Source organism: Ruegeria sp. CE12 (assembly GCF_056537525.1).
This window is the reverse complement of record NZ_JBQFRS010000005.1, coordinates 107,915-165,585: the sequence shown is the minus strand read 5'-3', so window position 1 is coordinate 165,585 and position 57,671 is coordinate 107,915. Positions and strand designations below refer to the sequence as shown.

47 protein-coding genes (2 of these 47 running past the window's edge) are annotated in these 57,671 nt (G+C 55.4%); 29 read left to right on the top strand and 18 right to left on the bottom strand.

Annotated features, from left to right (window positions below):
• The 4 genes from ACR0IO_RS13745 to ACR0IO_RS13730 all read right to left on the bottom strand — a co-directional run.
• On the bottom strand, positions 1 to 1,322 hold the 5' portion of the coding sequence (locus ACR0IO_RS13745; protein WP_480742222.1) for a gamma-glutamyltransferase family protein. Its footprint begins 463 nt before the window's first position; the window shows 1,322 of its 1,785 coding nt (coding positions 1-1,322); the start codon lies at positions 1,320 to 1,322; the stop codon falls past the left edge of the window.
• A 74-nt stretch (positions 1,323 to 1,396) separates the two neighbouring features.
• Positions 1,397 to 5,485 (bottom strand): translocation/assembly module TamB domain-containing protein, encoded by a 4,089-nt coding sequence (locus ACR0IO_RS13740; RefSeq protein WP_480742220.1) that lies wholly within the window; start codon positions 5,483 to 5,485, stop codon positions 1,397 to 1,399.
• Entirely contained in the window at positions 5,485 to 7,290 is a 1,806-nt protein-coding gene (locus ACR0IO_RS13735; RefSeq protein WP_155148997.1) for an autotransporter assembly complex protein TamA, read from the bottom strand. The genes ACR0IO_RS13740 and ACR0IO_RS13735 overlap by 1 nt, the downstream gene beginning before the upstream one ends.
• A 148-nt stretch (positions 7,291 to 7,438) precedes the next feature.
• Positions 7,439 to 8,662 carry a urate hydroxylase PuuD gene (locus ACR0IO_RS13730; RefSeq protein WP_480742219.1) on the bottom strand — a complete coding sequence of 408 codons (1,224 nt, stop codon included), beginning with the start codon at positions 8,660 to 8,662 and terminating at the stop codon, positions 7,439 to 7,441.
• Between the two features lie 95 nt (positions 8,663 to 8,757).
• Here ACR0IO_RS13730 and ACR0IO_RS13725 point away from each other — a divergent pair, with 95 nt between their 5' ends.
• Positions 8,758 to 9,672 (top strand): LysR family transcriptional regulator, encoded by a 915-nt coding sequence (locus tag ACR0IO_RS13725; protein ID WP_480742217.1) that lies wholly within the window; start codon positions 8,758 to 8,760, stop codon positions 9,670 to 9,672.
• Between the two features lie 4 nt (positions 9,673 to 9,676).
• On the opposite strand, the gene uraH is transcribed toward ACR0IO_RS13725, so the two are convergent.
• On the bottom strand, positions 9,677 to 10,033 hold the full coding sequence (uraH, locus tag ACR0IO_RS13720) for a hydroxyisourate hydrolase (protein WP_480742216.1): 357 nt from the start codon (positions 10,031 to 10,033) through the stop codon (positions 9,677 to 9,679).
• Positions 10,034 to 10,242: 209 nt separating this feature from the next.
• Between uraH and puuE the strand changes: the two genes are divergently transcribed.
• From puuE to ACR0IO_RS13705, 3 genes are all read left to right on the top strand, one after another.
• Positions 10,243 to 11,661 (top strand): allantoinase PuuE, encoded by a 1,419-nt coding sequence (puuE, locus tag ACR0IO_RS13715; protein WP_480742214.1) that lies wholly within the window; start codon positions 10,243 to 10,245, stop codon positions 11,659 to 11,661.
• Positions 11,658 to 12,143 carry an ureidoglycolate lyase gene (locus tag ACR0IO_RS13710; protein ID WP_480742213.1) on the top strand — a complete coding sequence of 162 codons (486 nt, stop codon included), beginning with the start codon at positions 11,658 to 11,660 and terminating at the stop codon, positions 12,141 to 12,143. Before puuE ends, ACR0IO_RS13710 begins: the two co-directional genes overlap by 4 nt.
• A 64-nt stretch (positions 12,144 to 12,207) precedes the next feature.
• On the top strand, positions 12,208 to 13,635 hold the full coding sequence (locus ACR0IO_RS13705; protein ID WP_155149009.1) for a nucleobase:cation symporter-2 family protein: 1,428 nt from the start codon (positions 12,208 to 12,210) through the stop codon (positions 13,633 to 13,635).
• Positions 13,636 to 13,684: 49 nt separating this feature from the next.
• On the opposite strand, the gene ACR0IO_RS13700 is transcribed toward ACR0IO_RS13705, so the two are convergent.
• The 3 genes from ACR0IO_RS13700 to ACR0IO_RS13690 form a co-directional block, all read right to left on the bottom strand.
• Positions 13,685 to 14,671: a type I glyceraldehyde-3-phosphate dehydrogenase gene (locus ACR0IO_RS13700; RefSeq protein ID WP_480742211.1), complete on the bottom strand. Its 987-nt coding sequence runs from the start codon at positions 14,669 to 14,671 to the stop codon at positions 13,685 to 13,687.
• Between the two features lie 54 nt (positions 14,672 to 14,725).
• Positions 14,726 to 15,049 (bottom strand): hypothetical protein, encoded by a 324-nt coding sequence (locus tag ACR0IO_RS13695; RefSeq protein WP_209016323.1) that lies wholly within the window; start codon positions 15,047 to 15,049, stop codon positions 14,726 to 14,728.
• 108 nt (positions 15,050 to 15,157) lie between these two features.
• Entirely contained in the window at positions 15,158 to 15,991 is an 834-nt protein-coding gene (locus ACR0IO_RS13690) for a bifunctional allantoicase/(S)-ureidoglycine aminohydrolase (RefSeq protein WP_480742209.1), read from the bottom strand.
• Between the two features lie 172 nt (positions 15,992 to 16,163).
• On the opposite strand from ACR0IO_RS13690, the gene ACR0IO_RS13685 reads away from it, so the two are divergent.
• Positions 16,164 to 16,520, top strand: a complete 357-nt coding sequence (locus ACR0IO_RS13685) for a hypothetical protein (protein WP_480742206.1) — start codon at positions 16,164 to 16,166, stop codon at positions 16,518 to 16,520.
• A gap of 12 nt (positions 16,521 to 16,532) precedes the next feature.
• Here ACR0IO_RS13685 and ACR0IO_RS13680 read toward each other — a convergent pair whose 3' ends face one another.
• Together ACR0IO_RS13680 and ACR0IO_RS13675 are read right to left on the bottom strand one after the other, a co-directional pair.
• Complete coding sequence (locus tag ACR0IO_RS13680) at positions 16,533 to 16,829, bottom strand: DUF1330 domain-containing protein (RefSeq protein ID WP_480742204.1); 297 nt, start codon at positions 16,827 to 16,829, stop codon at positions 16,533 to 16,535.
• Positions 16,822 to 17,514, bottom strand: coding sequence for a GntR family transcriptional regulator (locus ACR0IO_RS13675; RefSeq protein ID WP_170334083.1), 693 nt, complete (start codon positions 17,512 to 17,514; stop codon positions 16,822 to 16,824). The genes ACR0IO_RS13680 and ACR0IO_RS13675 overlap by 8 nt, the downstream gene beginning before the upstream one ends.
• A 103-nt stretch (positions 17,515 to 17,617) precedes the next feature.
• Here ACR0IO_RS13675 and ACR0IO_RS13670 point away from each other — a divergent pair, with 103 nt between their 5' ends.
• The 7 genes from ACR0IO_RS13670 (at position 17,618) to ACR0IO_RS13640 (ending at position 25,729) form a co-directional block, all read left to right on the top strand.
• Positions 17,618 to 18,220 (top strand): amino acid synthesis family protein, encoded by a 603-nt coding sequence (locus tag ACR0IO_RS13670; protein ID WP_480742202.1) that lies wholly within the window; start codon positions 17,618 to 17,620, stop codon positions 18,218 to 18,220.
• Entirely contained in the window at positions 18,192 to 19,019 is an 828-nt protein-coding gene (locus ACR0IO_RS13665) for an alpha/beta fold hydrolase (protein ID WP_480742201.1), read from the top strand. The genes ACR0IO_RS13670 and ACR0IO_RS13665 overlap by 29 nt, the downstream gene beginning before the upstream one ends.
• Entirely contained in the window at positions 19,016 to 19,951 is a 936-nt protein-coding gene (locus ACR0IO_RS13660) for a flavin reductase (protein ID WP_480742199.1), read from the top strand. The genes ACR0IO_RS13665 and ACR0IO_RS13660 overlap by 4 nt, the downstream gene beginning before the upstream one ends.
• A 6-nt stretch (positions 19,952 to 19,957) precedes the next feature.
• Positions 19,958 to 20,995, top strand: coding sequence for an LLM class flavin-dependent oxidoreductase (locus tag ACR0IO_RS13655; RefSeq protein WP_480742196.1), 1,038 nt, complete (start codon positions 19,958 to 19,960; stop codon positions 20,993 to 20,995).
• Between the two features lie 14 nt (positions 20,996 to 21,009).
• Positions 21,010 to 22,473: an aldehyde dehydrogenase gene (locus ACR0IO_RS13650; RefSeq protein WP_480742195.1), complete on the top strand. Its 1,464-nt coding sequence runs from the start codon at positions 21,010 to 21,012 to the stop codon at positions 22,471 to 22,473.
• A 66-nt stretch (positions 22,474 to 22,539) separates the two neighbouring features.
• On the top strand, positions 22,540 to 24,210 hold the full coding sequence (locus ACR0IO_RS13645) for a BCCT family transporter (RefSeq protein WP_480742193.1): 1,671 nt from the start codon (positions 22,540 to 22,542) through the stop codon (positions 24,208 to 24,210).
• Positions 24,211 to 24,280: 70 nt separating this feature from the next.
• Positions 24,281 to 25,729, top strand: a complete 1,449-nt coding sequence (locus ACR0IO_RS13640; protein WP_480742192.1) for an NAD-dependent succinate-semialdehyde dehydrogenase — start codon at positions 24,281 to 24,283, stop codon at positions 25,727 to 25,729.
• A 435-nt stretch (positions 25,730 to 26,164) separates the two neighbouring features.
• On the opposite strand, the gene ACR0IO_RS13635 is transcribed toward ACR0IO_RS13640, so the two are convergent.
• Positions 26,165 to 26,569 (bottom strand): helix-turn-helix domain-containing protein, encoded by a 405-nt coding sequence (locus ACR0IO_RS13635; RefSeq protein WP_480742190.1) that lies wholly within the window; start codon positions 26,567 to 26,569, stop codon positions 26,165 to 26,167.
• A 65-nt stretch (positions 26,570 to 26,634) separates the two neighbouring features.
• On the opposite strand from ACR0IO_RS13635, the gene ACR0IO_RS13630 reads away from it, so the two are divergent.
• Together ACR0IO_RS13630 and ACR0IO_RS13625 are read left to right on the top strand one after the other, a co-directional pair.
• Complete coding sequence (locus tag ACR0IO_RS13630; RefSeq protein WP_480742189.1) at positions 26,635 to 27,126, top strand: DUF2938 family protein; 492 nt, start codon at positions 26,635 to 26,637, stop codon at positions 27,124 to 27,126.
• Between the two features lie 274 nt (positions 27,127 to 27,400).
• The gene (locus ACR0IO_RS13625; protein WP_480742187.1) at positions 27,401 to 28,219 is read left to right on the top strand and encodes a DUF2189 domain-containing protein; all 819 of its coding nucleotides are present in this window, start codon (positions 27,401 to 27,403) and stop codon (positions 28,217 to 28,219) included.
• A 170-nt stretch (positions 28,220 to 28,389) separates the two neighbouring features.
• On the opposite strand, the gene ACR0IO_RS13620 is transcribed toward ACR0IO_RS13625, so the two are convergent.
• The gene (locus tag ACR0IO_RS13620; protein ID WP_480742361.1) at positions 28,390 to 29,298 is read right to left on the bottom strand and encodes a LysR family transcriptional regulator; all 909 of its coding nucleotides are present in this window, start codon (positions 29,296 to 29,298) and stop codon (positions 28,390 to 28,392) included.
• A gap of 100 nt (positions 29,299 to 29,398) precedes the next feature.
• Between ACR0IO_RS13620 and ACR0IO_RS13615 the strand changes: the two genes are divergently transcribed.
• Genes ACR0IO_RS13615 through ACR0IO_RS13600 form a run of 4 tightly spaced genes read left to right on the top strand, consistent with a single transcriptional unit; the run spans position 29,399 to position 33,512 of the window.
• Positions 29,399 to 30,358 carry a tripartite tricarboxylate transporter substrate binding protein gene (locus ACR0IO_RS13615; RefSeq protein WP_480742185.1) on the top strand — a complete coding sequence of 320 codons (960 nt, stop codon included), beginning with the start codon at positions 29,399 to 29,401 and terminating at the stop codon, positions 30,356 to 30,358.
• Positions 30,359 to 30,380: 22 nt separating this feature from the next.
• Positions 30,381 to 30,893 carry a tripartite tricarboxylate transporter TctB family protein gene (locus ACR0IO_RS13610; protein ID WP_480742184.1) on the top strand — a complete coding sequence of 171 codons (513 nt, stop codon included), beginning with the start codon at positions 30,381 to 30,383 and terminating at the stop codon, positions 30,891 to 30,893.
• 5 nt (positions 30,894 to 30,898) lie between these two features.
• A complete protein-coding gene (locus tag ACR0IO_RS13605) occupies positions 30,899 to 32,413 on the top strand; it encodes a tripartite tricarboxylate transporter permease (RefSeq protein ID WP_480742182.1) in 1,515 nt (504 codons plus the stop codon).
• Positions 32,406 to 33,512, top strand: a complete 1,107-nt coding sequence (locus tag ACR0IO_RS13600; protein ID WP_480742180.1) for a lyase family protein — start codon at positions 32,406 to 32,408, stop codon at positions 33,510 to 33,512. Before ACR0IO_RS13605 ends, ACR0IO_RS13600 begins: the two co-directional genes overlap by 8 nt.
• A 350-nt stretch (positions 33,513 to 33,862) precedes the next feature.
• Here the strand turns inward: ACR0IO_RS13600 and ACR0IO_RS13595 are convergent, their stop codons facing one another.
• Positions 33,863 to 34,246 carry a ribonuclease E inhibitor RraB gene (locus tag ACR0IO_RS13595; RefSeq protein WP_480742179.1) on the bottom strand — a complete coding sequence of 128 codons (384 nt, stop codon included), beginning with the start codon at positions 34,244 to 34,246 and terminating at the stop codon, positions 33,863 to 33,865.
• A 288-nt stretch (positions 34,247 to 34,534) separates the two neighbouring features.
• On the bottom strand, positions 34,535 to 34,837 hold the full coding sequence (locus tag ACR0IO_RS13590) for an SH3 domain-containing protein (protein ID WP_480742177.1): 303 nt from the start codon (positions 34,835 to 34,837) through the stop codon (positions 34,535 to 34,537).
• A gap of 794 nt (positions 34,838 to 35,631) precedes the next feature.
• Here ACR0IO_RS13590 and ACR0IO_RS13585 point away from each other — a divergent pair.
• The 10 genes from ACR0IO_RS13585 (at position 35,632) to ACR0IO_RS13540 (ending at position 53,286) form a co-directional block, all read left to right on the top strand.
• On the top strand, positions 35,632 to 36,444 hold the full coding sequence (locus ACR0IO_RS13585; RefSeq protein WP_480742175.1) for a tetratricopeptide repeat protein: 813 nt from the start codon (positions 35,632 to 35,634) through the stop codon (positions 36,442 to 36,444).
• A gap of 413 nt (positions 36,445 to 36,857) precedes the next feature.
• Positions 36,858 to 37,379 carry an invasion associated locus B family protein gene (locus ACR0IO_RS13580; protein WP_480742174.1) on the top strand — a complete coding sequence of 174 codons (522 nt, stop codon included), beginning with the start codon at positions 36,858 to 36,860 and terminating at the stop codon, positions 37,377 to 37,379.
• Positions 37,379 to 39,103, top strand: coding sequence for a ShlB/FhaC/HecB family hemolysin secretion/activation protein (locus ACR0IO_RS13575; RefSeq protein WP_480742172.1), 1,725 nt, complete (start codon positions 37,379 to 37,381; stop codon positions 39,101 to 39,103). The genes ACR0IO_RS13580 and ACR0IO_RS13575 overlap by 1 nt, the downstream gene beginning before the upstream one ends.
• Positions 39,104 to 39,145: 42 nt before the next feature.
• Positions 39,146 to 46,438, top strand: coding sequence for a two-partner secretion domain-containing protein (locus ACR0IO_RS13570; protein ID WP_480742171.1), 7,293 nt, complete (start codon positions 39,146 to 39,148; stop codon positions 46,436 to 46,438).
• Between the two features lie 14 nt (positions 46,439 to 46,452).
• Entirely contained in the window at positions 46,453 to 46,692 is a 240-nt protein-coding gene (locus ACR0IO_RS13565; RefSeq protein ID WP_480742170.1) for a hypothetical protein, read from the top strand.
• A gap of 124 nt (positions 46,693 to 46,816) precedes the next feature.
• Positions 46,817 to 47,260, top strand: coding sequence for an SMI1/KNR4 family protein (locus ACR0IO_RS13560; protein WP_480742169.1), 444 nt, complete (start codon positions 46,817 to 46,819; stop codon positions 47,258 to 47,260).
• Between the two features lie 144 nt (positions 47,261 to 47,404).
• Positions 47,405 to 47,632, top strand: coding sequence for a DUF7660 family protein (locus ACR0IO_RS13555; protein WP_480742168.1), 228 nt, complete (start codon positions 47,405 to 47,407; stop codon positions 47,630 to 47,632).
• 91 nt (positions 47,633 to 47,723) lie between these two features.
• Positions 47,724 to 48,491: a hypothetical protein gene (locus ACR0IO_RS13550; RefSeq protein WP_480742167.1), complete on the top strand. Its 768-nt coding sequence runs from the start codon at positions 47,724 to 47,726 to the stop codon at positions 48,489 to 48,491.
• A gap of 538 nt (positions 48,492 to 49,029) precedes the next feature.
• Positions 49,030 to 50,166 (top strand): efflux RND transporter periplasmic adaptor subunit, encoded by a 1,137-nt coding sequence (locus ACR0IO_RS13545; protein WP_480742165.1) that lies wholly within the window; start codon positions 49,030 to 49,032, stop codon positions 50,164 to 50,166.
• The gene (locus tag ACR0IO_RS13540; RefSeq protein WP_480742163.1) at positions 50,167 to 53,286 is read left to right on the top strand and encodes an efflux RND transporter permease subunit; all 3,120 of its coding nucleotides are present in this window, start codon (positions 50,167 to 50,169) and stop codon (positions 53,284 to 53,286) included. It abuts the gene before it with no gap.
• A gap of 34 nt (positions 53,287 to 53,320) precedes the next feature.
• Here the strand turns inward: ACR0IO_RS13540 and ACR0IO_RS13535 are convergent, their stop codons facing one another.
• Positions 53,321 to 54,076 (bottom strand): isochorismatase family protein, encoded by a 756-nt coding sequence (locus tag ACR0IO_RS13535; protein ID WP_480742161.1) that lies wholly within the window; start codon positions 54,074 to 54,076, stop codon positions 53,321 to 53,323.
• Between the two features lie 27 nt (positions 54,077 to 54,103).
• Positions 54,104 to 54,535: a VOC family protein gene (locus ACR0IO_RS13530; protein ID WP_480742160.1), complete on the bottom strand. Its 432-nt coding sequence runs from the start codon at positions 54,533 to 54,535 to the stop codon at positions 54,104 to 54,106.
• A gap of 85 nt (positions 54,536 to 54,620) precedes the next feature.
• Between ACR0IO_RS13530 and ACR0IO_RS13525 the strand changes: the two genes are divergently transcribed.
• Positions 54,621 to 55,517 carry a LysR family transcriptional regulator gene (locus ACR0IO_RS13525; protein WP_480742158.1) on the top strand — a complete coding sequence of 299 codons (897 nt, stop codon included), beginning with the start codon at positions 54,621 to 54,623 and terminating at the stop codon, positions 55,515 to 55,517.
• Positions 55,518 to 55,631: 114 nt separating this feature from the next.
• Here the strand turns inward: ACR0IO_RS13525 and ACR0IO_RS13520 are convergent, their stop codons facing one another.
• Entirely contained in the window at positions 55,632 to 56,270 is a 639-nt protein-coding gene (locus ACR0IO_RS13520) for an MBL fold metallo-hydrolase (RefSeq protein ID WP_480742157.1), read from the bottom strand.
• Between the two features lie 4 nt (positions 56,271 to 56,274).
• Positions 56,275 to 57,671, bottom strand: the 3' portion of a protein-coding gene (locus ACR0IO_RS13515; RefSeq protein ID WP_480742155.1) for an MFS transporter. Its footprint extends 25 nt past the window's final position; 1,397 of the gene's 1,422 nt are visible here — the last part of the coding sequence; its start codon lies beyond the right edge, outside the window; it ends in the stop codon at positions 56,275 to 56,277.

Here is a 57,671-nt window from a genome sequence, read left to right as displayed (position 1 = left end):
GTGTTGAGCGGCATTCCAAGCCCGGGAACAACCGGAGAAGATTGCAGCCACCCGCCCGAAGGTGTGGCGGACACCATGTTGCCCCAGCGGTCGATCACGTCCAGATGTACCGTATCGCCGCGCTTTTCAGTCAGATGTGCCATGGTAGGTTCCCCTGCGCCGATCTGATCTGCTGGCTGATAGGCTTCAGACGCATGGGTAAGCGCCGCATCGACCCAATGCTCATATCCGGGAAGACGACCCGGTCTTTGATCGGTTGATGCAGAAGCACTGATCAAAGCGCGGCGCGCATCTGCATATTCTGCTGACAGAAGTGTATCGATGGGAATGTCTACCTGTGTCGGGTCCCCGTAGTAAGCCTCACGGTCGGCAAAGTTGAGCTTCATTGCTTCAGTCACGAGATGGACAAACTCGACATCATCTGCGGCGTTCAGATCGAACCCGGCCAGCAGATTGAGCGATTGCAACAGCGTGGGTCCTTGGGTCCAAGCCCCCCCCTTCCAGACAGTCCAATCGTGATAGTTGGTTGAAATTGGGGGCTCATAACCGGCCTGCCAATTGGCCATGTCCTGCCCCGTCAGAACGCCTTTGTGCCGCTGGCCCGACGCATCCATAACGCAGGCGTCGCGTAGAAAATGGTCGATGGCCTCGGCAATGAACCCGCGATAGAAAACCTGTCGCGCCTTTTCGATTTGTGCGGTTCTATCGCCAACCGTTTCCGCTTCGTTCAGCAGCCGCTGCCAGGTTGCAGCAAGCTGCGCATTTCGCATCAACGCCCCAGCGTGCGGAGCCGATCCGCCCGGTACCCACGTATCATAGGAAGTCGGCCATTCTTCGTGAAAGAACTCAGCCAAACCGGCTATCGTATTGGCGACACGGGGCAGGGCCGGATGTCCCAACTCGGCATAGTGAATGGCCGGTTCCAGAATGTCGCGCAGAGGTAGTGAACCGTGATCACGCAGCGTGATCATCCACGCATCAAAGGCGCCGGGAATAACGGTGGCCAAAAGCCCTGTGCCAGGTATGCGCTGTAAACCCTGATCCCGGTAATGCGCGATCGTGGCCCCGGCAGGCGCGGTACCCTGACCGCAGACCATGGTTGGTGTTTCCGAGCCCGCAGGTTTGATCAGCATTGGCATATCGCCAAGCGGGCCGTTCAGATGTGGCTCAACCACATGCAGGACAAACCCCATGGCAGCGGCGGCATCAAAGGCGTTGCCGCCTTGTTCAAGGATCTTCATGCCGACGACAGATGCGATCCAGTGGGTGCTTGTCGCGACGCCGAAGGTGCCGGCAATTTCGGGGCGTGTGGTAAAGGTCATGATGGCTCGGCTGCTGTTTCAAGCCGATCCTGCATGCCCCTGACAGAGGGTCAAGTCACCGCTGCGAGAGGCGTTTAGTAGTCGCGTTCGAAAAAGATGCCAATGCCGGTTTCTCCACGTCCGTCTACCGTGCCACGTACCGTGAAACTGTCCGTGACATCGAGGTTCAGGTTCACCTCGGTGTCACCCTCAGTATTCACAGTAAAATCGGTGTAGAGATTGTCACTCAGATACGCGCCGGCACCCAGACGGCCAGCGCCGCCTTCGGTTGCGCCAATATCGATCGTATCGACACCGGTTGCGTCCCTCAGACCTTTGGTCGCGTCCCCGCCTGCGCCGCTCAACTGCGCCAGAGAAGCTGCCATCTGGGCGATAACGAATGGGGAGAGTTCTGAGAAGCGGTTGCCGAACAACAGCATCGCCAGCGCTTCTTCTGCCGGGCGTTCCGGGTCCGAGAAGACGTCAACTTCGGGTGAATCCAGCGGACCGGCGATTTCGATTGTGGCAGTGCCATCAGACGTACTGGTCGAAGATTCGAACTCGATATAGGGCGTCAGGTCGCCTTGCAGCGTGACGATGCCTTTGGTCAGGGCCAGTCGGCGCCCGAGAATGTCGATGTTACCCCGGATCAGTTCGATCTGCCCCGATGGAACGACGGCGGCCGTCGTCCCTCCGATCTGGATGCGGCCGCCGAGTTCAGCGTTTACACCACGACCGCGTACAAAGACTGCTTTGGGAGCTGACAGGCCAATGTCCAGAGCGATGCGCGAGTTGCTTTTTTTGGCGCCTTCCACTTCGACCAGTCCGGCCCGTTCCCGGGTGACATAGCTGGCACTGCTTTCGTTCAGGTGTTCGATCTCGGGGATCGGTGCCGCGCCGACGGCACCGGTAGCCGCGGCAAGATTGATATTGGTTTCGCCAAAGTTGATCTGCCCGGCGAGCGAGCTGTTCCCCGCCAGTGCCCCTGTCAACGCAATTTGGCCGTTCAGGATCGTTTCGTACAGCAACTGATCTGTCAGCACGAGATTGTTGAGCGCCGTTGTGATCTGCGCATTGAAGGGTGGTTTGAGATCTACAGGACCACTGACCGTAAAGTTCCCTCCGGCACGGACCCCACCCTGCAGCGAGACCGTGGCCCGGCTTTGCGCCAGATCGACCGATCCACCGATGCCGGTAAAGGTCAGGCCGACATCCGGGATTGCCATCGAGGTGCCCGAAGTGGTGACCGACCCGCTCAGCGCATCCAGCGACGGTTTACCTTTCAGCGCCAGATTGAACTGAGCGGTTCCATCGATCTTGTTGGGGGTGATGAAGATATTCGCAATACCGATATTCACGCTGCCCTGAGCGGTCAGGTCGGCCTCGGTTGTTGCCTCGTCAAAGGTGCCGGCCACTTTGCCATTGATGCCTGCCGGGCCTTCTGCGCTCGCATCGATCGTCCATTCACCGTTGTCGCGCTTGGCGCTGCCTTTGGCTGCAAGGCTGCCCGGGAATTCTGGTGCAAAACGTTCGATACGATTGAACTTCGCATCGAAGTCCAGATCGGCTGCGCCGTTGGTATCGACTGTGCCGACTAGATTTGCATATGAGCTATCGGGCCCCTGAAGCCGTGCAGTGCCCTCAATCCCGGTGTCTGTCGGGGCCACGTTCCCATCCAGTTTCAGCGGTCCAGACAAAGTGGCTGACAGACGGCTGAGATCATCCAATGCAGCAGAGAAATTCAGTCCACCAGCGTCCCGATCCAGTTGACCCGACGCGTTGGCGGACAAGGCTGTTCCGCTGAGGCGGAAGTTTCGGATATTCAGCCCCTGATCGTCATTCAATGCGTCTACCGTGAGTGTGGTGCGCCCCTGGATAAGAGAATCGACTGTATCGATGCCGGTTTTGATGTCGTTGGCATCCACACTGCCCTGAATATCAAAGGTCTTGCTGCCCTTTGCACCTTTGCCTTTTGCATTCGCTTTGACCGATCCAGCCAAATCCCGACCGGCAAGACCAGAGAATAAAGACAGATCAGGTGCGTTGACCTGCGCCTGCCCATCGACGGACAGGTTGCCAGTAAGGTCATCGATTGTAGCCGCAACACGCGCGGTCAGCGCTTTGCCATTGACGGTGGCATTTCGGATTACCACCTGATCGCCGGATTTGGCGCCGTCAAATTTGATGGTTGTACGTCCGGTCAGCAGCGGGTCAAACTCTGCCATGCCGGTTTGGATGTCATCACCGGTTACGCTGGCTGTGCCGTCGAACTCGAGTGTCTGAACCGTTCCTTTGCCGTCGAGCTGCGCTTGCAATGCACCTGACAGTTCTCGCTGCGCGAGGCCTGAGAAGATCGACAGATCGGTGGCGTTTACACTGGCTTGCCCGTCAATGGTCAGGTTCCCATCCGGGGTGGTGACATCTCCATTCGCCTGTGCATTGAGGGTTTCACCAGTGATGGTGAACTCCCGAATGGTTACACCGTCCGATCCGCGTTTGCCGTCGAGTACGATGTCGGTTTCTCCGGCAATTACCGGATCAATGTCATCGCGACCGGTGGAAAGGTCGCGCCCGCTGACAACCAGCTTGCCGTCAAAACTGCCTTCCAACGGCGATCCGTTGCCTTCAACCCGAGCCGAAGCGGATCCGCCAAGGTCGAGTTTGGCGAGTTCGGAAAAGCGCGACAGGTCGGTCGCCTGCAACGAAGCAGAGCCATCGATCTGCAGACCGGTTGCGAGCCCACTGATCAGCGCATCGGCCCCAAGTTCATAGTCGCTTCCGACCAGTTCAAAGCCCGACAGCCTAAGCGACTGATCGCTTCCATAGTCGAACTGACCATCCAGTGTGATGCGATCACCAATGGCGGTATTGAGCGCGGGATCGGCCATATCGATCCCGTCGAGTGCCGCCTGCAGGTCACCATCGACGCTCAGGCCGCTGGTCTGATCCAGGGTCCCCTGACCGGTAATACGCGCGTGGTTCAGACTGATCTGACGCGCGTTGACGTCGTCTGCCGTAACGCTCAGATCCCAGAGATTGCCGTTCTTTGCGTCGAACAGTGCCGAAATCTGGGCTGCACCAATCGAAGTGTCACCACCGCTGACCGGCAAAACTACCTTGTCTCCATCAGGCGGCGTGATGCGGCCCTGCAATGCAGCCAATTGCAATTTGCCACCTGCTGCAAGACTGAGTTGGCTTTCCAGTTTCAGCGCCTGTGAGGTGATTTCGATATCCGAAATATCCAGCGCACCATCGGAATGGGTTTGCCCATCGACGAACAAGCGTGTGTCTGTGCCAAAGAACGTATCCATGTTCTCAGCCAGAAACGGGGTCAGGTCGCCATTCAGATCGGCAGTGAAGGCGATGCCATCGGTGGATGTCTCATTTGTCTGATCTGCACTGCGCAATCGAACCTGACCGGAGACCCGATCAACATTGTCGCTGCTCAATCCGATGTCTGCAGTAAAATCGGTGACCGGGCCCGATCCCTTGGCGGTCAACCCGATTGGAGGACTGTCGGGAATACCCAGCGCAGTTGAGATCAGGCCGCCAGTCGCTTCGGCCACAGTCAGATCCAGATCGATCTGCCGCGTTTCATTCTGGAACCCGGCGGCCAGATTGATTGAATCTCCGGCTCGATCCAACCGGTTGATGGCTAGATTTGTATCCAGCGCGCCATCCGCGAGCGATAGATTGCCGTTCACCGCAAGCTCAGCGGCCACGCCGATCAGCGGCTCGCCCAGCGAGACTTCGTCAATGCGTATCTCGCCAATTTCGATGGATACGGGGAGCTCAGGAAGCTGAAAGGGCTGGGTCTCTGCCGAGGTGGGTTCTGCCTCTTTTGTTGTCGTACCGGGTGCCCGGGCGACATCAATCTCTTCTGCGGTCAGAGCGTTTACCGAGAACCGGCCGCGTATAAGTGCCAGCCGGTTCCAGTCCAGCACCGCGTTTTTAACCGTTAGCCAGACGCCTTCGTCATCCGCGACCGTAATCTCTTCGATAGTTGCACGAGAACTCAGCGCGCCCTGCAGCCCGATAACCTTGATGTTCCGGTCTTCCCCGGACAGCGTGTCCTGCAGGAAATTTTCGAGCATGCTGCCGCCGCCATCCTCCTGCGCCTGCACTGCAACAGGCGCTGCGACCATCATGGTTGTAAAGACCAGAGGATATGAAACGCGTCGCATCAAAAGGCTTGTCCGATCCCAAGATAGAATTGCAACCCATCGCCGGTATCGCCCTGAACGGGGTAGGCCAGATCAAACCGAAGCGGCCCGAAGCCGCCCAGATCATACCTGACGCCGATCCCCGCACCTGAATGGAATTCTGCATCTGCGGTTACGAAGGACGAAGTATCGACCATACCGTAGTCGTAAAACCCAACCAGCGACAACTTTTCTGATACTTTGCCGCGCACTTCACCCGAGAAGCCAAGGAAAGACTTACCGCCCGCAACCCCTGTGCCAACAGGAATGCCCAGACTCTCATAGGGTTGACCGCGAACCGTTCCGGCCCCGCCCGAGAAGAACAGAAAGTCAGGTGTCACACCATCTGCCGGAGGTCCGATTACAGACCCAAGCTGTATGCGACCGGCCAGGACCAGCCGACCAGAAGTGCGAAGATCCGTGTAGGCGCGACCGTCAAAGAATAGCCGCAGACCTGATTTGGTTCCTGAAACGCCAACGAATGGCATGGCCTGGCTATCCAGATAAAAGCCGCGCGTAGCACTTACCTTGCTGTCGCGTTCATCCCATTCAGAACGGAACGGAACGATAAAGTATCGAAACTTGCGGCCATCACCATATGCGTCATCTGCGTTCGATACCGAGAAGCCAACGGCTGCTTCGGCATAAAGCCTGTCAGAGAATGTGCGACGAGCACCATAGGCCAGCGAGGCTACGCTCACATTGTAATTCTCTGTGTTTCTGCGTTCCAGCAATGCGCTCCAGAAGGTGTTGTCATCCGGACCCAGACGATCGGGTTGATCAAGGCGCAGGCCGATGCGGCCATCGATATCTTCGGCCCCGCCTATGTTTCGGATGGCAGCTTCAAAGCGTAGCCGCTCGGCTCGTTTAAAAACGTTACGGTGGGTCCAGGTTGCTGTGACGTCGAGACCATCCCGGGATGCAAGCTCGACACCGAATGTCAGCCGACGTTTGGGCAGATCTTCGAATGTTGCATCAAAATCCAGCGTGCCATCGGGATTGGGTGTATCGCGCTCCTGAATCGAAACGACACTGAATGTTCCGGTGCGTCGCAACCGCGTGCCGACCTTTTGAATCTGTTGCGGTGAATAGACCTCGCCCGTCGGAAAACCGGCGATCTTTTCAATCGAACGGGTGCGGACATCCGTGTCGCCATGGATGAACATCTTGCCAAATGTCAGCCGACGTCCGGGATCAAGATCAATCTGGGCATCCAGACGTGCCTGAGCGTGACGTGCGATGACCTTTTGATCGGCCACATCGGCCTTTGCGTGACCTGCATCCCGCCAGCCCTGTACACCAGCCGAAGCGGCCTGTTGAATCGCACCGGTGGTTGCACGTTTTCCAGTGGCAAAATCAGCAGGCAGTTCGGTTTCGGGGGCCAGTGGTTGCACCACGGCGGTTCCGAAGTTGTATGGAGGCCCGGGATCAACAGTGATCGTGGCGCGGTTGATTTGCGCAGGCACGGTCAGAGAGCTGATGGTTGCAGCCTCTTGCCCATCCAGTTTGATGCTGACAACCGGGGCGAAATACCCTTCGTCATACATGATCTGAACGATCGTGCGGTAATCGGACAGGGCGGCAGACAGAATCTCCAGTGGCGTATCAAGTCCACGCGCTTCGGCAGTTGTAACCGACGAGGTTTCCTTAAGGCGCTCAACCAGCTCCTTGGGGGCTCCGGGGGCCGTAAGTGTGGTTTCAAGTGCGAACAGAGCGGTTGGCGCCAAAGCCGTCAGAGTGCCCAAAAGCCAGCACCCCAGAATGCCTCGCGGCCTGCTTCTCTGCATCAGATGGCTCCAACTGCCCCTAGTCGAAATCACTCGCGCCGCATTGTGTCTTGCTGCAGCTCGTTAAATTCATGTTAGAGCATTTGAACCCGTTCAGGGAAAGAGGTTTAGTGCGCTGGACGGTATTTTGACCTGAACTGTGGTCGCTTTACAGGCCCGCGTTTCTGAACCAGCGAATGATGGCTTCGCGATCTTCGGGTTCCATATAGGTCACGTTGGCAGGGGGCATTGCATGTGTAACGCCCGCCTGCAGATAGATTTGCTGCGCATTTCGTGCGATGTCGCCTTCGGTTTCCAGCAGAACGCCTTTGGGAGCCCATAGAATGCCTTCCCAAACCGGTTCGCGGGCGTGGCACATGGAACAGCGGCCCAGCACGATATCGTGCGCCTCTTCAAACCCGTCCGCGGCCGCGAATTTCTGTTCATAAGGCGTCAGCGGCTGTGCCTCGGCCTCTTCCAGCGGTTTGTACATGGGGGCAGTGGACAGCCACATGATTGCGATGAACAACAGCGCGGTGACCAACCACGTCCATGTCGGGTCACCTGCACGTGCGTGTCGGGTGTTGAAGTAGTGCCGGATTGTGACACCCATCAGGAAGACCAGTGCCGCAATGATCCAGTTGTATTCGGTCGCGAATGCCAGTGGGTAATGGTTCGACAGCATCAGGAACACGACCGGTAATGTCAGGTAGTTGTTGTGCGTTGATCGCAGCTTGGCGATCTTGCCGTATTTCGGGTCGGGCGTGCGGCCGTTCTTCAGGTCATCCACTACGATGCGCTGGTTCGGCATGATGATGAAGAACACGTTTGCGGTCATGATCGTGGCGGTGAAGGCACCAAGGTGCAGCATCATCGCGCGGCCGGTGAAAATCTGGTTGTATCCCCAACCCATTGCCACCAGCAGAACGAACAGCAGCACCATCAACAGGGTCGGGCGCTCTCCCAGACCGGATTTGCAGAGGAAATCATAGACCAGCCAACCCACAGTCAACGACGCAGCCGAGATCAGGATGCCCTGCCATAGGGCCAGATCGGCTTTCTGCGCGTCGATCAGATACAGTTCTCCGCCCACCCAATAGATGATCATCAGCAATCCGGCCCCGCTGAGCCAGGTTGCATAGCTTTCCCATTTGAACCAGGTCAGGTGGTCCGGCATCCGTTCGGGTGCCACAAGGTATTTCTGGATGTGATAGAAGCCACCACCGTGGACCTGCCATTCCTCCCCATCAGCGGGTCCGGGAATATCCCGGTTCAGGCCAAGATCTAGCGCGATGAAATAAAAGGATGATCCGATCCACGCGATGGCGGTAATCACGTGCAGCCAGCGCACAGCGAATGCCATCCAGTCCCAGAACACGGCGAAGTCGTACATGCAGATGTCTCCGATTGCTTGCGGCCACACTAGGCAAGCGGGCTTTTCTTCGGTATTCCCGTATATTGTCAAACTGTATCAAAAAAAACGAGAAGATGTCCTACCTCGATAACATCCGAACCTTTGTCAGGGTCTACGATCTGGGCAGCATGTCTGCAGCCGGGCGCGATCTGCGTATCTCACCTGCGGTAACTTCGGCGCGGATTTCGCAGTTGGAAGACCATTTGGGCGTGCGCCTGTTCCAGCGAACCACCCGGAACCTGACGCCGACCGAACAGGGGCGGGCCTTCTATCCCGGAGCTGTTGGGGTTCTCGATGCCGTAGACGAGGCCGAAGCACAGGTCGTGCATCTGACCGAAGCGCCGCGGGGGTCATTGTTTGTCGCCGCACCTCTGGGGGTGGGGCGTCGATTACTTGCACCGCATGTCCCTGACTTTCTCTCAGAATATCCTGAAATCGATGTCCGGCTGCGACTGACGGACCGATCAGTTGATCTGACGACCGAGGGTCTGGATCTGGCGTTTTTCATCGGACAACCCGAGGACAGCACGTTGCGTATCCGCAAGATTGCGGACTGTCAGCGCGTGCTGTGCGCGGCACCAGACTATGTTGAACGTCGGGGTATGCCAGAAACAGGGGCGGACCTGATCTCGGACGGGCATGAGTGTCTGAATCTGCGCTTTCCCGGGGCTACCGAGTTTCAATGGTTGCTTGAAACGTCCGAAGGGCCAAAGCGGTTCGCAGTCTCGGGCCGCTTTGAATGTGATGACGGTGATGTGCTGACTGATTGGGCGCTGTCAGGGCAGGGCATCGCGATGAAACCGGTATTTGAGGTGGCTGATCATCTCAAGGCCGGACGCCTTGTGAAAGTAGCTGCACAAACGCCTCCGGTTCCGGTGCAGATGGCGTGTTTGTACACCCATCGCCGCCACCAGGACCCGAAGGCGCGTCTGTTCATGGACTTTATGATTTCGCACATTGCGAAAGTGGTTAAGAGCGCAGAAACCTGAGCGATCAGCTGCCGCGATAGGTTGAATACCCAAAGGGCGACAGCAACAGTGGCACGTGATAATGCGCCTCTTCATCTGACATGCCAAACCGGATTGGGACCTGATCCAGGAACAGGGGGTCTTCTGCCGCTTGACCTGTCGCACGCAGATAATCACCGGCGAAAAAGATCAGTTCATAGGTGCCAGGCTTGAATTTCTCTTGCGGCAGGATCGGGCTATCTGTCCGGCCATCCGCGTTAGTTTCCATCTCGACCAGTTTCTTGTGCGAGTTGCCGGATACCCGATAAAGCGCGATCTTCAGGCCTTCTGCCGGGCAGCCGCGGGCCGTGTCCAATACATGGGTTGTCAGATAGCCTGCCACGGTCATCTCCTGTTATCCTGTCGATATTCCCGTTTGCCGCATGTCGCCAACCTTGGCAAACAAGTTTGGTTTGACACAGTCTCAATTGAATTCACAGACTTTGGGAACGCAGAAAGAAATGGAAACAGCGTTCGGATTGATTTGATAATCGTCTGCCGTTTTCTGCGCTATTGATTGAATATTGTAACAAGACGAAGACGGAACACAGCATGCAGCCCCCTCGTTACCCCCGTGATCTGATCGGATACGGAGCCAACCCGCCTGATGCGCAATGGCCTGGTGGTGCAAAGCTCGCTGTACAGATTGTACTGAACTACGAGGAAGGTGGTGAAAACTGCGTTCTGCATGGGGATGCCGCGTCCGAGGCGTTTCTGTCTGAGATCGTGGGCGCGGCGCAATGGCCGGGTCAGCGCCACTGGAACATGGAATCCATCTATGAATACGGCGCGCGTGCAGGGTTCTGGCGATTGCACCGGTTGATGAAGGACTTGCCAATCACTGTCTATGGCGTGGCGACTGCACTGGCGCGCTCACCCGATCAGGTTGCCGCGATGCAAGATGCAGGCTGGGAAATTGCCAGCCATGGGCTGAAATGGGTCGAACACAAGGACATGCCCGAAGACGAAGAGCGTGCACAGATTGCCGAGGCGATCCGTCTGCACACCGAAGTCGTGGGGGAACGCCCGCGTGGCTGGTACACAGGCCGCTGTTCAGAAAACACCGTTCGGCTGGTCGGTGAAGAAGGCGGGTTTGCCTATGTCGCGGATACCTATGCTGATGATCTGCCTTATTGGACGCAGTCAGATGGGCACGATCAGTTGATCGTGCCTTATACGCTGGATTGCAACGATATGCGCTTTGCAACGCCGCAGGGGTTCAATTCAGGCGATCAGTTCTATTCCTATCTCAAGGACAGCTTTGATGCGCTGCACGAAGAGGGCGAGGCGGGTGCACCCAAGATGTTGTCGATAGGCCTGCATTGCCGCCTGATCGGACGTCCCGGGCGTGTCATTGCCCTCAAGCGGTTCCTGGACTATGCGCGCGGCTTTTCTGATGTGTGGTTTGCGACGCGGTTGCAGATTGCCGAACATTGGGCCGAGGCCCATCCGCCACAGCATCATCCAAAACCCTCGCAGATGGGGCGGGAAGAGTTTGTGCAGACCTATGGCGGGATTTTCGAACATTCGGCATGGATTGCCGAGCGTGCCCATGATCTTGAACTTGGCCCTGCACATGACACGGCCGGAGGATTGCACAACGCTTTGACCCGCATGTTCCGCTCAGCTTCCGAAGCGGAGCGGTTGGGGGTACTGACGGCGCACCCGGATCTGGCGGGTAAGCTGGCACAAGCCAAGCGCCTGACCCAAGAAAGCACGTCTGAACAGGCCTCTGCCGGTTTGGATGCACTGACCGATGAGGAACGAACCACGTTCACCGAGCTGAACAGTCAGTATACGGAAAAATTCGGTTTCCCTTTCATCATTGCTGTACGGGATCACGATAAGGCGTCGATCCTGCAGGCTTTCCACCGGCGGATCGACCACGATCGCACAACTGAATTTGCCGAAGCCTGCCGACAGGTTGAACGGATCGCCGAATTCCGTCTGCGGGATGTGCTGCCGTCATGAGCCGCCAGATCGTGATTGAGCCGATCTCGGCAGAGGCATTCGCTCCGTTTGGTGACGTTATCGACACATCCGGAGCACCCGATAAGATCATCAATCAGGGGCAATGTGGCCGATATCATGACCGGGCCGCACTTGATTTCTCGGACGGGCGCGCCGGTATCAGCCTATTCGACGCTAACCCACGGGAACTGCCTTATCGACTGGAGATGGTTGAACGGCACCCCGATGGAAGCCAGGCGTTCCTACCGATGACGCACCAACCCTTTTTGGTCATCGTTGCGCTGGACGAAGGTGGCAAGCCGGGTCAGCCAAAGGCGTTTTCGACGCTGCCCGGGCAGGCGGTGAACTATCATCGCGGTACATGGCATGGTGTTCTGACGCCATTGCACGGACCCGGTCTGTTTGCTGTGGTCGACAGGATCGGCGCAGGAAGCAATCTCGAAGAATACTGGTTCGACACGCCCTATGAGGTCGTGCCGTAACCCAATGAAGCCGCGGGATAAGCGGCAATAACCCCGTGAAATCTGAACTGGGAGGACAGTACTCATGGCCGAAACTTCAATAGGAACACCCGAACAGCTTCGGGATCCAAACTATACACCGGCACTGCACAAGGCGATCCCGTTGGGTATCCAGCATGTGCTGGCAATGTTCGTCTCGAATGTTACGCCTGCCATTATCGTTGCAGGGGCGGCAGGCTTCGGGTTCGGATCGAATTCGCCCGATTTCCCTGAACTTTTGTATCTGATCCAGATGTCGATGCTGTTTGCGGGTATCGCAACGTTGTTGCAGACGATCACTCTGGGCCCAGTAGGGGCGGCCTTGCCCATCGTTCAGGGGACAAGCTTTGCCTTCTTGCCGATCATGATCCCGCTTGTTGCGGGCAAAGGCGTTGATGGACTTTCCGCGCTGTTCTGTGGCGTGATCGTCGGCGGAGTGTTTCACGCTTGCCTGGGGGCGGTGATCGGTAAAATCCGGTTTGCTTTGCCGCCGCTTGTCACCGGCCTCGTTGTTACCATGATCGGTCTGGCGCTTGTCAAAGTTGGTATCCAGTATGCAGCAGGTGGAGTGCCAGCCATCGGAACGCCGGAATATGGTTCAATGCTGAACTGGTCTGCGGCGATGGTTGTTGTTGTCGTTACCCTCGCGCTGAAGTTCTTTACCCGGGGGATGCTCTCGGTATCGGCTGTTCTGATCGGTCTTGCGGTTGGTTATGCCTATGCGCTGATGGTGGGGATGGTTACCTTCGAGGCGATCGGCACAAGCTGGAGCCGTGCGTCGGCCTTTGCGCTGCCCGTTCCGTTCAAATACGGCTTTGAGTTCTCGTTTGCAGCGGTGATCGGTTTTTGTCTGATGGCGTTTGTCTCGGCGATTGAAACCGTAGGGGATGTGTCTGGAGTGACCAAAGGTGGTGCCGGGCGCGAAGCGACGGATAAAGAGATCGCAGGCGCCACCTATGCTGATGGTTTTGGTTCGGCTCTGGCCGGTGTGTTCGGTGGATTGCCTAACACGTCCTTTAGTCAGAATGTCGGCCTGATTGCGATGACTGGCGTGATGAGCCGCCATGTCGTCACCATCGGTGCCTTGTTCCTGATCCTGTGCGGTCTGGTTCCCAAGGTTGGTGCAATCATCCGCACCGTCCCGATCGAAGTGCTGGGTGGCGGTGTGATCGTCATGTTCGGTATGGTTGTGGCGGCCGGTGTCTCGATGCTGTCCGATGTCGACTGGAACCGGCGCAATATGGTGATCTTTGCCATCTCGCTTTCCATCGGGTTCGGTCTTCAGCTTGAACCGGATGCGGTTCAACACCTGCCAGATACGCTTGGCATTCTGATGAAAAGCGGCCTGCTGCCTGCAGCGTTGATTGCCATCGTCCTCAACCTGATCCTGCCCGAGGAACTGGCTGAAGAAGCAACCGAAGAAGTGTCGGGCGGTATGGCTGGCCACGGGTCGGGAAGCCTGCCTGGCGAATAGTGTCGGGATGAGAAAGCAGATCGCAGCGCGAGCCAGCGCTGCGGTCTGATCAGGTATCAGCCATCAGACGGGCAACATCCAGCATGCGTGCGGAAAAGCCCCATTCATTGTCATACCAGCCAAACACGCGAACCTGGTTCTGGCCCACCATTCGGGTTTCCGGACCTGCAATGACCAGAGATTCTGGGCGCGCGCGCAGATCAGATGACACCAGCGGCAGATCGGTCCAGCCGAGCACAGGTGAATCCTCGATAGCATTGCGCAAGCTCGACAAGAATTCTTCAGCGCTCATGCTTTTCTCTAGCGTCACGATCAGATCCACTGCCGAAACACTGGCGGTTGGAACACGTACCGCTGCACCGGATATGCGACCCGCCAGATGCGGTAAAACAACATCGATCAGATGTGTTGCGCTTGAAGTCGTTGGGACCATGGACATGGCTCCGGCACGGGAGCGGGCCAGATCCCCACGCGGGGCATCCACCATGGGCTGGCTGTTGGTGTAGCAGTGGATCGTGGTCATGTGACCCGATGCGATGCCACCCAGGCCATCCAGCAACTTGACCAGCGGAGCAAGCCCGTTGGTGGTGCACGAAGCGTTTGAGACGATCCGGGCGGTGCCCAATTCATCTTCGTTGGCACCCAACACAATTGTTGTTTCAGCTGCCGGCGATGGACCTGAGATCAGGACCTTGCTGGCACCTGCGCTCAACCCCCGGCGCGCGACATCGGAGCTTCGTGCAATACCGGTGCAATCAAGCATCACATCGACGCCGGTCAGGTCCACTCGTGTCAGATCGGAGCTGTGGGACATCGGAATGAAATGGCCGTCAATCACAAGCGCCGCGTCACCTTCCAGCACCGTTCCGGGATATGGGCCAAATGTGCTGTCGTACTTGAACAGATATGCGCAGGTTTCCAGTGGTGCGATATCGTTGATCAACACCAGCTCGATGTCAGATTCTCTTGGCAGGGCCAGAACCTGCCGCAGAATTGTACGACCAATACGGCCGAATCCGTTGATTGCGAGTCTCATGCGCAAGCTATGGCAGGCCGCCGGGGCGACCTCAATGGCTGTTCTGACGCAGTGTCAGTTGCAGCTGACTTGTGAGAAGAACTGACCCGAGATGTTCTGATACATGCTGGGCACAATCGGCTTGCACCCGGTTGCTTTCTGGATCGCTGCAATCGCCTGAATTGTGCGCAGGCGTGGCGGCGGGCCAAAGGGATTCAGGTTGTTGTTGTCGCGGGTTGCGCGATAAATGACCGGAGAGTCCGACACCTGAGTAACAGCCCAGGTGCGGCTCATGACAAAGACGGATTTGGTCGTTTCCTTGGCTGCAACGGGTGCAGCGTCGACAGCTGCAAGCGTGGCAATCGCGGCAAGTGTCATCAAAGGTGTACGCAGTTTCATGGACCAATCTCCAATACTCGAAAAAGGAATTTAGAGTTATTTCAGCAAATTCCGGCGCTTATGTGAACCCCCGGACCGAAAAATGGCCCGAAACCGGGCCACCCTAAGTTATCGTGATGACAGGGATAGGGGCATGTGCCGGTTTACGTCCTTATAGAGCAGATAGCGGAAACGCCCCGGACCCCCGGCATAGCAGGCCTGCGGGCAGAAGGCGCGCAACCACATGTAATCACCTGCTTCCACCTCGACCCAATCCTGATTGAGCCGGTAAACTGCCTTGCCCTCCAGCACGTATAGTCCGTGTTCCATGACATGGGTTTCGGCAAACGGAATCACACCGCCCGGTTCGAAGGTCACGATGTTCACATGCATGTCGTGGCGCAGATCTTCGGGATCGGCAAAACGGGTGGTGGCCCAGCGCCCCTCTGTCCCCGGCATCGGAGTTGGGGCAATGTCCTGTTCATTGGTGATGATTGGATCAGGTGCGGGCAGGCCCGGCACTGCTTCGTATGCCTTGCGTACCCAGTGGAACCGGGCAGCTGCGTCAGACCGATTGTGCAGGGTCCATTCGATCCCTGCTGGAATATAAGCGTAACCGCCGGTTTCTAATGCATGTTCCGCTCCGGCCAGGGTCAGCGACACCGTTCCTTCGACCACAAAGATCACGCCTTGCGCTTTGGTATCGGTTTCTGGATGATTGCTGCCGCCGCCCGGTTGAACTTCCATGATGTACTGAGAAAATGTTTCGGCAAATCCGCTTAGAGGACGGGACAGCACCCACAGGCGCGTACCCTCCCAAAAAGGCAGATAGCTGGTCACGATATCGCGCATCGTGCCTTTGGGGATCACTGCGTAAGCGTCGGTAAACATGGCGCGGTCAGTTAAAAGCTGTTCCTGTCCGGGATGTCCGCCATTTGGAGCATAGTAGTTTGGTTGTGCCATCGAGTGCCTCATCGTTTCAGAGGTACTATGAAGGCAACGATTGCCCTGTCCTAGCGCTGGTCATGCAATAGGTTTGTTCGGGATAATTTGAAGGTGCGGATCCGGGGCTTGGCCATGCCTGCGCAGAGGTATATCCTTGAGGGTAAATATATTTCAAAAAAGTGAGGCCAGCATGAAAGCCTGGGTTTCGTCCGCATTGATCGCGATGATGTTGTTGGGAACTGGAGCAGCGGCTCAGGCCAAGTCACTTTCCCGAATCATTGCTGAAATGGGCCTTAGCCCTGCGGATTTCGAAGTTCTCAACGCCGCGTCAAACTCGTTGCTGACCACGGGTACACCAAGCGTTGGTCAGGAGCGGTCGTGGGTGAACGATCAGACGGGATCAAAAGGTACGATCCGAGTGCGAGACATTCGGGACAATTGTGTTCACCTGCAGCACTTTATCCAGCCGGAAGGCGCTGACAAGACCCGTGAAATCAGAACGCGCCGTTGTAAAGACGCCAGTGGCAACTGGATACTGACGCCCTGAGACGAATAAGTGTCACTCTAGGCCTTCAATCAAAGCTATATCCGCGAGACAGGCACTGGCACGTTTTCCTCGCGCGGCCCGGTATTCATCTGAAGCATAGCACTCACGCGCTTGTTCCATGCTGTCGAATTCAATGATGACCCGTCTCTGCCACTGTTGACCTTCCAGTGTTTCCGCCTCCCCTCGCGCCAGAAACCGGGCGCCGTATTTGCGGAAGGCTTCGGGGGCGATCGCCTGATAGCCCTGATAGGCTTTGGGGTCAGTCACGGTAACATTGGCGATCCAATAGGCTTTGGGTGTATTAGTCATCGCTGTTCTTCTCTTCTTCAGCAAGCAAACGGTCTGCGATTGAGGTTGTGTCATCCAGATGCATTTCGACGGCGACCCGCGCAGCATCAGGATTGCCCGAAATGATGGCTTCGCAGATCCGTTCCATATGCGCGATGCCGGGGCGGTCACGGTCGGTGGCCGACAAGGTCATCATGCGCAGACGGCTGATGCGACCGTTCAGGCGCTGGACGACATCCCAGGCGATGTAGTGCCCTGCGCCGTCAAAGATCTCGGAATAGAAATCGGCGGTGGCACGAAACAGCGCCCCGGGGGTCCGATCAGAAAATCCCTGTTTCAGACGCTTCAAAGCATCTTTGAGAGATCGCGCGCGTTCGGGCGTGATCTTGCGGGCGCAGTTTTCGGCTGCAGCCGTCTCGAGCATTCGGCGAATGTCGTAGATTTGGCGTGCGTCTTCGCGGCTCATGGTGGCTACTATGGGTCCGCGGCCCGGTAGAATTTCCACCAGCCCCTCGGCCTCGAGATAGCGGATGGTTTCGCGGATCACTGTTCTGCTGACGCCCAGCTGGTCGCAAAGCGGGCGTTCGACAAGCCTTTGACCGGGCTCGAATAATCCTTCGATGATCGCCTCGCGCATGCGTTCCTGGACCATGTCGCGCAGGGTGGCAGGCGGGTGATCGATTTTCGTCAGTTTGGGTGTGCTCATGGCGGCGACGCTATCGGTTTGGCATTTTTTGCACAAGGTATGATTGACAGTTGGTATGATGGTATACCATCTTACAGCGCAACGAATCGCAAGGAATACCGACATGCCCGCCGAAATCCGCAAAACACTGCTGCACGTAGAAAACACCCTGATCGAAGGGGGCAAGGTCGCCGAGCAGCCATTGAAGATGATTGCAGCGATTGCGGTGATCCGGAACCCGTGGGCTGGCCGTGGCTTTGTTGACGATCTGAAACCTGAGATTCACGATTGTGCACCGGGCCTTGGCAGCTTGTTGACCGACATGGTGCTCGACGCTGCAGGTGGCGGGGACAAGGTCGAAGGGTACGGCAAGGCTGCGATTGTTGGTGTAAATGGCGAGGTCGAACATGGCTCGGCGCTGATCCACACCTTGCGTTTCGGCAACTTTTATCGTGAGGCGGTTGGCGCAAAGTCCTATCTGGCATTCACCAACACGCGTGGCCCGGCAAATGCCTCGATGCAAATCCCGCTGATGGACAAGAACGACGGCGGTCGGCGCAGCCACTACCTGACCATTCAGTTGCAAGTGGCAGACGCGCCCGCGCCGGATGAGATCATGATCGCGCTTGGTGCCTCGATCGGTGGCCGCCCGCATCACCGTATCGGTGACCGTTATCAGGATCTCAAGGAACTGGGCCATGACGTCGACAACCCTGCAGCTGTCTGAGCCATTCGGCACTGTCGCCTATCGCGAGGCGGGGCTTTCCCACGTCGGGAAAGCTGCCCCCGTTGTGCTGATCCATGGCGTGGGCATGCAATCGGCGGCATGGGGTCCTCAGATCGAGTTCCTTGCGCAAACGCACCATGTGATCGCGCTGGACATGCCGGGACATGGCAGCAGCGATCAGATCCCGGCAGGTTCTGAACTGCCGGTGTTTCTGGATTGGCTGCTGGCTGTTCTGGATGCGCTGAAGCTGCAGCGCATCAATCTTGCAGGCCATTCAATGGGCGCGTTGATTGCGGGCGGATTTGCCGTGCGCAACCCGGGCCGGGTTGAGCGGGTCGCGCTGCTGAACGGAGTATTCTGCAGAGACGAGGCTTCGAGCAAATCCGTGATCGAGCGCGCCAAGCTGATCGGCACTGGATCTTTTGACGTCGAAACCCCGCTGCGGCGCTGGTTTGGTGATACGCCTGTCGAACAGGCTGCGCGTGACGATGTTGCCGCATGGCTTTCAGCCGTTAATATCGAAGGCTACGCCACCGCCTATAACGCTTTTGCACGTGGAGATGCCCTGTATGCGAAAGGGTTCGGTACAATTGCCTGTCCTCTGTTGGCCCTGACCGGGGATGGCGATCCGAATTCGACGCCGGCCATGTCTTACGCAATGGCAGAGGCCGCGCCGTACGGGACGGCCATCGTGATCGAAAATCACCGGCACATGGTGAATCTGACCGCGCCGGAAACCGTGAATGCAGCTTTGGAAGCCTGGTTGCAAACCCCATCGGAAGAGGTTGACCCAAAATGATCGAATTCGACCCGCGCATGCTGAGCAACCCGCGCGCCCTGCGCAATGCGTTTGGCACTTATATGACCGGTGTCACTGTCGTGACCGCACATGATGAGGGCGGTAACCCGCTGGGCTTTACCGCAAATTCCTTTGCCTCGGTTTCTCTCGAGCCGCCTTTGGTGCTGGTGTGTCTTGCCAACACCTCAAGCAACTATGAAACCTTCGCGAATACATCGAAATTCGCGATCAACATTCTGTCCGAAGGCCAGATCGAGGTGTCGAACACCTTTGCCCGCCCGGTCGAGGATCGGTTTGCGACAGTTGACTGGCAGCCTGGCCCCAACGGATCGCCGATCCTAGATGACGTATCGGCCTGGTTCGACTGTGACATGTCCAGAACCGTTGATGCAGGCGACCACTTGATCTTGGTCGGTGAAGTCAAAGCCTTTGATCACAATATTGCACCTGGCTTGGGCTATGCCCGCGGTGCCTATGTAACCCCCGCTGCCGAAGCCAAGGCCCTGAGCAAACGGACAGGATTGGTCGTGTCCGCCCTGATCGAACGGGATGGGAAAATCTTGCTGCAGGGTGACGGCAATGGCCGCCTGACAATCCCGTCCACCGATGATGTTGCCGATGGTGCCAACGCCGCCCTGAGCCGTCTCATCAGCGAGAGCGGCGTACAGGCGGAGCCGGGGTTTATCTACTCAGTTTATCAGGATGAAGCGCGCAAACTTCAACACATCTCGTTCCTGTGTCAGGCCGATGATGGCGATCCGGAAAATGGTGTTTTCACCGAGATCAGCGAGTCCACACTGATGGATATCGCCGACCCGGCGATCTGCACCATGCTCGAGCGGTTCGCCAAGGAAAGCCACATGGGGAATTTCGGGGTGTATTACGGAAATGAGGTGAGTGGCGAAGTCAAACCACTCACTGCGGGGAGCTAACTTGGCATGAAATTCTCACTCTTTGCGCATATGGAGCGGATCTCGCCGGATCAGGATCAAAAGCAGCTGTATGATGAGTTCATCCAGCTGTGCAAAATCGCCGATGACGGCGGGATGCACGCGGTCTGGACCGGTGAACATCACGGGATGAACTTTACCATCGCGCCGAACCCGTTTTTGAATCTGGTCGATGTCGCGCGCCACACCAAGAACGTGCGACTGGGAACCGGCACGGTGATCGCTCCGTTCTGGCACCCGATCCGACTGGCGGGTGAAGCGGCGATGGCCGATATCATCACCGACGGGCGTCTGGATCTTGGCATCGCGCGCGGCGCCTACAGTTTTGAGTACGAGCGCCTAATGCCGGGCATGGATGCCTGGGAGGCCGGTCAGCGCATGCGCGAGCTCATTCCTGCCGTTCAGAATCTGTGGAAGGGTGATTACGCGCATGAGGGTGAGTTCCACCAGTTCCCGAAAACGACCTCTGCACCGTTGCCATTGCAACAGGATGGTCCCCCGATCTGGGTTGCGGCCCGTGATCCGAACAGCCACGAATTTGCGGTCCAGAATGGCTGCAACGTTCAGGTGACACCGCTTTGGAATGGTGATGGTGAGGTGGAAGACCTCATGTCCAAATTCAATGCGGCTTGCGAGAAATTCCCGGATATTGCGCGGCCGAAAATCATGCTGCTGCGTCACACCTATGTAGCCGAGGATGAGGCGGACGTGAAACAAGCAGCGATCGAGCTGAACCGCTTCTATTGCTATTTCGGTGCCTGGTTCATGAACAAACGGGGTATCACGCAGGGCCTGATCGACCCGCTGAGCGACGAAGATATCGCCGCGCATCCATTTTATACTCCCGAAAACATGGAGCGTGATCTGGTCATCGGCACCGCCGATACCGTCATCGACCGCCTCCGCAAAAGCGAAGAGCTTGGATACGACGAATACTCGTTCTGGATCGATTCAAGCATGCCGTTCGAACGCAAGAAAGCCTCGCTAGAGCGGTTCATCAAAGACGTCATGCCGGCGTTTCAGTAAGGGATTGGCGTAAAATGCAGCAGTTTCAACAGTATATCGACGGCACATTCTCGGATGGTTCGGGGCAGTTCGAGAGTCTTGATCCGGCCACGGGCGCGGTCTGGGCCCGGATGCCCGATGCGAGTGCCGAAGACGTCAACCAAGCTGTTGAAGCTGCTGAACAGGCATTCTGCTCGCCCGATTGGGCGGGGATGACCGCAACAGCGCGCGGTAAGCTGCTGCACCGTCTGGCCGACCTGATCGCGGAAAACGCTCCGCGTCTGGCCGAGTTGGAAACCCGCGATACCGGCAAGATCATCCGCGAAACATCGGCGCAAATTGCCTATGTTGCCGAATATTACCGGTATTATGCGGGGCTGGCCGACAAGATCGAAGGCACTCATTTGCCGATCGACAAGCCGGATATGGAGGTATGGCTGCGCCGCGAACCAATCGGAGTTGTGGCCGCAATCGTGCCGTGGAACTCTCAGCTTTTCCTGTCGGCTGTCAAAATTGGCCCTGCTTTGGCTGCGGGATGCACTGTGGTCCTGAAAGCGTCGGAAGAAGGGCCTGCGCCGATGCTGGAATTTGCGCGCATCTTCGATCAGGCCGGGTTTCCCAAGGGCGTATTGAACATCATCACCGGTGGTCCTGTGGCGGGGGCCACGTTAACCAGCCATCCGAAAGTTGCCCATGTCGCCTTTACTGGCGGGCCAGAAACAGCGCGTCATATTGTGCGAAACTCGGCTGAAAATCTGGCCTCAACCTCGTTGGAACTGGGTGGCAAGTCCCCGTTCATCGTCTTTGACGATGCCGACATCGAAAGCGCCGTGAATGCGCAGGTGTCGGGAATCTTTGCTGCCACCGGCCAGAGCTGCGTCGCAGGCTCGCGCCTCGTAGTACAGGCCTCGATCAAAGACGCGTTTCTGGCGCGACTCAAGGAAAAGGCCGAGGCTGTCATCATCGGAGCACCCGACGATATGGCGACCGAGGTTGGCCCTCTGTGCACAAAGCGTCAGCGAGACGTCGCAGTTGATCTGATCGAGCGGTCGATTGCGCAGGGGGCCAAACTGGTAACGGGTGGTAAGCCAATCGACCGGGATGGGTTCTTCTTCCCGCCGACCATTCTGGATTGCTCGGACGTACCGGATGCGGATAGCCTGACCAATGAGTTCTTTGGACCCGTTCTGTCAGTGACCTCGTTTGAAACCGAAGCAGAAGCCATTGCAATCGCGAATGACACGAAATTCGGGTTGGCCTCGGGCCTGTTCACCCAGAACCTGACCCGTGCACATCGCATGATCCGTGCCATTCGGGCGGGCATTGTTTGGGTCAATACGTACCGCGCCGTCAGCCCCATCGCTCCGTTCGGAGGTCATGGACTTTCCGGTCATGGGCGTGAGGGCGGTCTGCAGGCTGCGCTGGATTACACCAAGATCAAATCAGTCTGGCTGCGCACCAGTGACGATCCGATCCCGGATCCGTTTGTCATGCGCTGATCTGAAACTCTTCACCGCGAACAAGGGCAAGCGGTGCGTTTATCTGTCAATGGGAGGAATACCAACATGGCTGACATCCAGCCCCCCAACAGTGGTGACCATCTGGTCTCTGACAAGGGGATATTCAAAGGGTTGCACAACGGGATGAGCATCGCTTCCAAAGCGATGGTCGCGGCCTTTGTGCTGTTCACAATTCTCAACGTCGACTTCGCCAGCGGCGTCTATAAAGGCGTTCGTTCATGGGTCGAGGGCGCGCTGAGCTGGTACTATATCAGTTCGGTCGTCATTCTGTTTTTTGTCTGTCTGTACCTGATGTTCAGCCGGTTCGGCTCGATCCGTCTGGGTGACGATGACAGCCGCCCGGAGTTCAGCAATTTCTCGTGGTTCGCCATGCTGTTTTCAGCGGGTGTTTCCATCGGCATCCTGTTCTTCGGTATCGCCGAGCCGTTGTTCTACTTCGACAACGCTGCGGGCTGGGGCTATCCAAACAACCCGTTCGCTGACGCTGCTGGGCACACCGAAATGAACATGCAGCGGGCTGTGGATGCGGTGGTTGTCACGAACTTCCATTGGGGTCTGCATGGCTGGGCGATCTATACGATGACGGGTCTTGCGCTGGGGTATTTTGCCTTCCGCAAAAAGCTGCCGCTGACCTTCCGCTCGGCGCTGTACCCGATCCTGGGCGACCGCATCTATGGACCGGCCGGGCACGCCGTGGATCTGTTGGCCGTGTTTGGCACAGTGTTTGGTATCGCAACCTCGATGGGTCTTGGTGTTACGCAAATGGCCGAAGGGCTGAACGTTCTGTTCAACACGGGCACGAGCACGATGCTCAAGGTCGGGCTGGTCGTTGGTATCTCGATTGTTGCCACCCTTTCAGCGGTTTCGGGGATCGGTAAAGGCATCCGCATCCTGTCGGAGTGGAACATCATCCTGTCGATCCTGCTGGTTCTGTTCTTCCTGTTCGCGGGTCCGACCCAGTGGCTTATCGGATTCTTCATGAACGCCATGGGTGACTATGCCACCGGTCTGTGGTCGATGGGTTTCTGGACCGCGTCCGAGCCCGGCGACGTTGCATGGCAAGGTGCGTGGACCATGTTCTATTGGGGTTGGTGGCTGAGCTGGGCACCCTTTGTGGGCATGTTCGTAGCGCGTATTTCCAAAGGGCGTACAATCCGTGAATTCATGCTGGGCGCCATGTTTGTTCCCACCACCATGGCCTTCATCTGGATTTCGATCTTCAGCGGCAACGCGTTGTTCATCGAAATGAATGCCGCAGATGGTGTCGGCACCGCCGGCCTGATCGAAATGGTCAATAGTTGGAACCTGGGTGGTACGCTTTACGGAACGATTGACCTGTTGGCCTCCAACGGCACGCTGTCCTGGTTGATCTCGGCTCTGGCCACCTTCCTGCTGGCGACGTGGTTCATCACAAGCTCGGACTCGGGCACTCTGGTCGTGACCACGATCTTGTCTATGGGCAATGCGCACCCGCCGAAATTGCACCGCGTCGTGTGGGGCGCTGCACAAGGTCTGGTTGCTGCCGTTCTTCTGATCGCTGGTGGCCTGTCTGCCCTGCAAACCGCAGCCATCGCAGCCGCGCTTCCGATCTCGATCCTCGTGGTCCTAATGGCATGGGGTGTCATCAAGTCCCTCTACGAGGACAGCTCGGCTACCACGGTTTCGTCCGAGGTTGCACCGGATGGAACAGCGCTCGACGGTGATCTGCACGCCTGAACCGGCATCACCAACCAATTTGAACGGGCGGGGAAATCCTCGCCCGTTTGCAATCACACAGGAGACACCAATGCTGACTTTAAAGCGTGCCGATCTTTTGATTGAAGCGGCCTATCTGAACGGAGAATGGGTGGCGCGCGATACCCGGTTCGATGTCACGAACCCTTCGACCGGAGAGGTTATTGCGCGGGTCACGGATGGCTCGGTTGCTGACGCAAATGCGGCCATCGACGCCGCGCAATCTGCCCAAAAGGACTGGGCCGCACTGACGGGCAAGGAACGTGCCGCAATCTTGCGCAAGTGGTTCGAGCTGATGGTCGCAAACGTGGATGATCTGGGTGCGATCCTGACGGTTGAGATGGGCAAGCCACTGGCCGAGGCCAAGGGCGAAATTATGTATGGTGCCAGCTTTGTCGAATGGTTCGGCGAAGAAGCTAAACGTGTCTACGGCGATACGATCCCAGGCCATCAACGCGACAAGCGCATTGTGGTTATGAAACAGCCCGTTGGCGTCGTGGGTGCAATCACCCCTTGGAATTTCCCCAACGCGATGATCGCGCGCAAAGTGGCCCCCGCGCTGGCCGCTGGTTGCGCCATGGTGGTCAAGCCTGCAGCAGAAACGCCTTTGTCCGCGCTGGCAATGGCGAAGTTGGGAGAAGAGGCTGGCATCCCACCCGGAGTATTCTCAGTTGTGACGTCAACCGACAGCATCGGTATCGGCAAAGCGTTCAGCGACAACCCCGTGATGCGCAAGATCAGCTTTACCGGTTCGACCCGTGTCGGAAAAATCCTGATGCAGCAGGGTGCTGATCAGGTCAAAAAGCTATCACTGGAACTGGGCGGTAACGCGCCATTCATCGTGTGCGACGACGCTGATCTGGATAAGGCCGTCGAAGGTGCGATGATCTCAAAATTCCGCAACGCCGGGCAAACCTGTGTCTGCACCAATCGGTTCTATGTGCAGGATGGCATCCATGATGCCTTTGTCGAGAAGCTGACACAGGCGGTTGCTGCGCTGCCCGTTGGGGACGGGTTTGCAGACGGCTCGGCAATTGGTCCGCTGATCACACCCGCAGCTGTTTCCAAAGTCCGTGAGCACATTGCTGATGCGGTGGATAAAGGCGGAGAAATCTCTACTGGTGGTTCAAAGCATGAACTGGGCGGGACCTTCTTTCAGCCGACTGTCATCACGGGCGCAACACAGGACATGGCGGTTGCGCGGGAAGAAACCTTTGGTCCACTAGCGCCCGTATTCAGGTTCTCGGAGATTGGCGATGCCATCGCTGCTGCGAATGATACCGAATTTGGGCTGGCATCATATGTCTACACTCAAAACCTGTCGCAGGTCTGGCAATTCATGGAAGAGCTTGAGTATGGCATGGTCGGAGTAAACACAGGTCTGATCTCTACTGAAGTGGCACCGTTTGGCGGCATAAAGGAAAGCGGACTGGGGCGCGAAGGATCAAAGTACGGGATCGAAGACTATCTCGAACTCAAATATTGTTGCCTGAGCATCTGACGTGAAGAGCAAGAGCCGGTGTCAGGACTCGTTTTGCTACATAGCAGAACATGGTGTTTGCTCTGAAGGCGACCGTCGATAGACAGACCTTGGGATATCTGTTGCACTGCGTGGCAACGCGCCGCCAACCATTGGACCTGCCGAACATGATCGCTGTTCGCGTACGGTGCTTATGGCGGCGCTTTTCTTATTGCACAGATATCTTGCTTTGTTTCCGTCCAGGGATGCGGTCTATTGCGTCAGACGCACCAACACTCTGTCTGAACGATCTGACAGCGTGACTCCACAATAGGGCACGGAAATGATGCGCAGACTGACGTTCAATGGGCATCAGTTGCGTTTGCAGAAAGTCGCCAACTTAACGATGCGGACGTTCGTGGCCCCCTGCTGAAAGGCAAGTATGCAGGCCGAGATCTGGTAGTTGGACTTGGCCCCTCAATACCCACCAGAATTGAGAACGTTCTTAAGCAACGCTTGGAATCTGGGGCATTCCAGGTGGGAAGGTGCCGTGCAGGCGGCGATATGATCCAGAAGGTCTGCAGTTACCTGCAATTTTTGCGCCTGATTGCGCAAGTTGCCCGCCTGGTTTCGCAATTCGTGACGACTTAGATCCAGCTTACCTCCCTGGGGCCGAAACAACGCCGCGATTTCATCCAAGGTATAACCAGCACGCTGACCCAATGAGATCAATGCGAGCCTCGTGAGTACACTATCATCATATTGCCGACGTAACCCTTGCCTGCCATCTGAGGCGATAAGGCCTCGCTTTTCGTAGTAGCGCAAAGTGGATGCGGGGAAGCCGCTGCGCTGGGCGACTTCGGCGATATCAAGGCGAAACATGTTGACTTAAACCCAGCTTCAAGTTGCACAAAAAATGTAAGGATTCGACATGAAAAGGAAAGATCATGAATGTCGCAGAGTTATTGATTTGGGGCGCGGTTGTCGGTTTTTGCGCGACAGTTTTCACTGATCTTGTTGGGCTGTTGCGCCAGGGATGGCCTGCAACAAATGGGTTCTACTGTTTGGTTGGACGTTGGATAGGATCGGTTCCTCGCACCGGCTTCTTACACGCCGACATTCGCACCACCGCACCCGTATATGCAGAAGCGGTGCTGGGGTGGGGCGCTCATTTTTTTCTGGGTTTACTCTTCGGGATCAGTTTCGTTTTTCTGTTTGGGCCGACAGCGCTCGATGCTCCTAAAGCCTGGCAAGGTCTGAGCTTTGGCCTGGGAACGGTCTTGGTGCCTTGGCTGATTTTTCAACCGCTCTTTGGCTGGGGGGTAGCTGTTTCAAAGGCACCTGAAGCTTGGAAACTGCGGTTGCGTAGTGTTATTACACACGCGGTTTTCGGGGTGGGTCTTTGGTTAAGTGCGTTGGCGTTAAAGCCTTATTTCTGATCTGTACCGCAATGCATAAATATTGTGATTTGGATACATTGCCTCCATTGAACCAGTCTTCACCTTTCTTTGAGCGACGTGTTGCCAGAGTGTGAAAATCGACCTTCGGCCTGATTTAGTGCAAGACAGGTAAGCGCAACAAAGCTGCCAATGCCCTCGTTGCCCTTATGCTTCTCGTTATGCAAAATTTGTAGGTGGAAGAGGGATGTCTGTATCATAGTTGGCCTGTTGCCAAACGGACCAACGCAGTACCGTGCTTTGGGAGGAGTGTGTCATGACGTCCAAGACCGCAGGTTCTACACCACCAGACAACCCAGCGCCTCAGCAGCAGGGCATGCCCAAGATAAATACGGTGACGGCGGGTGATATCACAGCATCTTTGAAAGCAGGATTTTCGGACTTTCTGGCGCGCCCTTTAATGAGCGGTTTCTTCGGCTTGTTCTATGCGGTTTTTGGGATCCTTTTCGTCTGGAGCCTGATCTGGCTCGGTAAGATCTGGATGATCATCCCCGCTGTAATTGGTTTTCCGCTGGTTGCGCCGTTTGCTGCTGCCGGGCTTTATGAGATGTCACGACGAATGCAGAAGGGGGAGAGTTTCAGCTGGTCTGAAATCCTCACCGTCATGGCCGATCAGCGCAAGCGCGAAATGGGCTGGATGGCCTTTGTCACCCTATTCATTTTCTGGGTGTGGGTTTACCAAGTACGGCTATGGCTGGCGATTATCCTGCAGAAGGCTTCGTTTTCGGATTTTGACGGGTTTTTGAATGCAGTCCTCTTCACGCCGCAGGGTTGGACATTCCTTGCAGTTGGCACATGCGTTGGCGCGTTTTTGTCGGCTGTGTTGTTCTCGGTGACCGTCGTCGCGATGCCCATGCTGCTCGACCGGGAAACCAATTTTGTTTCCGCCATGTTAACGTCGATCCGTGTCGTGACTGAAAACCCGGTTGTCATGCTCGGTTGGGCAGCAATCATCTCGGTTACCATGCTGTTGTCGATGATTCCCGCGTTTCTGGGCCTCATCTTCACATTGCCAATCCTGGGCCACACCACATGGCATCTTTATCAGCGGGCCGTCTCACCTGCTGAGGGGTGATATATCCGGTCATCATCTTGGGAAGCTACCATTTGCTGCGGCTAACTGAGGCGCCTGCTCAACGATGCAACTTACCACGCTGAAGCGAAAAAAATGAATTCGGTGTCGCTGATTGATTTTGCCTGCTTGTCACCATTTACAAATAAACACGAGACCAACTTCACCTCACTTCAGGCTAGTTCGAGGGTAGGACTCTGATCGACGAGTTCGCGAGCAACCTCCGATAACGCCGTTTCAAATTCATTTGGTGTTTTTCGTCGGGATATTGGGAACAATAAGCCAAAGGTCATCCAGCGCTCGGGCACAATGGGAACAAGAGCAATCCGCTCGAGACCAGTTTGAGCCGCAACGAGTTCGTCGGCGATCGTGAGGCCCACACCCTCTGCAACCAGAGAACAGGCAAGTTGGGATGCGGCAACCTCGCAGGTCTGCCTTGGGGTTACGCCTGCTGAGCGGAAGATGTCGTCTAGTTGGTCCCGCAGCAGCAGACCGTGCATCAGACGTATGATCGGTTCCTGTGCAATATCGCGCGCATTCAGTTCGTTCCGGTCAGCAAGCGGGTGCTCGTTGGGCAAAACTACCTGAGCACGAACGCGAAGAAGGGGTTTGGTCGCTATGCCCGGATGATCAACGGGCAACGCGCCGATTCCGATGTCATATTCTCGCCCTGCGAGCCATTTCCCGGCCTCCCGTCTGGCGCGAACATCCAGGCTGACATTGGTTTCAGGGTTGGTTTTCAGGAATTTTGCAACGGCTGGAACCGAAAGCGAGTGCGCAATCCTGGGCATCGTTACAACGCGTAGTGTCTCGGTGCGCCCGGCTCGAATTTCTGCGGCTATGCGCGGAACTTCATCCAGATTGTCGAGGATACGGCCCGCCTCGCGATAAAAGGCCAGCCCCTCTGGCGTTGGTGTTAAGGCACGGCCACTGCGATCAAAGAGCTTGAGCTTCAACTCAGCTTCCAGACCAGAGATCAGTCGACTCACGGCCGGCTGGCTCAGGTGTAATCTCTCCGACGCCGCGACGAGAGAGCCCTCGGACAATGTTGCTGTGAATGCGCGGAGCCCTTTGATGTTCATCTCAATAATTCCATATTTTGCAAGAGTAGATAACATCTTTGCAATTTTTGCAATTGTGGTTTGGGTATAGACTGCGGGTGACCGAGCTAGGGAGGACCCGATGAAAAGAAGTAGTATTCTGACCACCGCGTTTGCAGCGATTGCGATTGCCGCAACAGCCACGGCCAGCTTTGCCGCTGATTGGCCCAAACGACCGATCAATCTGATTGTGCCTTACAAAGCCGGTGGCGGTACCGATGCATATGCCCGGGCCATCTCGGCTGCAGCAGAAGGTATTCTGGATGTGCCTGTAGTGGTTGTGAATAAGCCCGGGTCTGGCGGGTTGAACGGAGCAAACTCGGTCGTGGGCGCACGCCCAGATGGCTACACCATGATGATGACCTCGGGCGGTTCGTTCCTGCTGTCGACGATGACGCGTGACACCGACATTGACGCGCTGGAGAGCTTTGAGTTCGTCGCACAAGTCGGCCAGTTGCAGACCTCGCTTATGGTGCCCAAGAACAGCCCGTTCCAATCAGTTCAGGATGTGATCGACGCAGCCAGGGCGGAACCGGGCTCACTGCGTTGGGCACATTCGGGTCGCGGTGGCTTCCATCATGTCGGTGGGTTGGGCTTTCTGGCCAATAACGGAATCGAAGTTCAGGATGTGCCTTTCAAGGGCGGCGGACCAACCCGCGCCGCTTTGATCGGTGAGCAGGCGGATTTTGGCTTTCTGGGCGTCCAGCAACTTGCCGGTTTCGAAGATCAACTGCGCGCGCTGGCCGTCAACAGTCAGGAGCGTGACGGTATCATGGCCGAGGTGCCGTCTTTCGGTGAACTGGGTATTCCGTTTGCCGCTGTTTCTTCGCCGGTCATCGTCTTCGCCCCCAAAGACACACCTGCGGAAGTGGTGGCAGCTATGGAAATGGCGTTGGAGCAAATCGCAGCCAAACCGGAATTTGCTGAACTCCTGGCCTCTCGCGGAACCGGCCCGGTATTTCAGAAGGGTGCAGATGCCAAGGCTACGCTCACCTCAATGAAAGCGGACTCCCAACCGCTTGTTGAGAGCCTTACCAACTGACCCAAAAACGGATCGGGTGGATATGCCACCCGATCCAATGCTTTTCGCAGAATACTGGGAGGATGCCATGCGCGCCTATGTCGAAGGTTTGGTGCTTGCGACCCTATCACTTGTTGCTGTCTGGGGGGCCTGGCAGGTTCCGGCCGCCTCACCTGGTGATACATGGGCTGGGATTGTCCCATTCGCAGCATCAGTTGCTCTGCTGTTTCTGTCGATCCTGCTGATCTTGGGCGCATCGCGCCAAACTGCAGGGATCGCGCCCGTCAGCACAGACAAAGGTGCTGCGTTTCAAGTTATCGCGTTGTTCGTAATCGCGCTGATCTATCAGCAATCGTTCCGGTGGTTCGGCTACCTTCTGCCCACCGCGATTGTGGCACCCGTTGTGTTTTATATGTTCGGCGTGCGCAGCTGGATCGGATTGGCGTCGTCCGCCGTTCTGTGCCCGCTCATTTTCCACATCATTTTCTTCGTGCTGCTTGGTGTCTTTCCGCCCTACGGCGAAGTGTTCGACCTGCTCAGCTGGATACAGGGGTAATTCTTATGGAAATCTTCCCAGCCCTCCTTTCGGTCATCACTGATCCGATGCTGCTCTTTGCCATTGTTCTTGCAGCCGTAGTTGGCATGATCGTCGGGGCCACCCCGGGCCTGACCGCCTCGGCCGCGATTGCAATGCTTTTGCCGATCACTTTCTATATGTCGCCGCTGTTTGCGTTGGCCTTTCTCTATGTGATCGGTAAGTCGGGTCGATATGGCGGCTCGATAGCTGCCATCCTGTTTAATACGCCGGGAACCGCCGCGAGCGCTGCTACGCAGATCGACGGCTACCCGCTGGCACGCGCTGGCAAGGCTGGCAAAGCGATGAAGGTTGCCACGATTTCGTCCGTCATTGGCGATTTCATGGGGGATGTTCTGCTGGTCGTCGGTGTAGGATTTATCGCAGCCATCGCGCTGAAGCTGGGGCCACCAGAGACCTTTGCCATTTACTTTGCCGCCTTTGTGGTCATCGGGTCGGTCATTGGTAAGTCGATTGTCAATGGACTGGCCTCGGCTCTGCTGGGCATTTTGGTAGCCATGGTCGGCCTCGACCCGATTTCAAGCGAAGAACGCTATACCTTTGGCTCGTTCGATCTGTCGAATGGTATCGGTCTTGTCCCCCTGATGATCGGTGTGTTTGTGTTAGGTGAGGTTTTTGCCCAGCTCGAAGAGCGCCGCAAGGCGACAGGTGAGACCCAGGAAAACGAAAGCTCAGCAAGTGGCAATGAGCTGACGTGGGAAGAATACAAGCCCTGTCTGCCTCACGCTCTGCGTGGTGGATTCATCGGTGCGGGCATCGGCGTGCTGCCAGGGTTGGGCTCTGCCATCGCGGCATTCATCTCGTACGGTGAGGGCAAGCGCCGGGCCAAGAATCCGGAACAATGGGGTAGGGGCGCGCTGGAAGGCGTTGCTGCGCCTGAAGCTGCCAACAACGCAGTTTCCGGGCCATCCATGGCACCATTGCTGACGCTGGGTATTCCGGGCTCGACCATTGGTGCGATCCTTCTGGGTGTGTTCCTGATCCACGGCATTCAGGTTGGACCGACTCTGTTTCTGACGGACAAGGAACTGGTCTACAAACTCTTTGCCTGCGGGATGTTGGGGATCTTCGCATATGGCCTGATCGGCTATTTTGGTGCCACGCAGGTTGCACGTCTGATCCTCAAAATTCCGACCAATGTGCTCTATCCATTGATCTTCATGACAGCTTTCGTCGCTGCCTATTCCGCGCGCGGGTCGATGTTCGACGTCACCGTGATGACCTGCGCTGGTTTCGCTGGCTGGCTGATGCGCAAGTTTGACTTCAACATTGCGGCCTTTGTGATCTCATTCGTGCTGGCGAAGGGTGCAGAAGAGACGTTTCGCCAGGCGCTGCTGATGTCTGATGGGGGCGCCATGATCTTTGTCGAGCGCCCTATCGCATTGGCCTTCCTGATCCTTGGTGTTGGCGCGATAGCCTTCCGTATCCGGGGCATCGTGAAAGAGCGCAGTTTGGCCGAAGGGGGGCTGGGCGATGCTTGATTTCGGCCTCTATCGCGACTGCCTTTCGACTTCAGATATGCGATCAATCTGGTCCGAACACGCCACGCTCTCGGCTTGGCTGAAGGTTGAGCAGACGCTTGCGAGCTGTCAGGCGAAGGCTGGGCTGATCCCGGCCGAGGCTGCAAGTGCGCTAAACGCGATCTCAGTTTCCGACCTGAACCAAAGCCAATTGCACGATGACATGATGCTTGTCGGTCGGCCCATAGTTGGATTGGTGCGGCAACTTAGAACGCTGATGGGAGACTTTGCCGAGTTTGTCCATTTCCGGGCTACGACACAGGACATTATGGATACGGCCATGTCCATGCAGATGAGGCATGGGATTGATCAAATCAACGCGGCGATCACGCAACTCATTGCAGAGCTGGATCGGCATATCCAAGACCACAGTGGAGCGAAGATGATGGGGCGGACCAATGGGCAGCATGCTTTGCCCATTCGGTTGGAAACCAAGTTGGGCGTCTGGCTTTCAGAGCTGGAACGTCGCCGTGCCGCTTTGTCTGATGCTGCCGCGCGGGGGCTGAACGTTCAGGTTGGCGGGCCGGTGGGAGATTTACAGGCCTATGAGAACGATGACGGTCAAATCATCAAAAGCAATGTCGCCAAGGCATTAGGGCTCAACATGATTGATCCGCATTGGCAGAACGCCCGCGACGGAGTGGCGGAAGTTGTGACTACGCTTGGGTTGCTCTGTAGCAGTTTGTGCAAGATTGCCCATAACGTGAATCTGCTGTCCTCGTCGGATATTGGTGAGATCTACGAGCGCCCGGTTAACGGTAAAGGCGTGTCTTCGGCCATGGGGCACAAGAAAAATCAGCGAGCTTCGGAGTTCGGTGAAGCCGTTGCCCGATTGGGACGTCAACGTGCGGACCAGATTGGAGAGTTGACCCTACACGAACATGAGCGTTCGGGCGGCATGTGGATCGCCGAGTGGATCGTGGTACCTGAAACTTTCCTGCTGACCTCAGGTGCCCTAGAATGGTCAAACAGAATGTTCCAGTGTCTGATCGTCGATCAAAATGCGATGGAGCGGTTGATTCTTGGAGAGAAAACAAACATCGGAACCCAGTCTCGTTGATGTAGGGTGATCGATTGCTGTCACTCCTCGCGGACACCGGTGCCTGTTAAATGTTTGCTTTTGAGGGTTGCCGAGTGTCACTGAACTATAACGACTAACTAACGGCGCGCGCACCATCCGCCAACAGTTAGGTGCAGCGGAATGACCTCGCTCTCTATTGTCATTGCTTTCAATTGGATGATCCAAGCATTGCCCAGAGTATTGGATTTTCTGCTCGTTTAGGGAGACTGAAAGATCAGCGACGTGTCGTCACCAGATATGGCAGGTGCTCGAATGCTATCGAGTCCGCAATCGCCCCGGATGCTAACTTAATTTCCCGGTTAGAAATTCTGAGCCCATATCGAAGTTGATCAGTAGAAAACGGCCTCTTCGTCAGAGTAGGTGATACTGTAATCATCATAGCGGGCAGGGAATTTGCTCACGAGTGTTCGAAAAAAATCTTCTTGTTGAGCGACTTCATTTTCATTGCCAAGAATTTTTGTTTCGGCTTCCACCTCATACGGGTACGGATCTTCTTCCTCGGTTTCTCGGGTGATTTTAAAGCCTTTGCTTTCGAGCATAGCGGCAACGCTGTCAGCGTCATCAGAATTGCGGAAAGATACATAAAATGTGAAGGGTATGGGCTCTGAGAGATCCACGCCTTGGTCCGCAGCGGATGATAACATTTGTGCATTGGACGGCTTAAAAAACTGATCGACGATCCTGGCATGAATGTCTCTCAGGAGTGACTTCACTGGTTCATATCCTCAACCTTGATGCCTCCGAACTTTAAACAAATGGAGCCTCATTCTTCAACTAAGGTTGTCCCCGTTCTTCTTCCTTACCCTTCTCGACCAGTGCATTCGTCTTTTTGAGGCATGCTGCAAAAGCGCAATTCCAGGTGGCAGTGAAGGTCCGGCTAGGGCTTTTCGTGCCCATGTCTCTGATGAACTGTCTTTATGAAGCGCTCAATAGAACCGAAAGGAAGTTTCCGATCGGTATTTAAAGGGGTCGACAAAACGACAGCGCGAACCGCAGTTGAATCAGATTTTGCGCAAATATGCCCAGGAGACATATCCCTTTAGCCCACGCGCGCGTTGCAAGGACACACGGCACCAACGCGTGCCGCCGGTCTGTTCGCAACTGTGGACTCGTAAAGCTGTTCCATTTGGAAGACCCACGATCACATTGAAACCGATTCCGGGTCCCGCCCGCAGTTTCAGCATGTCACCGTCTTCAACGCCAAAAACCTCGTATTGTCCAAGAGAAGCTGCCGCTGCAGTTTCAGCCTGTACAATGACGCCAAGGAAAAATGCTGCCAAGGGTAAGAAGATTGCTTTGCGCATCACGTTAACCTGCCTGTTGCCTCAAGCGCTATTGTAATGACTCAGAGCATCAAGCGGAACTACCTGACAACAAAAATGCATCCTTCTTGAACTGCGACTGAAGAAAATTTCTCAGTTGTGCCAGAGGTAAGTTGTGAGCTCTTTTTCTACTCAACGTTCGAACAAAACGAGCTGGAATTGATCCTTGACCGAAGGTTGCTGCAACACCGGACCGCGTTTCAGGTATTGGACAGATTTGAAACCGTTTTGCAGCGGGCTGACGAGCTTGGCAGTGTCAATGCTGACTTCGACTTAAAGGCTTAATTGGACGAGATGTGAGGAGATAATTGAAATCTGACGGGATGGATTCTTGAATTGGTGTATCCTACCTCGAAGACACTCTCCTGCGCCTGAGCCATTCTCGCTGCGATAGGCGTCGCAATTGTTCCGCGACGCTCATGTCTTGCTAAAAAGCTTGGACGAAAACTTCCGTCGTGTATCTGTCTGAAGGTAGCCGCACCATCCCGCCGATACAGTTTTCAGACAAACTGATTCGTCGTTTTAGAACCCTAAAGCCGGATCAACTGTGTTCCGGGTAAGTTCGGAATCGTTAAAAGCTCAGACATTTTGTTTTCGTGTGTAAAAATGTGGCGACAAAACGACCGCTCAGGGCTCCTCTTGTAGCGTCGCGCCACATTGCGGTCACAGACCGAAGACGTGTAACTTTTTAGTGAAGTTCGATTTCATTTTCCCCCTTAACGTGTGTTGTGGCCTTTGTTAGCCAGAAGATAATAAGGCAAACAAAAGGTTACGGAATGCGTATTTTGAGGAACGCTTTTGGCGGAGTAGTTTCCGCATCTATTGCGTGTGCTGCACTTGCTGACGTTCCTGCGGGCATTGCCGCCCTTGAAGCTGGTAATGTTTCGGGCGCAGTCGAGGAGTTTCAGGCTGGTTTTGACGACGGTGACGCAGATGGTGCGTTCTTCATCGGGCGCTTGTTTGAGATGGGCTTGGGAACTGAGCGCGACATGCGCCGCGCTGTCGAACTCTATAGCGCGGCAGCTGAACAGGGCAGTGCGTTGGCGCAGAACCGGCTCGGTTTGATGTATCTGAATGGCGAATTGGTCTTGCAGGATTATCAGCGCGCTGCGGAGTTGATTTGTGCAGCGGCTGAGTCAGGAGATGCCAACAGCGCATTCAACTGCGGGTTGCTGTTCGCAGATGGACAAGGTGTGGAACAGGATGCGGCCATGGCGGTGGCATTCTGGCAGGAAGCTGCAGAGCAGAACCACGTAGCTGCAATCAACTATCTAGGCCAAGCCTACCGTGATGGCACGGGTGTAACGCAGAGTTATGAGACGGCCTTCGACAACTTCTCTCGCACCGGGGAAGCTGGCAACCCGTTAGGGCTCTTCGAATTGGCCAAAGCTTATCAGTCAGGAAACGGCGTGAACCCGGATCTCATCAAGGCGCATGGGTACGCTAACCTGGCGGCTGCACGAGGGATGGAGGAGGCTCGAACTCTCAGAGATACCCTGAATGCACAACTGAGCCGCGGCGATCTGGAGGCCGCTCAAAGCTTCGCCCGCGAGTGGGAAGCAACGCCACTGGATCAGGCTGCGCAGTAGCCGCGTTTTCAAGTTCTCGAGTTCTCGTCAGTTCAGGTTGATTCAGCTGTAATGAAAAGTCCTTTCTTACTAACCATTTCTTTTCTGTGTGTCCTGAGCGGTTGCTCAGAGACTTCTCCTGAGCAGCTCAGAGAAATCTACGGCGTTTCGCGATTGAGTGACGGCGGCTACACGGCATCCATAGAAGTGCGCGCAAACCATGCCGCTCAGCAGGACAAGTTCAGCCAGAACGCATTCAACGAGATTTGTGCGGGACAAGCGACTATCACGTCCCGCTCTGTCTCCGCCCCGTTCGACAAACAGACCACATACACACAAAAAACATGGAACCCAGCCATTGGCCAATTGGTCCAAACAGCAAGTTTTCCGGTGAACACGCTACACGTTCGCATGACATACAGGTTTGAGTGCGCATGAGGAGCGGTTCTCTAAACCGGCTGGCCATGAGTATCGGTCTCGCCCTCTTCCAGTCGGCGGCTTTGGCGCAAGTGGTTGAACCCCAGCCCACGGAAGAGGTGTTTTCAGATTGGCTGGTTCTGTGCCAGCCGGCTGAACGGGATGCCGTCTGCCAGATGATGCAGAGCGTTGCCGCCGAAGAGAATGGCCCGCCTGTCTTTTTGATGAGTGTGTCTGACGATGAAAACACGGATCGTAGCTATGCAGTCATGACGGTTCCAGTTGGTGTCTATCTGGCCCCGGGCATCGAGCTACATGTAGACAACCGTCGCCCCTTCAAGGTCCTGTATGAAGTCTGCGACCAATTTGGTTGCCACGCTGGATTTCGGATGGAAGGGGATGTTCTGTCAGCCTTTCGCAAGGGGCTAGAGGTTAAGGCCCGAGTTTGGACCGCCCGCGACAAGGCCGTTGATTTTCCCGTTTCTCTGCGCGGGTTCACAGCCGCTTTTAGTCGGTTCAGCACTGCGGGGGACAACTGATGGGTTTGCGATCCCACTCTGTGACCGCAGCATTTGGTTTCAGCGCTATCCTGTTGATGACCACCAGCGCTTGGGCGCAAGGCGTCTCGCCCGGTGATTTGCAGCGCATCGACAATGATATTCTTCAGCAACAAACTCAGCAGACCGAAGAACAGGAACGTCGCCGCAGGCAATTCGAAGAGCGTGAGGATGTAGTGCAGGATCAAACCGCTGGGGAGGAGTTTTATATCCCACCTCCCGGTGGTCCTTGTTTCGATATCCGCAGCATTGACCTCGAAGGTTTTGAAGCTTTCAAACATCAGCCCGAAGGGTATCGCGATCTGATTGGCACCTGTGCGACAGCGGCCGACATTGCGCAGACACTGAACCTGATCAACACATTCTATCAGGAGCTGGGTTACATCACGACCCGCGCTTATGTGCCGGAACAGGACATTGCAGATGGCTCACTTGCGATCACCATCGTGCCGGGCCGGATCGAAGGGTATGTCTACGGCACCGGCAAACCAGCGGATTTGCGTCTGAATACGGCCTTTCCGACTGCACGCGGTGACCTCCTGAATTTACGCGACCTGGAACAGGGGCTGGAGAACATCAACGCACCCCGGTCGGCGAGCGGACAATTCCAGCTAGTGCCCGGAGAGACGCCTGGTGGTTCGTTCATCCAGGTTGATGTGCAGGATCGACGCCCGTGGTATCTGGATTTTCAGTTTGACAATTCCGGTTTCGAATCCACCGGCCGGATCAAAGGCACCAGCACCTTTGGTCTCGACAATGCATTGAATCTCAATGACCAACTGCGGATTGGGATCACCACCACCCCCTTTGAAGAACGCGGTGAGCGTTATTCGGATTCTGTTTCTCTCAACTGGGGTCTGCCGGTGGGCAACTGGTTGTTCAATGCGGATCTTGGAGCCAGTGACTATCGCTTCATAACCCAGGGCATCAATCAGTCCTTTGTCACAGAGGGGCGCAGCCAATACCTGATCCTTCTGACCGAACGGTTATTGATGCGGAACCAGACCTCTAAGATTTACGCCTATGGTGATTTGAAGCTGAACAGAACTAAAACCGCGATTAATGGCATCGAGATCACCAGCCAACGTCAACGCCTGACGATTGCATCGCTTGGCCTGAGAGGTGAACAGACCATCGGACAGGGGCGGCTGTTCTGGAACATAGGCCTAAAGGCCGGACTCGATGCTCTGGGAGCTGATATTCCGGAACGGAGCGTCATCGATCAGGATTTCCGACTGGTAAAACTCCGCGCTGATTTCTCTACTCCGATTGGGAAAAGCGGTTTGACCTATCGGGGTACGCTGGCCGGGCAATATTCGGACGATATCCTGCCGGGGATTGAGCAGTTCGGTATCGGTGGTTGGAGCACGGTTCGCGGCTTTCACGACAATAGCCTCTATGGCGATACCGGTATCTATCTGCGCAACACCGTCGAATGGGGTGCATACAAGGCACCCAGATTTGAGGTCCGCATGAATGCTGGCCTCGATCTTGGGTATATCAAGCCGTCGGCGCTGCGACGCTGGTCACAGGACCATCTGGCAGGTGTCAGTCTGGGTGCGGATGTCATCATGAATAGTCAGGTCACGTTGCAGATGCAGGTGGCGCACGCGTTAAGCCGACCTGAGGATTCCCCACCCAACACCAATCCAGCCTTCGAGTCCGACAAGACCGTTGGGTATGTCAGTCTGAGGTTGCAATTCTGATGAGATTTCTGGCCGTTCAAAGTAATTTGGGAAGTGTTGTCCATGTGTAGACGTGTTTTTGAGAAAGTTGTTTCTTCAATTCTGACGCTGGCGCTGACGATACAACCCGCGCTGCTTCATGCGCAGAACATCCAACCTGTGAACCCAAGCGCAGGTCCGCGTCCACATGTCGACCAGTCTCTGAACGGCACCACCGTAATCAACATCTCGACCCCGAATGGCGCGGGCGTCAGCCACGATGTCTACACCGACTTCCAAGCTAATGACCTGATCTTGAACAACTCGGCGACGATTACCAATACGCAACTGGGCGGCGTGATCGAAGGCAACGGCAACCTGGCGCCGGGACAAGAGGCCAATCTGTGGATCGGTGAGGTTGTTGGCGGAAATCAGACTCAGCTGGGCGGTATTCTGGAGGTCGCCGGAAAGCGCATGGATGTGGTGGTCGCCAACGAGTTTGGCATCACCTGCAACGGCTGTGGTTTCATCAACACGGGCCGTGCGACTCTGACAACCGGAAAGCCGCAATTCGGCAGTAATGGGGCACTGACTGGGTTCGATGTACGCCGAGGGACGGTTACAATCGGTGCCGGAGGTCTGAACCCGGAAAACCGTATAGGTCTGACCGACACCAGCCGTGTCGATGTGATTGCACGAGCGGCCGCGATTTACGGCAAAATGCGTGCGGATCAGCTCAATGTCGTCGCCGGTGCCAATCAGGTGGACTATAATTGGTCTTACGACCCGGAGACCGGCGCCGTAACAGGGATCACCGAGCAGGCCGGAGAAGGTGCGGCCCCGGCATTGGCTGTGGATGTCGCTGCTCTTGGTGGCATGTATGCCAATGCGATCCGTTTGATTGCCACCGAGAACGGCGTGGGTGTGCGTCTGAACGGGGACATGGCTTCCTCAACCAATATTGCGCTGCGGGCCGATGGGAAACTGACGCTGGGTGCTCCTGCTGGTGGTCACACACCGCAAATTCGTGCGGGCGGTCGCATTCAGGTCCGCAACCAGGGACCAATCCTTCTTGAAGGCGCGATCACTTCCGAGAGCGGCGATCTGATCGACATCAGAACCAGCAACGGAGACATGACCTTCAACGGTCAGGCAGCGGGCGGTGCAATCCGTCTGGAAAGCGCCGGTATGTTAAACATCTCCGGCGCGATTGTTGCGCGCGAAGCGTTTGAGGCAACATCAACCGGTGCTTCCGTAGCGCTGAACGGCACGTCGGAAATCTTCGCACAGTCCATTGATGTGAATGCGCTGACACAGCTGACATTCGACGGAAAGGCAGCTGCCCTGGAAGCGGCTTCACTGACGGCCGGAACCGAGCTTAGAACAGGTGCCAGCTCAGAACTGGTCGCGGGATCTGCGGCTCTTACCGGAGGTGACGCTCGGATTGAAGGCCAGGTGCAAGCACTTGAAAACCTGACCATTGAAGCGACAGATGGGAGCGTCGACCACAGGGGTACGTCTCGCGGGCAAGCTGTCACGATAACAGGTGACAACATTCAAACGAGCGATGGATCGCAGATCGCCGCAGTAGGTGATTTGAGCGTAACCGCCGCAGAGCAAGCAAAGATCAGCGGAGAGCTAGTCGCTGGGAAGGGGCTGACGCTCAAATCCACAGCAGCTGGGATAGCCGTTGAAACAAATGCCGAGATTCTGGCTGAATCCCTGAATGTTGAGGCGCAGACTCGTATTGATTTTGATGGCAAGGCCGCCGCTCATGAGACAGCTTCTGTGTCGGCGGGAACCGAGCTGGCCACAGGGGCGGATTCAGAGCTGCTGGCCAACAGCGTGGCGCTCACCGGGGAAACTGCGCAGCTATCTGGTGAACTTCGGGCCGTTGATGGGCTGACGATTGAGGCAACGGTTGGCGCGGTTGAGCATAGCGGTGTGTCTCGTGGGCAGAACGTCTCGATAATTGGCGACACTGTTGAGACTGGCGAAACGTCCCAGATCGCTGCGGTGGATGGCCTCACTGTGACGGCAACAGATCAGATCCTCCTCGATGGCGAACTCGCCTCGGGGGCAGAGCTTTCAATCACATCGACCGGCGCGTCGGTAACCATCGAGGATGGCGCCGAACTGGTGGCGGATACGCTTGATTTAGACGCTCTGACCCAAGTCGCGCTTAACGGACGTGCCGCGGTTCAGAACCGAGCCGAAATCAAGGCCGGAGCCTCACTCACAGCCGGAGACGCATCCGAGATTGTGGCCGGATCCATTGCTTTCTCCGGGACCACGGCTCAGATCGCCGGACAAGCCGAAGCACAGGACAGTGTTTCCATCGAAGCTCGTGATGGCACTTTGGAGCATTCGGGCAGATCTCGTGGACGGTCAGTCGTGCTGTCCGGTGATCATGTGCAAACTGGAGATAGCTCGCAAATTGCAGCCATTGCAGATTTGCAGGTAACAGCAACGGATCGGGCGGTCATTGACGGCACCATGATTGCAGGTCAACGGGCCGATCTTTCCGTGACAGCCGGAGACCTTGATCTTCAAGGGCAGATAAACGCCCGCAACACCAATATTGCAACCTTCGGACAGACCAACCTGGGTGCAGAGGCGCTGGCGGTGGGCCAGTCGGTACTGGAGCTGCAATCCGGGTCGTTGAATGGAGGGCTGAGAGCCTCGCATTTCAATCAGTTGCGCGCTGGCGATGGTCTTGCGGTCACGTTGGAAACCGGTGGGCTTACCGTCGCCGCATCAGAACGGGTTGAGTTCGACGGGGATCTTCTGCTCGATCTCGATGGTGACCTGGAGAACCGGGGTACGATCAAAGCGAGTGGTAGTCTTCAACTGCGCAGTGGATCTGATCTCAACAACCGCGGTGGTTTGTTGAAGTCCGGCGAGACAATGCAACTGGTTGCACGAGATGGTACGGTGCTGAACCAGTCTGGGCGTATTGAAGCAGATGGTGGCTTGGCCATCGAGGCGGAAACGTTTGTCAATCGTTTCGACAGTATTGTGACGGAACCCTCACAATCGGGCGTCGAGATATTTGCAGGAACCCCAGACAACAAAACACGTAGCCGAAGGGTCTCGACTAATCCAGCGGATCTGGAGCTGGGCAGCTGTTTCACGAGCAGCAGATCGAACGGAGGCGCGGACAGAGCGAGCAGCTGCGCAACAATCTACAGTTTTGATGGTGTCTACTCGAACCAGGGCGGCGTCACGTGGAGCACTGGCACCTCAGTTGCAGCCTCCGGGGCGAAGCCTGAAATCCTGTCTGGCGCGGGTATCGCCATTCAGGCGGGCACTGTGCGCAACGACGCCGGTCTGATTTCTGCTGAAGGCGGGATCGACGTTCAAAGCTCCAGTTTTGCAAACAATGGGTATCAGGACACAAGGGTCACGCACACGGCGACATATACAAGAAACCTGACCATCGAGATCAACGAGGGCAGCGGTGGTAGTGACGCGGCCTTCACCACGCGCACCGAAAGAGTAACGTATTCCCCGATCTCCCGCGAAACCTCTAACGGAGCAACGTCTGAGATCGGCCAAGTGCTGGCTGGTGGAGCTGTCAACATCAACAGCGCGTCAGTAGTGGCGAACGGAGATATTCGATCCGGAACTGCTAGCGTTGTTCCTCCGCGGGAAAACTCCAACGTAACCCAGGCGCCTCTGCCTGATCTGATCGTTCCGGCTTCATCCCTGACACCAGTTCAGCCGGATGTTCTGGACTTGCCGGCGCTGGCACCGGTTCAACCGGATGTGGTGACCCTCCCGTCTCTTGACCCGGTTCAGCCCAAGCTTCAGACGCTTGCAAACCTGGATGCTTTGATTGGTGAAGGTCGTACCAATTTCGGAACCATGCCGGTTTCCTATGAGGACCTGCTTTCCTCTGATTATTTCCTGGATCGTTTGCAGATTCAGAATGAGCTGTTCCAAAACATCAATCGGCCCACCGAATGGAATGGATATCAAAGCGACGGCGCAAGCTTTGACGGTGACAACGCAGTCCAAACACCCGGCTCAGAATTTGTCGGGTTCGGCGACCGGTTCGGCTTGTCCGAAAGCGGAGTGTTGGCATCACTGGATAAAGCCAATGCATCCGAAAGTGGTGATCTGAAGATTACGGCCGGCAGCATCACGGGTTCAGGTGGGTCGCTGATCGCAGAAGGCGGCTCCCTGTCCCTGACGTCGTTCGGGAACATTGATTTTGAAGACACCGAACTTGGTGGAGACCTGGTTAATATCATCACAGGCGGAGATTTCTCCGGTAAAGCGCTGGTGATCAGATCGACTTCGGACACCTCTATATTTGCCGCCGGAAACGTCGTCATCGCAGGCCTGGCGCAAACAGAAGAATATTACACCAACACAAGTGTCACCAAGATCACCGAGAACCTTGCCTCGCGCTTTGACGTGGGTGGTGACCTGTCGATCATCTCCTCTGCTGACATGACACTGGCCGGTGTTCAGGCCCAGGTCACAGGGGACACGCGGCTAACAGCGGGTGGCAGTCTCTACCTGCTCACCGAGCAATCCGGCGTGCAATACAGTGAAGGCGATGCGAAGAACGGGACGGATCGCCTGACCCTGACCGCCCAGGTTACGCAACTGTCTACAGGTGGGGACTTCATCGCCAATGCAGGCGGAGACGCGGTATTGGTCGGTACACAGATAGATGCGGGCGGAAAGGCACATCTGGCAGCGGCTGGCGATGTAGTTCTGGCTGCCGCGCAGGACATAGCTAAATCGGAAACCCGCAAAACCAGCAGAGGGTTCCTGTCGAAGAAGAAGGAGACGCGATCTACGCTTGCCGTCACCAACCGTGGCGTCGGAATCACAGCAGGTGGTGATATCGATATTATCGCCGAGACAGGTGACCTGACCACTGCCGGGACAGAGTTCGCCAGCGCATCAGGTGACATCAACCTCACTGCGACCGAGGGCAACATCCTCGTCGGAACCTACACCGATGTGTTTGAAGAGACGCATACCAAAGAGAAGAGTTACCTTGGCGGATTGCTGAGCAAATCCAGCCAGCTGCATACGGTTGACCACATCAACACCGGCACAGATGCTTTGGCAGCGCTCGATCTCAGCATCGTGTCCGGCTCAGACACCACTTTGGTCGGTGCAACGCTGTCAGCTGGCCAGAACCTGAACATCAAAACCGGGGGTGATTTCTCGGTTCAGGCCGCCATCGACAGCCACCGCTCCGAGTTCTTCGAGACCGACATGGGTCTGGTCACCATAACCACGATCACCGAGACCAGCTTTACGGAAACGGCCGTTCTGACCGAATTGCTTGCCGGACAAGGCATGAGTTTTGACATCGGCGGTGATGCTGAGTTGGTAGTGTATCAAACCGCAGGTGTTGATGCACCAAACCCGCAAGATCTCTATCCTGAGGAACTTCTGGCCATCGACGGTCTGGAACTGATTAGTCAGGAACTGGCGGATGAGTATTTCTATGAAGAAAAAACTCAGCTCTCGCCCGCGTTCAAGGCGCTCGTTGCGATTGCGGTCGCTGCCTATGTCGCGCCCAATCTCGTGGGGAATTTGCTTCCAGAGCTTACAACTGCCGCAGCAGCAGAGGGCGCCACGGCGCTAACGACAGGTCTCTACAACGGAGCGACCGCCTTCACTTCAACGGCGCTCGTCGAAACGCTGGATGGCGTTGTTGCCGGAGATCTCGATCTGGGGGCGATTCTGGAAGCAGCTGCGTTCTCAGGCGTGTCAGCGGGACTCACATCAGGCATCAACCTGAATATCCCCGAAAACAGCCCCCTGAATGATGCATTGATCAATGGGTTCGGAAATGGTGACGTTGCTCAATTGACCATTGGTGGCATTCTGGAGGGCGCCTTGGATGGCGCGATTTCTTCCGGTCTGAGCTCGACCGTCTATGGAACCGATTTTGCAGAAGGGTTCTCAGCAAGCCTTGTCCAAACCGTTACCAACCTCGCTTTGGCGGATGCCCAGTTTGAAATCGGTGGGTTGTTCACCAACGAGGACGGTATCCCCATCAACGGTGGGGAAGGCTCGGCCGGCCATATGTTGTTGCATGCTTTGGCAGGATGTGCCGCAGCCGAAGCGTCCGGTGCGGACTGTAAATCAGGAGCGGCAGGCGGAATTGCGGCCAGTATCTATTCCGGTATCGCCGGGAATAGTTCTCTCAGCATTGAAGAGCAAAATCGATTGGCTTCTGTCGTTGGAGCCGTTGCCGGATATCTAGTTTCAGGTGGAGAAGCGGATAACGTCAGTACAGGATCATTCGTTGGTCAATCTGCAATCCTCAACAACTACCTGAAACATACAGATCTGGCGAATATGCAAGCCGCTCTCGAAGCGTGCCATGCGCAGGACGGTGGATGCTCAAAGGCGGATCAACGCGATATTGCAGTTCATTTTGCCAATGTTGGTCTTCAGAATGACCGCGAGCTTGCAAATACGTGCTTCACCAACGAATGCATAGATAGCTTTTTGGCAGAAGCCGTAAGCTATGATGAAGCGATAGCTGCGTTGTCTTCGGAGAGCCCCTATGCAGCACAACTTTTGAGTGTTTCTGGTGCGCTGTTTGTGTCTGGTCCTGCGCAGCAGCAACTCGATCAGAACATCGACTTCCTGAACGGCTATGAGGACTACCAGGAAACCCGCTGCGGAGGCGTATCCGATGGTGCTTGCGCCGAAGCCTACACTGAGGCTTACGCCGACTACCTAGACGATGTTGAAACAGTTGAGGCGACGAAGCAGTTTTTAGCGGTGGTAACCGGTGCTGTGGTGCTCGGCCCCTCTGTTTGCGCCGCTACTCCTAGAACCTGCGTTGCACTAGGTGTCTCTGACGTAATTGAATGCGCCTCCGGCAACATTACATCGTGTTCTCCTGGACCAAACCTTCAGGGCACCGGGATCAAGGTAGAAGGTAGTTCCACAAATAGGGCACCTGTCGCAAACCCTACTGCTGCACAGATAGCAAGTGCTGAGAAATTAGGTGTTGACACACGCTGGGTGAAGTCAACCGGTGAAATTGATTGGCCACCAAATTATGGTTTCGAAGGGCCGCCAACAATTAGAGAACTTCAACCAGGTCAAACGTTCGACCGCTATGGCGGGCGGTTTGATGAAAAAGGTAACTTCACCGATCGAGGAGCCTTTGTAGCACCTAGAGATGTACCTTTTGACCAACGCTCTTTGCCGGATTCGAGTAAAAACTCGCCATATCGACAATATGAAGTGTTAAAGCCAATTCCACAGGTGAACTCAGGCAGTGCCGCACCTTGGTTTGGTAAAATCGGTGGAGGGACACAGTATCAGTTGCCGATGAGCATTGATGAGTTGGTAAAACAAGGTTTCATCAGGCAACTAAAATAACGGAGTTGATCAACATGAGCCTGCGAGAAATTACTGATTGTTTCTTTCAATACGCGCAGAAGAAAGGGAACCCATATGAGAGCTTTCCTCTGAGCACTGAAGTGGAAGAATTTGGGTCGCCATACATCGAGATTTTGGAAGACGGAAAGATGGCAATCGTTGCAAGAGAACGTGGCGAAGAATGCTTTCGCAAGGAAACTCGATCTTCCGCCGAATTGGCGCGGTGGGTGTATGAAATGTTCAACAAATCATGAGTTTTGATACACGGAAGAAATACTCAGATGGAAGTCATCCGCCGCCTTCTCAAAATCCTATTGGCAAGAACGATATCAAGATTTTGTTAAATCAAGGCAAATAACTGAGTGAGAGTGCACGACAATGGATGCCAAAACAGAGTTTGATCAGATGTGTGCGACTGGAGAAGTTGCCGGTCCATGCTCAGACAATAAAATCCATGATGCGGAAGCTGAACTTATGGTTGTTTTTCCAGTTCAGTATCGCGAATTTTTGTCAGATTACGGTGCCGTAGTACTTGATGGTGTTGAAATCTATGGTCTGCCAAGTGTTAATGATAGCGAGATGCCGCTCTGGCAAGACGTTGTTAAGGTTTCTCGGCAGCTTAAGGAGTGGCGGCAAGCCGGCAGTGAAGTCCCTGCTTACGTTCCTATCGCGGATGATGGCACGGGAGTTTATTTCTATCTGGACACAAATGCGGGGCCTAAAACGAGGATCATTGCGATAGGTCCAGGCATCGAGCAGGTAGTATCATCTGACTTGTTTGAGTTTGCACTAAGTATTTCTAATGGTGAACTAACTTTTTGATTTCCCCTACCCTGATGAAAAGGCGGGCTGCTAACCGAACTAAACCGTCAAGACCAGCGACGGCGGCAGAAATTAAGCATGATACCTTCAAGTTCACTACGCCAAACGGGGGGCAAGACATCGTGGTCAGGGGACACTAAGAATATGAATGACATCAAATCTAGCGCGGACTTCGCTGATGCACTTTCGTTCTTGTTGGACGACGAGAGTTTTCCGGCTGAGAATACCGACACACGTAGATTCGTTGAAGCTATGCAGGCTTGGCTGAAGGACGTCGAGGGCAACAATACCTGGTTTGATAAGCCCAGCGATGATTATATCACTTGGTCGGATTTATATAAGCTTTTGCAGGCTGCGTCAGTCTATGAATAGATCATCACGTCTCCAGTTTCGGGCGAGATCGATCTACTTCAGGCACGAGCGATCAGACTTGTAGTTTCTTGATGTTGCTGGGTGAAGATCTATGAATTCTAGTCGATTTGATCGGGCGCTGTGGATTATTGGACGCTGGAAGCAGTTGGATATTTCAGCAATATGGTCTCAGTTTCACTACACAGGTATTCCAGATGAAACATCGGTCTCATTTAGATCGGCTGACATCAATCGGACTTCTATAAGAGCATCCAAAATCGAGGAGATTCTTGACGGTGCTCATGTTCCATCATTTGAAGTGTTGGGAGACGGGTTCAGCTTCAGCTATGGACAAAACGCTGGTCAAAATTACGATCACGTGTTCATCAAGTCTAACTTGGCTGTTTTAACCCCTGAGTTTTGCGACGAATTAATCTCAGCAACACTAGCGGACAGTCTAAATTTCACGCAGGCGCATTTAGTTGATGAAAACTATCAGTACTATCAGAATATTTGTGATCCGCTTGACTTTAAGGCGCTCGGCCTGTCGATGGAAGGCTTGCCCATGAAATCCAACGGTTTGCCATTCCCACTTGAGCAACAGATTGTAGATACCAGCCAAAATCCTGGCCGCTACCGGCTCTGCCAAAATTATGTAGAAGTTGCTGCAGGATACATGTGGTTTGGAGACAGTTTTTGGAAGCTCATAGGGCGTTCTTCACAATGCGTTCGTGAACGTTTGCCTGCAGAGGTATCTCTAGTACACGCTGAGTGCTGGAAGCTGCGCTCTCAGGTGGGCGTTTTTACCAATAGTTGTACAGCTGAAATGCAAGAAGGCGTACGTTCAGCTCTGTTTGATGACGTTCCGCCAAATGGTTGACGCATGTCAAATGACCAACAAGAGAAGTGAGTAGCGTCATCCAATACCAAATTTCTGGGAAGATTGTCGTGTTTCAGAGATACTTGGGCAGCGAAAGTCATGGCTGCAGTTCCTAATCGTTCAACTTGTCGCAGTTCTGCGAGAATTTCTTCTGGCTTGCGCTGCGTCGTTCCCGCTCTTTCTCTCAAAGCATCGCGTTGGATCACTTTTGGGCAAGCCTTAAATCTGCTTGGGTGTGTCGTGTGGCTTAGAGACTATACGACGAACGATGGTGAGGGATTTGCGGTGACGCGGCATTGTTCACGAGTTTTAACCTGACCAACGATCCTGCGGGGGCAATCAACACGACACTGACCAGAGGCGATACTTTTCCCGCCAAACCCCAGGCCCATTCGCTGAAAATCTTACGCTGGCAATCTTCACTAGAAATCGCGGGCGCACAAGAAACTGTTGTTGGTGATAAAATTGACAAATTAAGTTATCTGTTAGTCAGGGTATTGGTTTTTGGGAGGGGCGAGTGCGCATTGGGCAAGAGAAAATGGGAAAATGTTGGAGGGTACGCCATCTTTTGTCATTGTGCCCTCTGTTCCTCATTGTCGGTTGCTACGAGAATGAGCCGGATGAAACAAAAGCCACAGCCCCGAAAGTTGTTGTCGCCCAAGCAACAACGGAAGAGGTGCCACTTTTTCTTGAACTGACCGGGCGTACTGAGTCACCAAACACAGTGTTCGTCCGATCCCGGGTCGATGGTCATGTTGAATCTCGACCTTTCAAAGAGGGCACAGATATCGTGAAAGGCGACATTCTGTTTGTTATCGACCAGCGTCCTTATGCCACTGAGCTAAAACGGGTCATGGGCGAACGAGACAAAAACCAGGCTGGCTTTGATTTTGCAACCCGGGAGAAGGAGCGTTTTTCCGCTCTGGCAAGTGACGGGACTGTAGCCGAAGAGCAATTGGACCAGTCGACCACCAACGCAGCCCAAGCCAAGGGTGACCTCGACAGCAGCCAGGGCGCGGTGGACTCGGCTCAGGTCAACCTCGACTACGCTACTGTATCCGCCCCCATTAGTGGACGTATCGGACGGGTTTATCAGGATGTTGGCAATATCGTTTCGGCGAACGATACCGTCTTGACTGAACTGGTCCAGATGGATCCGCTTTTCGTCTATGTAAGCCCGAGCGAAACGCAATTTCTGGAACTGGAAAAATACAGATCGGCAAATCCGGATCTGAAGGTTGAGGTGACGCTGATTGACGGCAGCGTTCACCCGCACGCGGGTTCACTCGACTTTTCCGATCCGGGGGTCGATCCAACGACCGGTACGATTGCTGTGCGTGCCGTATTTCCCAATCCCGAAAGAACGCTCCGCCCAGGTCAATACGCCAAAGTGGACATCCAGCTTGCCGAGCAGTCAGGACAGATAACTGTACCTTCTGAAGCTATTGCACAGGATCAAGCCGGCTTCTTTGTGTTCGTCGTCGACAAGAGCGGTAAGGCCGAAACACGTCGGGTAACTGTTGGGCAAAACTATGAGGGTCGCCGCATAGTTATGTCGGGTCTGAAAGACGGCGAAGAGGTGATCGTACAGGGACAACAACGCGTCCGCCCTGGCATGGCAGTCGACGTCAAAAAACCATCCGCTGGCTCGGATGCTGATAAGGCTGATGGCTGAATGCTGAGCCGGTTTTTCATCTTCAGACCCGTTTTCGCTTCGGTAATCGCGTTGGTAATTGTAATCGCCGGGCTGATTTCGATCCCTCTGCTTCCCGTCGGTGAGTTCCCGGAAGTGGTGCCCCCGACGGTTGTTGTCAGCGCCACGTATACAGGCGGCAGCGCCGAAGTTGTCGAAGAGGCGGTGACCATCCCCCTTGAGGAACAGATCAACGGTGTCGAGGGTATGGTTTACATGGCCTCCACCAGCTCTAACGATGGCACTTCAAACATAACGGTCACTTTCGAGGAAGGTTACGATCTCAGTATCGCTGCCGTGGACACTCAGAACAGAGTATCCACCGCAATGGCTCAACTCCCCGACGAGGTCGTCGCATCTGGCGTGACCGTCACAAAGGAGTCGGTTGACCTGACAATGGGGGTCAACCTTATTTCGCCAAACGGCGAGTTCGACGAACTGTTTATTTCCAATTACGCAGACATCCACATCACTGATCGCCTCAAGCGTATCCCCGGAGTTGGTACGGTTATGGTTTGGGGGGAACGGGTCTATGCAATGCGGATCTGGCTTGATCCTGAAAAAATGGCGAGCCTCGGCCTGACCACGTCTGACGTTTATGACGCGATCACAGAGCAAAATCAGCAGGTCGCTGCCGGTGCATTGGGCGCGCCACCGAACGGTGCAACTCAGAAATTCCAGCTGACACTGACGGCAAAGGGAAGGCTGCAGAGCAAGGAAGAGTTTGAAAACATAGTTTTGGGCATTGGCGATGATAGTTCGGTCATAAGGCTCAAGGATATCGCACGCGTGGAACTGGGTGCCGAAGACTATTCGTTCAGTTCAACTCTCGACAGCAGTCCGACGGTGGGTCTTGGCGTTATGCAGCTGCCGGGCGCCAACGCACTACAGTTGGCATCGGAGGTTCGCGAAACCATGGCGGAGCTGTCACAGGATTTCCCCGAGGGCCTTGAATACACGGTTATCTACGACACGACGAATTTCGATCGCGAAGCTATTCGTGATGTTCTTTTCACACTTGGACAAGCGATCCTGCTGGTTGTTTTTGTCATCGTTGTTTTTCTACCCAATCTGCGGGCGGCACTTATTCCGGTGATAACAATTCCGGTCTGCTTGATCGGCACTTTCGCTTTGATGCTGGCCTTGGGCTTTTCCATCAATCTGCTGACGCTGTTTGGTCTGGTGCTGGCGGTCGGTCTGGTTGTCGATGACGCAATTGTCGTGGTCGAGAATGTATCGAGGCACATTGAGAACGGTGAAACAGATCCAAAGGTAGCAGCGCGCCGCGCAATGGACGAAGTCACCAGCCCGATTGTGGCCACCTCACTGGTTCTCATGGCGGTTTTCATACCAGTTGCTTTGATGCCCGGCCTGACAGGAAAACTCTACCAACAATTCGCCCTTACGATTGCGTCAGCTGTTGCGATTTCAGCAATTAACGCCCTGACACTCAGCCCAGCACTGTGTGGGTTACTTCTGGGCGGTGCGCGACCGAAAGCCAAGATAATCCAGAAATTCGATACCGGCTTTGCTTGGTTCACGCGTCGCTACGAGGCGGTGGTTGGCTGGTTCATCCGGGTTTGGCAACCAGTCGCACTGGGGTTCGCTGCTTTATTGGCGGGAACTGTTTATATGTTCACCGTCGTGCCCGCGGGTTTTATCCCAAACGAAGATCAGGGCTACTTCATCATCAGCCTTGAAGCGCCGGAGGGCACAGCGCTGGGTCAGACCCAGAAGGTTGTCGATGAGGCTTACGAAATTCTGCATGATCTTCCGGGCGTCAAAGGTGTCATTACTTTCACCGGCTTCAGCATTTTGACCAACACGTCTGCCCCCAATCAGGGCAACCTGTTCGCAATTCTCGAACCCTGGGACAAGAGAAAGGGTTCCGGTGAAAGCGTCACTGAAATCATGGCCAAAGCGCAAGCCAAGTTCGACGAGCTTCCAGGTGGAATTCTTACAACACTGAACCCTCCCCCCATCTTTGGCCTTTCGCCAACCGGGGGGTTCCAGTTCGAACTGCAGGATACAAGCGGTGGCTCGCTTCAGGATCTGGAGCAGGTGACCCGGGAAATGGTTTCTTCTGGAAATGCCCTACCTGAGTTATCTGGCCTGTTCAGCCCGTTTTCGGCGAGCACACCGCAACTGCATATCGAACTTGATCGAACCAAAGCACTGACCGAGGGAATTTCGATTGGCGATGTTTTTGATGCATTGCAGACATTTTTAGGAGGCGTGTACGTCAACGATTTCAACATCTACGGCAGAGTGTACAAGGTCTATCTGCAGGCCGACGTCGATGCTCGGCAAGCCGAAGAAGATATTGGCCGACTTTATGTGCGCAACAACCAAGGTAGTATGGTTCCACTAAGTGCTTTGGTGAAGCTTCAGCCTCAGATCGGCGCACGTACCATCAACCACTATAACTTGTTCCGCTCGACCAGCATCAATGGTGCCGCAGGAGCAGGACACAGTTCCAGTCAGGCTATCGCGGCCATGGATACCTTGGCGAAGCAAACGCTTCCACGCGGTTATACCTATGAGTGGACTGGCAATGCGTATCAGGAAATCAAGGCGGGGAATGTGGCTCCGATCCTCTTCGCGTTGGCGGTTGTCTTTGCCTTCCTGTTTCTGGCCGCCCAGTACGAGAGTTTCGTCATGCCCTTCATGGTACTGTTGGCGGTTCCACTCGCGATATTCGGTGCCCTCGTCGCGCAGTGGTTCCGCGGCTATGACAACAATATCTATTGTCAGATTGGGTTGGTCATGCTGATCGGTCTCGCAAGCAAGGGTGCCATCCTGATTGTTGAGTTCGCACGACGTCGACGCCAGGAGGGGCTTTCCATTGAGGAGTCGGCAATGGAGGCAGCGCGTATCCGAATTCGGCCATTGTTGATGACTGCATTCGCTTTCATTCTGGGCGTTGTACCACTGGTAATAGCCAGCGGTGCCGGGTCTGCAGCGCGCAGGTCTCTTGGAACGGCTGTCTTTGGCGGGATGATTGTCGCTACAATCCTTAGCCTCGTGCTTGTTCCGGTATTGTACGTGGTCATCGAGCGGTTGCGAGAGCGTCTAACAAAAAATTCTACGATCACCGGTTGAGGCCCCTGAGCGAAGCCTCTGACCGATGTTGGGTTTACCAGGTTGAATCCGGATCGACTTTGAACAGATGTTCCATGAACACGCGGGTAACCGCCTGCAACTTGTCGGCACGCGCATGGTCGCGTTGCAACTCTGCCGGGACCACGTTCCATGTGATCGGTTCGACCCCTGCCTCGATCATGCGGCGCATTCCGTTCTCGTGGCTGAGCTGAGTGATTGAGCCTACAGTGTCCTCCGGTACATAGACCTCATATCCGGCAAGTTCGGCCTCAATGGCGGGATAGGCCAGACAGACATCTGTCCAAAGACCGCCCATGATCAGCTTCTTTCGGCCCGTTGCTTCAACCGCAGCTACAAACTCTGGCTCTTCCCAGGCGTTCACGTTGGTCCGGTCAACAAATACCGCGTTTGGAGCCAGTTCGCTCAGTTCTTCGATCATCGGATCATAACCGTTCAGGCCCACGGCGACATGGCTGAAGATGATCGGAATATCATAAATCACGGCGGTTTTGATCAGTCCCGTGGTGTTGTTGATCAGCTCTTCATGGTCGATGTTCTTCACCCCGGCCAAAATTGGTGGCTGGTAGTCGATGAGGATCAGCGCCGAGTTGGTAGGCGACAGAAACGGGTCTTCGTCGGCGGCACGGACCGGTGTGCCCTGATAGCCCTCCGGATAACTAGCTATTCCATCTACTGTTTTAATCATCGGAGTTTCCGCCCATACCGGCAGCGCTGTGGCGGCGATGGTCAGGCTCAAGGCTGCAGTGATCGGTTTTAAGAAAGTGATCATTAGAATGTCTCCATTGATGGTTGGAATTCAGTTGTGCACATGCTCGGCGATCAGCTGCGCGACAGACGGACCGGGGCCGACAAGCTCCAGTACATTGCGATCCGGATCGCGGATGAAGATGGTTTTGGTCCCGCGAAATTCGCGACGGCCCGTAATGGTGATGCCTTTTTCGGTGACAAAGGCTTCGGTTGCTTCTGCGTCCTTCACTTTGACAGCAAGGTGAGTGATGCCCGGATATTTCTCGAGCTCGTCCATCAGGATGTTTGCACCAGCCTTTGCCGTTGCCGGTCCCAGCAGGTTTATATTGATCCCCGAAGGATGCAGCATCACCAGCGGATGGCCTTTGTCATAGCCACCGTCTGCGATCAGTTCGAATCCAAGCATCTCATAAAAGGCGACGGAAGCTTCGCGGTTGCTGATACGGATGCCAATGTGATCGAAGTTTCTGATGTCCAACATGGTTTGGCCTTTCCTTTGCTTGCAACAAAGGTAGCTATGCCTGTAATGAACTTTAATAGCTTGGATGGAACGGCATTTATTCCATATGGATCATAATAAGGATCTATTCGACGGCATGGTTCTGTTCTGCACAGTGGTAGAGCAGGAAGGTATGAGTGCGGGCGCCAAGCTATTGGGTCATACGCCCAGCCACGTCAGCAAAGAGATCGCCCGGCTTGAAGCACGTCTGGGTACTCGACTCCTGAACCGGACAACACGCCGGATCAGTCTGACGGAATCCGGGCGCATATACTATGAAAACGCGCGGCGGATTGTGGATGACACCCGTGCGGTGCAGAACCGGTTGCATTCGGTCGGCGACCGGCCCTTTGGGGAGCTGAGGATGAGCGTTCCTGTGGTTTTCGCGCATGGGTGGCTGAATGGCTGGTTGCCTGAATTCCTTCAGCGATACCCCGAGGTTGATCTGAACATCGACGTATCCGAACGCCGCGCCGACATGATCGGTGAAGGCATCGACTTACTGGTGCGCATCGGTGATCTGCCCCCGTCTGACCTGATCGCCCGCGAGATATTTCGCACACAGGGTCTGACAGTGGCTTCGCGTTCCTATCTGAAGCGATACGGCACACCACTTCACCCTGATGACCTAAAAGGGCATCAACTTATTGATTTTTCGTTTCACGGGGTCACCCAAAACTGGAACTACCCGGGACCAGATGGAGAGGTGATCACAGTGCCAATCGTACCACGTATTCGATGCAATGATGGCCACACTGAAAAGGCGCTGGCCCTTGCCGGTCTTGGGATCACCCGTCTGCCGGAGCTTTCCTGTCAGGCTGAACTGGTTGCCGGAACTCTTGTTGCGATTTTGCCCGACTTCCGCGCCCCCCCGATCGGGGTCAACGTGATCTATGCCAGCCGCGATAACCTACCCGCCAAAACCCGTGCCATGATCGATTTTCTGGTCGAGAAGAGCGGTTGAGCTCAGGTCCTGCAGATGTCCAGCCCTTATGTTGGGTGGCATGTGGACCTGAACACTCCTTTTGATTTGGCACGTTATGAGTTTCCGGAATAAACGGTGCTGCCTGTTCCTAATTCACGGGAAAGACAAGATGGCTGCATCCAATGCGGCATGCCAGTCGCTCTTGGTCAGTTCAGTTATTTGGTAGTTCCCGATGGCGACACTGGGGATGATAACATCGGCTTGGACGGCTTTGAGTTGTTCGAGTGTTTTTATCAACGTTTTCCTGTTCCCCCCGTGGCTTGCCATGACCAAAGCTCTCCACTCGCCGTTATCAGGGTACAAAGTGTCACCAACAAAGAGATACGTCTTACCGTGCGGTGAAACGTACCTATAGCTGATGTTGTTATCCGTATGCCCCGGCGTGTAGATCGCCTCCAACCCGCCGTTGAGTTTGACGCGACTTTCCTTTTGAATCGTTTGGTCCAGCTTCAGGCCCTTTGGGAAGTACTGCTGCATTCTGGCGTGTCCAACCAAAGGCGCACCGAGTGTAGATTTCGCGTCGGCCAACCCGTCAGTGATCTCATGATTATGGCTGAGGTACAGGTGATCGACATTTCCGGATGCCTTGATGGCGTGCAGTGTCGATGGTTCCTCAGCAACATAGATCATATCTCGCCCTGCAGGATGCTGAAGGAGAAAGGCGTGGGACTTCAATGTCCCAAAGCGCAGTTCAAGCGGTGTTTGCCACAGGTCCGGGAATAGTTGTTCCATCCTGCTACTCCTTCTGTCCGGCAATCAGGGTGCGGCTGGCAAGAACGGCAACCCCGGCGACCAAACCGAAAGTCACGAACAGCCAGATTGCAGAATTTGCTATGGTCGATTGGTTCCCAGCGTCGTTGAACCCGGTGAAATTGCCAACCAGACCTGCCGCGGCAGTCCCAAACGCGACTGCAAACATCTGCACCGTGGACAGGGCAGACGCGGCCATGTCCCGCTCGTTCTCATCCGTGAATTGCAGTATGAATGTATTGAGATGAGGCCAGCCAACGCCGATGCCAACACCCAGTACAATCAAGGCGATTGACAGCAGTGACGTCATGGCTGGTCCTGCATTTCCAAACATTGGTGTGGCCACGCCAAGCACCACACACGCAATCATCATCAGGATTGGACCTGCGAGAACCGCTTGGTGCATTTTTCGACCCGTGAAGCGTGCGGAATAAACCTCTGACGCTGCCCATCCAATGGAAACCAACGCGGCCACATAACCTGCCATCAGCGGGCTTAACCCATGCAGCCGCTGCAGATAAAACGGCATGAAAAACTCGGCATTGATGCAGAAAATCAAAAGAGCCATGACCGACAATGCCAGAAACAGAGGTGTTCCCGGGACGGTCGCACCACGAGGGAACAGCCGCACGGTTTTGATTTGTTCGCGGCGCATCAGCGATAACAAAAGCAAGATAGAAACCAGCACGGCCGCAACGGCCCATGTGATAGATGGTGCGATGCTTCCGAGTGAGATCGCCAACACCGAGCCTGCAAGCAGTACCAATTGCCCGAACGCAAGTGGTTCGGTCGGCCTATGATCCTGCGGACTGCGAGGAAGCAGTATTAAGGTCAGGGCGACAAACAAGGCGGTAATCGGCAGCATGATCCCGAACCCCATACGCCACATGCCAAACTCGGCGAAGATCCCTCCGATGGCTGGACCAAACAGCATTGTGATCCCCCAAGTTCCTGACAAAAGCGCCATCGCCCGGGACCACAGGCGTTCCGGATAGACGATGATGATCATGGAATAGCAGAGCGTGAACAGCATCCCGCCGCCCGCGCCTTGAATGACCCGCCCCACCAGCAAAACCGGCATGCTCCACGCCAATGCGGCAAGCAGGCTGCCTGTTGCAAAGACAATCCCGGCCATCCCAAACCCAAGGCGAACACCCGTGCGCCTTAACAATTTCCCGGTGACTGCCGCGCTGAGGATTGCGGCAAGCGTCGCGAGTGTGGCGTTCCAGGCGTAAAGACTGTGTCCGCCAATTTCTGCCACGATGGAAGGCAGCATCGTAGCGGAAAGGGTAATGTTCACTGCGTGAAGCGCGATGCCAGCCGCAAGGACGGCGGACACCGCTGAGAACTCTCCCCTCAGAATTTCATGCCACCCGGGCTCTG

Coding starts and splice junctions, on each gene's coding strand:
- ACR0IO_RS13680 (WP_480742204.1), bottom strand. CDS start 16,829: ATGACTAATACACCCAAAGCCTATTGGATCGCCAATGTTACCGTGACT.
- ACR0IO_RS13525 (WP_480742158.1), top strand. CDS start 54,621: ATGGATCATAATAAGGATCTATTCGACGGCATGGTTCTGTTCTGCACA.
- ACR0IO_RS13605 (WP_480742182.1), top strand. CDS start 30,899: ATGGAAATCTTCCCAGCCCTCCTTTCGGTCATCACTGATCCGATGCTG.
- ACR0IO_RS13585 (WP_480742175.1), top strand. CDS start 35,632: ATGCGTATTTTGAGGAACGCTTTTGGCGGAGTAGTTTCCGCATCTATT.
- ACR0IO_RS13670 (WP_480742202.1), top strand. CDS start 17,618: ATGCCCGCCGAAATCCGCAAAACACTGCTGCACGTAGAAAACACCCTG.
- ACR0IO_RS13675 (WP_170334083.1), bottom strand. CDS start 17,514: ATGAGCACACCCAAACTGACGAAAATCGATCACCCGCCTGCCACCCTG.
- ACR0IO_RS13635 (WP_480742190.1), bottom strand. CDS start 26,569: ATGTTTCGCCTTGATATCGCCGAAGTCGCCCAGCGCAGCGGCTTCCCC.
- ACR0IO_RS13710 (WP_480742213.1), top strand. CDS start 11,658: ATGAGCCGCCAGATCGTGATTGAGCCGATCTCGGCAGAGGCATTCGCT.
- ACR0IO_RS13520 (WP_480742157.1), bottom strand. CDS start 56,270: ATGGAACAACTATTCCCGGACCTGTGGCAAACACCGCTTGAACTGCGC.
- ACR0IO_RS13610 (WP_480742184.1), top strand. CDS start 30,381: ATGCCACCCGATCCAATGCTTTTCGCAGAATACTGGGAGGATGCCATG.
- ACR0IO_RS13590 (WP_480742177.1), bottom strand. CDS start 34,837: ATGCGCAAAGCAATCTTCTTACCCTTGGCAGCATTTTTCCTTGGCGTC.
- ACR0IO_RS13560 (WP_480742169.1), top strand. CDS start 46,817: ATGGATGCCAAAACAGAGTTTGATCAGATGTGTGCGACTGGAGAAGTT.
- ACR0IO_RS13565 (WP_480742170.1), top strand. CDS start 46,453: ATGAGCCTGCGAGAAATTACTGATTGTTTCTTTCAATACGCGCAGAAG.
- ACR0IO_RS13665 (WP_480742201.1), top strand. CDS start 18,192: ATGACGTCGACAACCCTGCAGCTGTCTGAGCCATTCGGCACTGTCGCC.
- ACR0IO_RS13650 (WP_480742195.1), top strand. CDS start 21,010: ATGCAGCAGTTTCAACAGTATATCGACGGCACATTCTCGGATGGTTCG.
- ACR0IO_RS13690 (WP_480742209.1), bottom strand. CDS start 15,991: ATGGCACAACCAAACTACTATGCTCCAAATGGCGGACATCCCGGACAG.
- ACR0IO_RS13645 (WP_480742193.1), top strand. CDS start 22,540: ATGGCTGACATCCAGCCCCCCAACAGTGGTGACCATCTGGTCTCTGAC.
- ACR0IO_RS13545 (WP_480742165.1), top strand. CDS start 49,030: ATGGGAAAATGTTGGAGGGTACGCCATCTTTTGTCATTGTGCCCTCTG.
- ACR0IO_RS13660 (WP_480742199.1), top strand. CDS start 19,016: ATGATCGAATTCGACCCGCGCATGCTGAGCAACCCGCGCGCCCTGCGC.
- ACR0IO_RS13530 (WP_480742160.1), bottom strand. CDS start 54,535: ATGTTGGACATCAGAAACTTCGATCACATTGGCATCCGTATCAGCAAC.
- ACR0IO_RS13735 (WP_155148997.1), bottom strand. CDS start 7,290: ATGCAGAGAAGCAGGCCGCGAGGCATTCTGGGGTGCTGGCTTTTGGGC.
- ACR0IO_RS13550 (WP_480742167.1), top strand. CDS start 47,724: ATGAATTCTAGTCGATTTGATCGGGCGCTGTGGATTATTGGACGCTGG.
- ACR0IO_RS13640 (WP_480742192.1), top strand. CDS start 24,281: ATGCTGACTTTAAAGCGTGCCGATCTTTTGATTGAAGCGGCCTATCTG.
- ACR0IO_RS13740 (WP_480742220.1), bottom strand. CDS start 5,485: ATGCGACGCGTTTCATATCCTCTGGTCTTTACAACCATGATGGTCGCA.
- puuE (WP_480742214.1), top strand. CDS start 10,243: ATGCAGCCCCCTCGTTACCCCCGTGATCTGATCGGATACGGAGCCAAC.
- ACR0IO_RS13615 (WP_480742185.1), top strand. CDS start 29,399: ATGAAAAGAAGTAGTATTCTGACCACCGCGTTTGCAGCGATTGCGATT.
- ACR0IO_RS13730 (WP_480742219.1), bottom strand. CDS start 8,662: ATGTACGACTTCGCCGTGTTCTGGGACTGGATGGCATTCGCTGTGCGC.
- ACR0IO_RS13580 (WP_480742174.1), top strand. CDS start 36,858: ATGAGGAGCGGTTCTCTAAACCGGCTGGCCATGAGTATCGGTCTCGCC.
- ACR0IO_RS13695 (WP_209016323.1), bottom strand. CDS start 15,049: ATGAAACTGCGTACACCTTTGATGACACTTGCCGCGATTGCCACGCTT.
- ACR0IO_RS13700 (WP_480742211.1), bottom strand. CDS start 14,671: ATGAGACTCGCAATCAACGGATTCGGCCGTATTGGTCGTACAATTCTG.
- ACR0IO_RS13570 (WP_480742171.1), top strand. CDS start 39,146: ATGTGTAGACGTGTTTTTGAGAAAGTTGTTTCTTCAATTCTGACGCTG.
- ACR0IO_RS13625 (WP_480742187.1), top strand. CDS start 27,401: ATGACGTCCAAGACCGCAGGTTCTACACCACCAGACAACCCAGCGCCT.
- ACR0IO_RS13655 (WP_480742196.1), top strand. CDS start 19,958: ATGAAATTCTCACTCTTTGCGCATATGGAGCGGATCTCGCCGGATCAG.
- ACR0IO_RS13725 (WP_480742217.1), top strand. CDS start 8,758: ATGTCCTACCTCGATAACATCCGAACCTTTGTCAGGGTCTACGATCTG.
- ACR0IO_RS13555 (WP_480742168.1), top strand. CDS start 47,405: ATGAATGACATCAAATCTAGCGCGGACTTCGCTGATGCACTTTCGTTC.
- ACR0IO_RS13705 (WP_155149009.1), top strand. CDS start 12,208: ATGGCCGAAACTTCAATAGGAACACCCGAACAGCTTCGGGATCCAAAC.
- ACR0IO_RS13535 (WP_480742161.1), bottom strand. CDS start 54,076: ATGATCACTTTCTTAAAACCGATCACTGCAGCCTTGAGCCTGACCATC.
- ACR0IO_RS13620 (WP_480742361.1), bottom strand. CDS start 29,298: ATGAACATCAAAGGGCTCCGCGCATTCACAGCAACATTGTCCGAGGGC.
- ACR0IO_RS13540 (WP_480742163.1), top strand. CDS start 50,167: ATGCTGAGCCGGTTTTTCATCTTCAGACCCGTTTTCGCTTCGGTAATC.
- ACR0IO_RS13600 (WP_480742180.1), top strand. CDS start 32,406: ATGCTTGATTTCGGCCTCTATCGCGACTGCCTTTCGACTTCAGATATG.
- ACR0IO_RS13685 (WP_480742206.1), top strand. CDS start 16,164: ATGAAAGCCTGGGTTTCGTCCGCATTGATCGCGATGATGTTGTTGGGA.
- ACR0IO_RS13575 (WP_480742172.1), top strand. CDS start 37,379: ATGGGTTTGCGATCCCACTCTGTGACCGCAGCATTTGGTTTCAGCGCT.
- ACR0IO_RS13630 (WP_480742189.1), top strand. CDS start 26,635: ATGAATGTCGCAGAGTTATTGATTTGGGGCGCGGTTGTCGGTTTTTGC.